At 58.4% G+C, this 45,694-nt stretch carries 40 protein-coding genes and 5 tRNA genes; 15 read left to right on the forward strand and 30 right to left on the reverse strand.

Features of this window, described 5'->3' with window-relative positions:
• The first annotated feature begins 4 nt into the window (after positions 1-4).
• Positions 5-100: an IS3 family transposase gene (locus U1140_RS09005; protein WP_369847372.1), complete on the forward strand. Its 96-nt coding sequence runs from the start codon at positions 5-7 to the stop codon at positions 98-100.
• 60 nt (positions 101-160) lie between these two features.
• Here the strand turns inward: U1140_RS09005 and U1140_RS09010 are convergent, their stop codons facing one another.
• The 3 genes from U1140_RS09010 to U1140_RS09020 all read right to left on the reverse strand — a co-directional run bounded on the left by U1140_RS09010 (position 161) and on the right by U1140_RS09020 (position 1,012).
• Positions 161-454: a GNAT family N-acetyltransferase gene (locus tag U1140_RS09010; RefSeq protein ID WP_369847322.1), complete on the reverse strand. Its 294-nt coding sequence runs from the start codon at positions 452-454 to the stop codon at positions 161-163.
• Positions 455-828: 374 nt separating this feature from the next.
• A tRNA-Phe gene (locus U1140_RS09015) sits at positions 829-901 on the reverse strand.
• 37 nt (positions 902-938) lie between these two features.
• Positions 939-1,012, reverse strand: a tRNA-Asp gene (locus tag U1140_RS09020).
• A 162-nt stretch (positions 1,013-1,174) separates the two neighbouring features.
• Here U1140_RS09020 and U1140_RS09025 point away from each other — a divergent pair.
• Positions 1,175-2,074: an SDR family NAD(P)-dependent oxidoreductase gene (locus U1140_RS09025; protein ID WP_369847324.1), complete on the forward strand. Its 900-nt coding sequence runs from the start codon at positions 1,175-1,177 to the stop codon at positions 2,072-2,074.
• Positions 2,075-2,168: 94 nt separating this feature from the next.
• Here U1140_RS09025 and U1140_RS09030 read toward each other — a convergent pair.
• Positions 2,169-2,245, reverse strand: a tRNA-Asp gene (locus tag U1140_RS09030).
• A 31-nt stretch (positions 2,246-2,276) separates the two neighbouring features.
• Positions 2,277-2,349: transfer RNA gene (locus U1140_RS09035), tRNA-Glu, on the reverse strand.
• Between the two features lie 141 nt (positions 2,350-2,490).
• Here U1140_RS09035 and U1140_RS09040 point away from each other — a divergent pair.
• Complete coding sequence (locus U1140_RS09040) at positions 2,491-2,832, forward strand: metal-sensitive transcriptional regulator (protein WP_369847325.1); 342 nt, start codon at positions 2,491-2,493, stop codon at positions 2,830-2,832.
• Here the strand turns inward: U1140_RS09040 and U1140_RS09045 are convergent, their stop codons facing one another.
• Positions 2,833-4,308, reverse strand: a complete 1,476-nt coding sequence (locus tag U1140_RS09045) for a DUF4185 domain-containing protein (RefSeq protein WP_369847326.1) — start codon at positions 4,306-4,308, stop codon at positions 2,833-2,835.
• A gap of 77 nt (positions 4,309-4,385) precedes the next feature.
• On the opposite strand from U1140_RS09045, the gene U1140_RS09050 reads away from it, so the two are divergent.
• Both U1140_RS09050 and U1140_RS09055 read left to right on the forward strand, forming a co-directional pair.
• Positions 4,386-4,655, forward strand: coding sequence for a heavy-metal-associated domain-containing protein (locus U1140_RS09050; RefSeq protein WP_369847328.1), 270 nt, complete (start codon positions 4,386-4,388; stop codon positions 4,653-4,655).
• A 179-nt stretch (positions 4,656-4,834) separates the two neighbouring features.
• Positions 4,835-7,087: a heavy metal translocating P-type ATPase gene (locus U1140_RS09055; RefSeq protein ID WP_369847374.1), complete on the forward strand. Its 2,253-nt coding sequence runs from the start codon at positions 4,835-4,837 to the stop codon at positions 7,085-7,087.
• Between the two features lie 238 nt (positions 7,088-7,325).
• Here the strand turns inward: U1140_RS09055 and U1140_RS09060 are convergent.
• A tRNA-Lys gene (locus U1140_RS09060) sits at positions 7,326-7,398 on the reverse strand.
• A gap of 173 nt (positions 7,399-7,571) precedes the next feature.
• Complete coding sequence (locus U1140_RS09065) at positions 7,572-9,083, reverse strand: acetyl-CoA hydrolase/transferase family protein (RefSeq protein WP_369847329.1); 1,512 nt, start codon at positions 9,081-9,083, stop codon at positions 7,572-7,574.
• A gap of 257 nt (positions 9,084-9,340) precedes the next feature.
• Here U1140_RS09065 and dusB point away from each other — a divergent pair, with 257 nt between their 5' ends.
• Positions 9,341-10,489 (forward strand): tRNA dihydrouridine synthase DusB, encoded by a 1,149-nt coding sequence (dusB, locus tag U1140_RS09070; protein WP_369847331.1) that lies wholly within the window; start codon positions 9,341-9,343, stop codon positions 10,487-10,489.
• Positions 10,490-10,635: 146 nt separating this feature from the next.
• Positions 10,636-11,331, forward strand: a complete 696-nt coding sequence (locus U1140_RS09075) for a phosphate signaling complex PhoU family protein (protein ID WP_369847332.1) — start codon at positions 10,636-10,638, stop codon at positions 11,329-11,331.
• Between the two features lie 160 nt (positions 11,332-11,491).
• Here U1140_RS09075 and pstB read toward each other — a convergent pair whose 3' ends face one another.
• The 5 genes from pstB to mshD all read right to left on the reverse strand — a co-directional run bounded on the left by pstB (position 11,492) and on the right by mshD (position 16,779).
• Positions 11,492-12,286 carry a phosphate ABC transporter ATP-binding protein PstB gene (gene pstB, locus U1140_RS09080; RefSeq protein WP_369847334.1) on the reverse strand — a complete coding sequence of 265 codons (795 nt, stop codon included), beginning with the start codon at positions 12,284-12,286 and terminating at the stop codon, positions 11,492-11,494.
• Between the two features lie 29 nt (positions 12,287-12,315).
• Positions 12,316-13,203 carry a phosphate ABC transporter permease PstA gene (gene pstA / locus U1140_RS09085; protein ID WP_369847336.1) on the reverse strand — a complete coding sequence of 296 codons (888 nt, stop codon included), beginning with the start codon at positions 13,201-13,203 and terminating at the stop codon, positions 12,316-12,318.
• A complete protein-coding gene (gene pstC / locus U1140_RS09090) occupies positions 13,200-14,219 on the reverse strand; it encodes a phosphate ABC transporter permease subunit PstC (RefSeq protein ID WP_369847338.1) in 1,020 nt (339 codons plus the stop codon). The genes pstA and pstC overlap by 4 nt, the downstream gene beginning before the upstream one ends.
• A gap of 58 nt (positions 14,220-14,277) precedes the next feature.
• On the reverse strand, positions 14,278-15,465 hold the full coding sequence (pstS, locus tag U1140_RS09095) for a phosphate ABC transporter substrate-binding protein PstS (RefSeq protein ID WP_369847339.1): 1,188 nt from the start codon (positions 15,463-15,465) through the stop codon (positions 14,278-14,280).
• A gap of 231 nt (positions 15,466-15,696) precedes the next feature.
• Positions 15,697-16,779, reverse strand: a complete 1,083-nt coding sequence (gene mshD / locus U1140_RS09100; protein WP_369847342.1) for a mycothiol synthase — start codon at positions 16,777-16,779, stop codon at positions 15,697-15,699.
• Positions 16,780-16,809: 30 nt separating this feature from the next.
• Between mshD and U1140_RS09105 the strand changes: the two genes are divergently transcribed.
• A complete protein-coding gene (locus U1140_RS09105; RefSeq protein WP_369847344.1) occupies positions 16,810-17,643 on the forward strand; it encodes an LmeA family phospholipid-binding protein in 834 nt (277 codons plus the stop codon).
• Between the two features lie 21 nt (positions 17,644-17,664).
• Here the strand turns inward: U1140_RS09105 and U1140_RS09110 are convergent, their stop codons facing one another.
• On the reverse strand, positions 17,665-18,699 hold the full coding sequence (locus U1140_RS09110) for a diacylglycerol/lipid kinase family protein (protein WP_369847345.1): 1,035 nt from the start codon (positions 18,697-18,699) through the stop codon (positions 17,665-17,667).
• Between the two features lie 87 nt (positions 18,700-18,786).
• Here U1140_RS09110 and U1140_RS09115 point away from each other — a divergent pair, with 87 nt between their 5' ends.
• Entirely contained in the window at positions 18,787-19,452 is a 666-nt protein-coding gene (locus U1140_RS09115; protein WP_369847346.1) for a heme-binding beta-barrel domain-containing protein, read from the forward strand.
• Positions 19,453-19,547: 95 nt separating this feature from the next.
• Here the strand turns inward: U1140_RS09115 and U1140_RS09120 are convergent, their stop codons facing one another.
• Positions 19,548-20,513, reverse strand: coding sequence for an aminodeoxychorismate lyase (locus tag U1140_RS09120; RefSeq protein WP_369847347.1), 966 nt, complete (start codon positions 20,511-20,513; stop codon positions 19,548-19,550).
• Between the two features lie 40 nt (positions 20,514-20,553).
• Between U1140_RS09120 and ygfZ the strand changes: the two genes are divergently transcribed.
• Positions 20,554-21,717 (forward strand): CAF17-like 4Fe-4S cluster assembly/insertion protein YgfZ, encoded by a 1,164-nt coding sequence (gene ygfZ, locus U1140_RS09125; protein WP_369847348.1) that lies wholly within the window; start codon positions 20,554-20,556, stop codon positions 21,715-21,717.
• 119 nt (positions 21,718-21,836) lie between these two features.
• Complete coding sequence (locus tag U1140_RS09130) at positions 21,837-22,010, forward strand: DUF3073 domain-containing protein (protein WP_369847375.1); 174 nt, start codon at positions 21,837-21,839, stop codon at positions 22,008-22,010.
• 181 nt (positions 22,011-22,191) lie between these two features.
• Here the strand turns inward: U1140_RS09130 and purM are convergent, their stop codons facing one another.
• The 12 genes from purM to purD all read right to left on the reverse strand — a co-directional run bounded on the left by purM (position 22,192) and on the right by purD (position 37,551).
• On the reverse strand, positions 22,192-23,274 hold the full coding sequence (gene purM, locus U1140_RS09135; protein WP_369847349.1) for a phosphoribosylformylglycinamidine cyclo-ligase: 1,083 nt from the start codon (positions 23,272-23,274) through the stop codon (positions 22,192-22,194).
• 101 nt (positions 23,275-23,375) lie between these two features.
• On the reverse strand, positions 23,376-24,926 hold the full coding sequence (purF, locus tag U1140_RS09140) for an amidophosphoribosyltransferase (protein ID WP_369847350.1): 1,551 nt from the start codon (positions 24,924-24,926) through the stop codon (positions 23,376-23,378).
• A 159-nt stretch (positions 24,927-25,085) separates the two neighbouring features.
• Entirely contained in the window at positions 25,086-25,535 is a 450-nt protein-coding gene (locus U1140_RS09145) for a sterol carrier family protein (RefSeq protein ID WP_369847352.1), read from the reverse strand.
• 215 nt (positions 25,536-25,750) lie between these two features.
• Positions 25,751-26,467 carry a PAQR family membrane homeostasis protein TrhA gene (trhA, locus tag U1140_RS09150; RefSeq protein ID WP_369847376.1) on the reverse strand — a complete coding sequence of 239 codons (717 nt, stop codon included), beginning with the start codon at positions 26,465-26,467 and terminating at the stop codon, positions 25,751-25,753.
• Between the two features lie 145 nt (positions 26,468-26,612).
• A complete protein-coding gene (gene purL / locus U1140_RS09155) occupies positions 26,613-28,919 on the reverse strand; it encodes a phosphoribosylformylglycinamidine synthase subunit PurL (RefSeq protein WP_369847353.1) in 2,307 nt (768 codons plus the stop codon).
• Between the two features lie 12 nt (positions 28,920-28,931).
• The gene (gene purQ / locus U1140_RS09160; RefSeq protein WP_369847354.1) at positions 28,932-29,612 is read right to left on the reverse strand and encodes a phosphoribosylformylglycinamidine synthase subunit PurQ; all 681 of its coding nucleotides are present in this window, start codon (positions 29,610-29,612) and stop codon (positions 28,932-28,934) included.
• On the reverse strand, positions 29,612-29,905 hold the full coding sequence (gene purS, locus U1140_RS09165) for a phosphoribosylformylglycinamidine synthase subunit PurS (RefSeq protein ID WP_369847355.1): 294 nt from the start codon (positions 29,903-29,905) through the stop codon (positions 29,612-29,614). The genes purQ and purS overlap by 1 nt, the downstream gene beginning before the upstream one ends.
• Before the next feature lie 93 nt (positions 29,906-29,998).
• Positions 29,999-31,390 carry a glycosyltransferase family 87 protein gene (locus U1140_RS09170; protein ID WP_369847357.1) on the reverse strand — a complete coding sequence of 464 codons (1,392 nt, stop codon included), beginning with the start codon at positions 31,388-31,390 and terminating at the stop codon, positions 29,999-30,001.
• A 123-nt stretch (positions 31,391-31,513) separates the two neighbouring features.
• Entirely contained in the window at positions 31,514-33,724 is a 2,211-nt protein-coding gene (locus U1140_RS09175) for a S9 family peptidase (protein ID WP_369847358.1), read from the reverse strand.
• A gap of 67 nt (positions 33,725-33,791) precedes the next feature.
• Positions 33,792-34,685, reverse strand: a complete 894-nt coding sequence (locus tag U1140_RS09180; RefSeq protein WP_369847360.1) for a phosphoribosylaminoimidazolesuccinocarboxamide synthase — start codon at positions 34,683-34,685, stop codon at positions 33,792-33,794.
• A gap of 80 nt (positions 34,686-34,765) precedes the next feature.
• Positions 34,766-36,184, reverse strand: coding sequence for an adenylosuccinate lyase (gene purB / locus U1140_RS09185; RefSeq protein ID WP_369847379.1), 1,419 nt, complete (start codon positions 36,182-36,184; stop codon positions 34,766-34,768).
• Between the two features lie 71 nt (positions 36,185-36,255).
• Positions 36,256-37,551: a phosphoribosylamine--glycine ligase gene (gene purD, locus U1140_RS09190; RefSeq protein WP_369847361.1), complete on the reverse strand. Its 1,296-nt coding sequence runs from the start codon at positions 37,549-37,551 to the stop codon at positions 36,256-36,258.
• A 56-nt stretch (positions 37,552-37,607) separates the two neighbouring features.
• On the opposite strand from purD, the gene U1140_RS09195 reads away from it, so the two are divergent.
• Positions 37,608-38,033, forward strand: a complete 426-nt coding sequence (locus U1140_RS09195) for an HIT family protein (protein WP_369847363.1) — start codon at positions 37,608-37,610, stop codon at positions 38,031-38,033.
• Positions 38,034-38,077: 44 nt separating this feature from the next.
• Here U1140_RS09195 and U1140_RS09200 read toward each other — a convergent pair whose 3' ends face one another.
• Together U1140_RS09200 and U1140_RS09205 are read right to left on the reverse strand one after the other, a co-directional pair.
• A complete protein-coding gene (locus U1140_RS09200; RefSeq protein WP_369847364.1) occupies positions 38,078-39,655 on the reverse strand; it encodes a sensor histidine kinase in 1,578 nt (525 codons plus the stop codon).
• 46 nt (positions 39,656-39,701) lie between these two features.
• Positions 39,702-40,415 carry a response regulator transcription factor gene (locus U1140_RS09205; RefSeq protein ID WP_369847366.1) on the reverse strand — a complete coding sequence of 238 codons (714 nt, stop codon included), beginning with the start codon at positions 40,413-40,415 and terminating at the stop codon, positions 39,702-39,704.
• A 212-nt stretch (positions 40,416-40,627) separates the two neighbouring features.
• Here U1140_RS09205 and U1140_RS09210 point away from each other — a divergent pair, with 212 nt between their 5' ends.
• The 3 genes from U1140_RS09210 (at position 40,628) to U1140_RS09220 (ending at position 44,423) form a co-directional block, all read left to right on the forward strand.
• Complete coding sequence (locus U1140_RS09210; RefSeq protein ID WP_369847368.1) at positions 40,628-41,602, forward strand: ATP-binding cassette domain-containing protein; 975 nt, start codon at positions 40,628-40,630, stop codon at positions 41,600-41,602.
• Positions 41,602-42,405, forward strand: a complete 804-nt coding sequence (locus U1140_RS09215) for an ABC transporter permease (RefSeq protein WP_369847369.1) — start codon at positions 41,602-41,604, stop codon at positions 42,403-42,405. Before U1140_RS09210 ends, U1140_RS09215 begins: the two co-directional genes overlap by 1 nt.
• A gap of 242 nt (positions 42,406-42,647) precedes the next feature.
• Positions 42,648-44,423: an alkaline phosphatase D family protein gene (locus U1140_RS09220; RefSeq protein WP_369847370.1), complete on the forward strand. Its 1,776-nt coding sequence runs from the start codon at positions 42,648-42,650 to the stop codon at positions 44,421-44,423.
• 28 nt (positions 44,424-44,451) lie between these two features.
• On the opposite strand, the gene U1140_RS09225 is transcribed toward U1140_RS09220, so the two are convergent.
• The coding region (locus U1140_RS09225) for an Ig-like domain-containing protein (RefSeq protein WP_369847371.1) at positions 44,452-45,694 on the reverse strand (1,243 nt) is incomplete at its 5' end.

The following is a 45,694-nucleotide window of genomic DNA, read 5'->3' on the forward strand; positions in this document are numbered from 1 at the left end:
AGCGATTCATGAGTATGTCGAGTTCTATAACGAACGAAGAATCAAGCTTGAGTTCGGTGGATTAAGTATTAATCAGCGTCGGCGCAAGCTGTTACTCTGAATATTCCTAAAAAATGTCCGCATCCCCTTTTTGTCGTATAACCCCAGCTGCGTGGTGCTATTAGTTTTCGGCTACCAGGTCCTGGTATTCCTCGTTTTTCTGCAGGTATTTCTCGAAGGCTGAGCAGGTTGGGACGATCTGCAGACCGTTATCGCGGGCGTGGTCAAGGCTGAATTTGATCAGCGGCTTGGAAAGACCCTTGCCCTGGAATTCTTCGTAGACAACGGTGTGATTGAATTCGCGAACTTTGCCGTTGTCTTTGTACGCGGCAAAGCCCGCTAGTTTCCCATCGACGGTGAGCTCAAACCGGGACTCAGCAGAGTTGTCGGTGATTTGTTGGTTATGTGCAGTCATAATCTCTCCTCAGGTCTTAAACCTGCGTATCGACAGTGCCGAATCATTGATTCGACGGAATCTAACACCACCTAGTATGCCAGACCTGGCATACCAGCCTGCCCGATAACCATGATGCCGATAATCATGTCTATGGTGTCTTTTTTGCAAATAGTGAACGAAAAAGGCCGGTTTCAGGTGTCCTATTTGTAAAAAAGACACAATACGCTGGTCGACGCCCCGACCAGACGCACTTTTGGGGTTAAACGACAAAAGGGGATGCGGACGAAATCTTGGAGGATTCGGGTCATACGACAAAAAGTGTGTCCAATATTCGATACCCCCATGCACAAAACCCGCCAGGCGCTGTTACCAGCACTCTGACGGGCTAAATGTGGCCAGAAGCGGGATCGAACCGCTGACCTTCCACTTTTCAGGCGGATGCTCTACCAACTGAGCTATCTGGCCAAGGAAAACATTGGACGAAACCAAGGATTTTCCTGAGCGACCCTGACGGGACTTGAACCCGCGACCTCCGCCGTGACAGGGCGGCGCGCTAACCAACTGCGCCACAGGGCCATATTAACTTTGTGTGTAGGATTTCCTGCTGTCTAGTGAAAGTTCACTGTGCAGTCTCCGTTGCGCACGATGGTTAAGATTACCGATTCTGCACAAACGGAGCAAATCCGCACTACAAATGGCATAAAAGCTACATATAAGAACCACCGCTAGACTCACCTTATGCCCACCGAAGATCCTGCACCAAACAACCCTGCACGCCATAACCCTGCGCGCTACAGCCCTACACCAGGCACCCCTCCACCGCGTACCATCGTCATCACTGGAGCATCAGATGGAATCGGCGCCGCGGCCGCACGCACGCTACACGACGCCCGCCCGGAAGATCGACTCGTCATCGTCGGGCGTAACCCAGAAAAGACACGAAACGTCGCCAATACTATAGGCGCGGAGTATTTCACCGCCGATTTTTCTTCCCTCACCGAGGTAAGAGAGCTTGCCGACGAACTCAGCCAGCTCGAGCACATTCACGCCTTGGCGAATAATGCCGGTGGGATTTTTGACGGTCCTGTAACCACAGCTGATGGTTTTGAACGCACCTGGCAGATCAACGTCGTTGCCCCTTTCCTGCTGACTTCCCTCTTGCAAGATAAACTCCGTGCCAACGATGCCACCATCGTTCAGACCGCCTCAGTGGCGCATTTGCTGATGTCTTATTTCCGGCCAGACGATCCGAACACTTTCCAACACTTCAGCTCCTCCCGCGCTTACGGTAACGCGAAACTCGGCGATATGTTGCTCACGCGCTATCTCCACTCGCATGGACTGACTGCGGTGTCTTTTCACCCTGGAGCACTCGCAACGTCGTTTGCGCAGACGTCATCCGGCATAATCTCCCGGGTGTATTCCAGCGTTTTGGCGAAAGCCCTCAGCGCACCTTCTGTAGGGGGCGATAACCTGGCTTTTTATTTGGCCGGAACTCCAGGTATTCATTTTGAATCCGGTGAGTATTACAACGAGAGGCGCCGCCCAGGCAAGCAACGCCCGATCGCGAAAAACCTGGGGGTAGCTCGCCATATTTTCGACGATTTAAGTGACAAGCTGGGCGTGTCTTGGACATAAGCATAAATATGAGCTTAGGCCTAAGCTTGCTGGCAAGTAGTTAAAGAAAAAATCTCGAGGCACCGTTTCGATAACGATGTCTCGAGATTTCACATGGCGACCCTGACGGGACTTGAACCCGCGACCTCCGCCGTGACAGGGCGGCGCGCTAACCAACTGCGCCACAGGGCCTTGCTGCGAAAGAGATTAAGAAAGCTCTTTGTACCCCCAACGGGATTCGAACCCGTGCCGCTGCCGTGAAAGGGCAGTGTCCTAGGCCGCTAGACGATGGGGGCTAGCGTGTTCAACACCTTGTTTCCTTGGTGTCGGCGACTTGCAATACATTAGTACATGTCTTGATATTCCACAAAACAGCAGGCAGAAGGCAGTTTTGTGCGGCTTGTATGTACGTTATAGCAAGCAGTAATCTACACACCATGAACGCCGCGAAGCCTGCAGCACAGCAATCCGACGACAACTGCCCATGCACCCACCATGAACACGGCTATAGCGTCGACAAGCCCCGCTACCTTTCGCGCTTGCGTCGCATCGAAGGTCAAACCCGCGGCATTCAAAGAATGATCGACGAGGATCAGTACTGCATCGACATCATCACCCAGATCTCCGCGATCACCTCTGCGTTAGAAAATGTCTCGCTGGATCTACTCAACGACCACATCCATTCTTGCGTGGCGGATGCTGCCACGCAGTCTGGCCCGCAGGCAGAAGCAACACTGGACGAGGCCATGAAGGCCATCCGCAAGATCGTAAAGAGTTAGCTAGTTCAGCAGCGCGGCAGCTTCGGCGTCGTCAAGTTCGACGATCGTGGTGGTCTCATCAGTGGTCAGTTGCGGTATGGCAGCGTCGTTAGGAGCCACCTCGGTAACATCCAGGACTTCCGCATCGAACGGCGCAACGTCTACATCTGGCACCGGCGCCGAACGCAGCGCACGTGGCTGTATTGTGTTAGCACCCTCAATGCCCTCAGTGCCCGCAATGCCCTCAATACCGAAGAATTTATCCAGGCCGCGCACATTGAATTGCGTGGAGTTATAGCGCGAATTGTTCGAGGTGTTCCATTGCGAAATCACCAAATCCAGGTTATCCAGGGTCGAGCCGGGCGTGATGTAGCCACCATACGGCTGCGAGAAGTTATCCGGCCCCTGTGGCTGACTCCACGGTCCGTTGCGGACGATGGTTGCCACCGGCACACGGTTCCAGTCGGTCGCCAGCTCGCGGGAAATACGGACCTCCACGGCCAATGTCTGCTCGTTGAACATTGCGAGCACCCAATGACCTTGGATATAGCGCAAAGACATTTCTCCGGCCTGTACAGGCTCGCTGAGTACCGGGTGCAGGGTTCTTGTCGACGCCGACTCCCACTGCCCCGTCCGCGGGTTGAAATGTTGCCAAGCGCGCGGGTTGGTGAGCTCGCCAGGCTGCATGCGGCTCAGGTACACGTCGTGCTTGCGGCCAAATCTCGTCGACACCTGATAGATCCAGCCATCCGGGCCTTGTTCCCAGGACAGCAGCTGCATTAGCCCACCCTTGTAGCCGCCGTCGATCGTGCCGACGGATTGCCAGGTCGCGCCGTGGTCGACGGATTTCCAGATTTGTGTGTGCGTGACATTTCCCAATGGTTTATTCCACATGCCCTGCATATACAGGGTGCCATTGAGGTTAAGCAGATCGGATGGAATCACGGTCAGACCGTTATTGCCGTGGGAATATTGAATCAGCTGTTCAGCTTTGGCGCCGTCATTCAGCGGCTCCAGGATTTCGATGCGGCCATCCTGGGTTTTCTGCGCGACAACACCAACCGGGCTCATCCATTCACCTTGCCCAAAACGCTGGCCACGGAAAGAATCACCAAAGACCACCGCAAATTTCTTACCCGGGGTGATTTCACGCATGATCCCCAGGTCGCCGGAATAAAAACCGGCGGCATCGGACTTGCCGACGCCCAGCAGATCGCCCAACATCGTGACGTCGAAATCTTGTCGTGGTTTATGCGGTTGCCCTGGTTGCCCCGGCTGGCCAGGATGTTCCGGGCGTTCTGGCTGTGGTGCCGGTTGTGGAGCTGGCCTGCTACCTTGCCCACCTCCATTGGAGGAACTGAACGATGATTGCGCGTGGGCTGCTACCGGACTTACACCAGATCCAACCCCAAAGCTGAAGCTCAATCCCAGTGCGGTGAACAGCACATATGTCCGTATTTTGCATGAAGGCCGCTGTGCGCGGCGTGGTTTTGTCATAACCAGCAATGTAGACCATCACCCACCCTTGCCACATACCCCGTGGGGGTATAATATGAGGAGTATAGAGTCCCGCAATGATTGCTCCAACAGAAAGGCTCATGATGTCAACCGAAAACGCATCCAATCCAGCAGCAACCTACAAAGTCACCGGAATGAGCTGCGAGCATTGTGAAAAAGCCGTACGCGAAGAAGTATCCCAACTGTCCGGAGTTTCCGGCTTAGATGTCAGCTCCGCCAGTGGCGTACTCACAGTGCACTTCCACGAAGGCGCAGAAAACCCAGCTACTGATCAAGACATTATCGCCGCTGTCGATGAAGCCGGCTACACCGCCGAACGCGCATAACTCTGCACATAAAACTGCGCACTCGACACCGCGAAAGCAATGCACAAACAACGCGCAAAGGAGCATGTCCCACTATGACCACTCCGACACCATCGTCACCGTCCCCGACCAACGCTGCGTCCACAGCCAGCACTGTCTCCACAACCAGCACTGCAGCCACATCCAACTCTGCGGCCACTATGTCCACTATCGAGCTGAATATTTCCGGCATGACGTGCGCATCCTGCGCGGCACGCATCGAAAAGAAACTCAACAAGCACGACGGCGTGCAGGCACAGGTCAACTACGCCACGGAAAAAGCCACCATCACCGGCGCCGCAAACACCCTAGACGCCGACGCGCTGATCGCCACCGTCGAAAAGACCGGCTACGGCGCAGAACTCATCCCGGATACCACTACGCCGGGCTCACAGGCTCCGCAGGATGCGATGGCCGAAGCCGAGCTGGATTCTTTACGACGCCGCCTCATCGTCTCAGCGGTGCTGTCGGTGCCCGTCATCGCGCTGGCCATGGTCCCGGCCTGGCAGTTCGACTACTGGGGCTGGGTCTCCCTGGCGTTGACTCTCCCAGTCGTGCTGTGGGCCGGGTGGCCGTTCCATAAGGCGACGTGGCAAAACCTCAAACACGGCAGCGTGACCATGGATACGCTGATCTCGCTGGGCACCTCCTCGGCACTGGCATGGTCGATTGTCGCGCTGGTTTTCGGTTCCGCGGGTGCGGCCGGGATGCGCCACGGCTTCGATTTCACCATCTCGCGTGGCGACGGGCTCAGCCACATCTACCTCGAAGTCGCCGCTGGCGTGATCACGTTCATCCTGCTGGGACGTTATTTTGAAAAGCGTTCGAAGCGCAGCGCTGGTTCCGCCCTACGTGCGCTGCTGGATCTGGGTGCCAGTGAAGTCACGGTGCTGCGCGATGGCAAAGAGACAACCATCAGCATCGATGAGCTGGCCGTCGGCGATGAATTCGTCGTCCGCGATGGCGAAAAGATTGCCACCGATGGCGTCATCGTATCCGGCCACAGCACCATTGATACCTCAATGCTCAGTGGCGAATCCGTTCCGGTGGAAGCCGGCCCGGACGATACCGTCGCCGGCGCCACCATCAACGTCGGCGGCGGCAAGCTGGTGGTGCGCGCAAGCAAAGTCGGGAAAGACACCCAGCTGGCGCAGATGGCGCAGATGGTCGAAGATGCCCAATCAGGCAAGGCTTCCGCGCAGCGTCTCGCCGATAAAATCGCCGGCATTTTCGTCCCCGTCGTCATCGTGGTCGCGGTGATCACGCTGCTTGCTTGGCTTGTCATCGACGGAGACCCGGCCGCGGCGTTCACTGCAGCCGTCGCTGTACTGATCATCGCCTGCCCGTGCGCGCTGGGTCTGGCAACCCCCACTGCCTTGCTGGTGGGCACCGGCCGTGGTGCGCAGATGGGTGTGCTGATCAAAGGCCCGGAGGTACTCGAACAGTCCCGCGGCATTGATCGCGTAGTCCTAGATAAAACCGGCACCGTCACCACCGGCGTGATGGAGCTTGCCGACGTCATCGTCGCCGAAGGAGTCGACCGCGGCGAGGTGCTGCACCTCGCCGGAAGCCTGGAGCACGAATCCGAGCACCCGATTGGCCGCGCGATCGCCCGCGCAGCAGCAGACAAGCGTGCCGACGGTCGCCTCAGCGAGGTCAGCGATTTCGAGTCCATCCGCAGCGCTGGCGTGCGCGGGGTCGTGGACGGGCGTACGGTAGCCGTCGGCAAGCCGAGCCTGGCAGATAAGGAAGACCTGGGTGTGCTGCAGCAGCCGTTCGTGCAGGCGCAAAAGCAGGGCCACACCGCGCTAGCCGTGCTTGTCGACGGCGCCCCCGCCGCCGTGCTCACCGTCGCCGATCAGGTCAAAGACACCAGCGCCGCCGCGATAAAGCAATTCCGCGAGCTCGGCATTGAGACGATGCTGCTGACCGGCGATAACCAGGCGGTGGCGGAGACCGTGGCACGTGAAGTTGGGATCGACCACGTGAAAGCCGAGGTCATGCCGGAAGATAAGGTCGCGGTGATCGAGGATTACCAAGCTCAGGGTTATCAGGTTGCGATGGTCGGCGATGGTATCAACGACGCCCCTGCCCTGGCGCAAGCCGATCTGGGCATGGCGATGGGCACCGGCACTGATGTGGCTATGGAATCCGCCGATATCACCCTGGTGCGTGGAGATCTGCGGGCAGCCACCGACGCCATCCGGCTTTCCCGCCGCACGCTCGGCACCATCAAAGGCAATCTGTTCTGGGCTTTTGCTTATAACACCGCCGCAATCCCACTGGCCGCACTCGGTTTGTTGAATCCGATGCTGGCCGGTGCAGCGATGGCGCTGTCGAGCGTGTTCGTGGTCAGCAACAGCCTGCGCTTGCGTGGTTTCCAATCCACCGCAGGTGCCGACGTGAGTGCCTAGCCCACACTCGTCGGTGCCGAGCCCGCTTAACCCATCGCCGGTAATCATGTCTATGGTGTCTTTTTTACAAATAGTCCTACTGAAACCGGCCTTTTTCGTTCACTATTTGTAAAAAAGACACAATGCTCTGGGCGACGCCCCCACCTTCAACCCACCCCGAGGATCACGAGGATCACGAACAAAGCAGATACAGCAAACCCCCTGATCAATTTCCTGACCAGGGGGTTTAACTGTTTTGTGGGCCCTGCGGGGGTCGAACCCGCGACCTTCGGATTAAAAGTCCGCAGCTCTACCAACTGAGCTAAAGGCCCAACAGCTCACCATAGTAATACATGCCAAACATAAATAAAAATCACCCCGGCCAGGTGCAGAAACTGCATCAGCAGGGGTGTCGAGCTGTCACGCCAGGCTAGAAACTGTCACCCCCACCAGGTGTGCACACACTGGCAGGGGTGTCGAGCAAAAGCTCAGTTTGGTTCAGGGATTAGTCCTGCTTACCACGCATATCGCCGTACTCTTCGAAGTTGCGCTGGAAGTTAAACGCAGTTTCCAGATCAACCGGGGTGTGTACGTGCTGCTGCTTCATCGCGCGGTCGAAGTACGCCTGCAGCTCATCGCGGTAGTCAGGGTGTGCGATCGCAATCATCTTCTCGGCACGGTCACGTGGGGTCAGACCACGCAGGTCGGCATAGCCGTACTCGGTGATGAACACCATGGTGTCGTGCTCGGTGTGGTCAATGTGCGAAGCGAAAGGAACGATCGCGGAAATCGCGCCACCCTTAGCCTGGGATGGGGAGATGAACGTCGAGATGTAGGCGTTACGGGTGAAGTCACCGGAACCACCGATGCCGTTCATCACACGCGAGCCCATGACGTTGGTGGAGTTGATGTTGCCGTAAATGTCGGCCTCAATCGCACCGTTCGACGAGATCAGGCCCATGCGGCGGATGACCTCTGGGTGGTTAGAGATCTGCTGTGGACGCAGGATGATGTGCTCGCGGTACTTGTCTGCCTGGTCGTTCATCTTCTCTGCATACTCTGGCGACAGAGCGAACGAGGTAGCCGAGGCGACGGTCATCTTGCCGGCATCGATCAGGTCCAGCATGCCGTCCTGGATAACCTCGGTGTAGGCAGTGATGTTTTCGAACTTGGAGTCCAGCAGACCCGCCATCACAGCGTTTGGCACGTTACCGACACCGGACTGCAGGATGAACTGGTCGTATTCCAAACGGCCAGCCTCGACCTCAGCCTCAAGGAACTGCAGGAAGTTCGCGGCGATCTTCTCAGAGATTTCATCTGGCTCGCTGAATGGGGCGTTGCGGTCTGCTGCGTCGGTTTCGACAACAGCGACAACCTTTTCCTTGTCGATCTCGATGTATGGCGTACCGATGCGGTCACCTACGTTGACGATTGGCACTGGGGTGCGGTTCGGCTTGCGTGGAATCTGGTAGATATCGTGCATGCCCTCGAGGTTTTCGGACTGCCAAGAGTTGACCTCGATGATGACCTTATCGGCGTTATCGATCCACTCCAGGTTGTTACCCACTGCCGAGGATGGCACGATCTTGCCGTCTTCGGTGATCTTGGTGGCTTCAATGATGGCGACCTGAAAGCGGCCGAAGAAGCCCTGCTCTACCTGCAGACCCAAGTGGGACAGGTGAATGTCCTGGTACTTGGCCTCACCGGCGTTGAATTGCTTACGCAGGTTTGGATCAGAGTTATACGGGGTGCGGTAGTTAATCGCGTTGGCCTCTGCCAGAACGCCGTCGCACTCCGGTGCGGTGGAAGCACCGGTGAACATATCAATCTTGAACTCTTCACCTTTTTCGTGGGCAGCCTTCGCCTTGTTAGCGATCGCAGTAGGCAGCGCCTTCGGGTAGCCGGCTCCAGTAAAACCGGACATACCGATCTTGTCGCCATTGTTGACGTGCTCGGCAGCTTGCTCAGCGGTCGTGATCTTGTCTTTAAAGAATTCGTTAAGGATACGGTCAGCCACGTTATCTCTCCTTGTTCGGAACTTCTCGTTCGTTGTCTAGGCACGCCGTGCAGTTGCATCCGAATCGGGACCACTCATGGCCCCAGGACGCAATTGCTGCGTAGCGTTTCTACAATGACAGTATAGCGGAGATCACTGTGATTGTGTTCATGTTGGATACTAATCCAGGTCATAGCCACAGCACGCTCACACCACATGTGTCAGCACACAAGCACCTGCGTTTGGTGGATTCATCGTCGTTAGCGACAATAGGGCCTGTGAGCTTAACAATTGGCCCCCACCGGCTGTCTTCCCCCGTCGTCCTCGCCCCGATGGCCGGGGTGACCAACGTTGCTTTTCGACGCCTGTGCCGGGAACAAGAAATCGCCAAGACCGGCACCGTTTCTGGTTTGTACGTCTGCGAGATGGTCACCGCACGTGCACTCGCAGAACGCAACGAAAAAACGTTGCACATGACCACCTTCGCGCCAGAAGAATCGCCGCGCTCACTGCAGCTTTATACCGTCGATCCGGAGTGGACGTATGCGGCCGCGAAGATGATCGTCGAACAGAACATGGCCGATCACATCGACATGAACTTCGGCTGTCCGGTACCGAAGGTCACCAGACGCGGTGGTGGCGCTGCCCTGCCGTATAAACGTCGGCTGTTTGGCCAGATTGTGGCAGCGGCGGTCAAAGCAACCGAAGGCACTGATATTCCGGTCACGGTGAAATTCCGCGTCGGTATCGACGATGCACACCACACCCATTTGGACGCCGGGCGCATCGCCGTCGACGAAGGCGCTCAGGCTGTCGCGCTGCATGGCCGCACCGCCGCGCAACGCTATTCCGGCACCGCAGATTGGGAACAAATCGCCGCGCTGAAACAACATCTCGCGCACACCGGGATCCCGGTGCTGGGCAACGGCGATATTTTCAAAGCCTCTGATGCCTCCGCAATGATGGAGCAAACTGGTTGCGATGGCGTCGTTATCGGCCGTGGCTGCTTGGGGCGGCCATGGCTTTTCGCCGAGTTGTCTGCCCACCTGCGCGGCGAGGAGATCCCGAGCCCGCCGACGCTAGGCGAACTGACCGGCATCATCACCCGCCATGCCCAGCTGCTCGCGGAGCACCAAGGCGAAGACCGTGCCTGTCGCGACCTGCGCAAACACATGGGCTGGTATCTGCGCGGTTACCCAGTCGGCGGCGAGGTACGCGCACGCCTGGCTAAAGTGTCGACGCTGGCAGAGCTTGCCGACGAGCTCGCGCCGTGGGCAGATTCGCCCGCGCTTGCCGACGACGCCGATGGCGCTCGTGGCCGCCAAGGCTCCCCGTCGAAGGTGGCGCTGCCGGATGGCTGGTTGGATGATCCACAAGATGATGCCCGCGCGCTTGCCGGTGCGGAGTCGATGAACTCGGGCGGTTAGTGCACGCGGCAGGTCTGCGGCGTGGCTACGGCGAAGACTGGCAAGGCGAAAAGCACAGCGGGGGAAACCAAGAGTTTTCCCGAACTTCATTTTCTTCCAGTCTCACCGCAACCTGGCAGCAAGATTGTGTCCTTAGTCTCGAATTTATGCGTACTGCATATCGAGAAACCCTAGAAAATTTCGCCGAAGACATCATCGAACTCAGCGATACCGTCCACCACGTCATGGAATCGGCGTCTCAAGCACTACTCGCAGAACCTACAGCTGCCGGAGAACCTGCTAACCAGGCCATAAAATACGCCACAGACCTCGACGTGATTCGCGAACGCAGCGAAGCCCGAGCTTTCGAGCTGCTTGCCTTAGAAAACCCCGTTGCTTCCGAGCTGCGTCAGGTGGTCTCTTCGATTTATATCGTGGAGGATTTCACGCGCATGGCGGCGCTGGCGACCCACATCGCCCGGGCTGTGTTGCGCCGCGCCCCAGAACGCGTGCTACCAGAATCTGTGGTGGCTGATTTCGCGCAGCTAGCCGAGCTTGTCGACGACATGGCGAAGCAGACTAACGCTGTGCTCAAGGAGCCACAGGGTGGCCTGAACACCGCTATGAATAACGACGACGATGCCGTCGACAAGCTCAACGCCAAGCTGTTGGACGTCACCACTTCCGAGGGTTGGTCGCACGGCTCGCGTGCTGCTGTGGATGTAGCAATGCTGGCGCGGTATTACGAACGCTATGCCGACCACTGCGTCAATGTGTGCGCGCGCATCGTGTTCTTGGCTACTGGGAAGCTGCCCGACGGCTTCCTGAATTCGCATTTCCACCGCTCTCAGTTCAGCGACTAACAAGTTCAGCGACTGACAGAGTTCAACACCCGGGAAGTTCAACGCACGGGAAAAATTCCACGCACGGAAAGTTCAACGCACGGAAAAAGCCGGTGCGGCACCAAATTGGTACTGCACCGGCTGCAACTAGTACTGCACCAGCGGTTACACCACGCGGCAATTAACCGAAACGACCTGCAATATAGTCTTCGGTCTCTTTCTTTCCAGGGTTTTCAAAGATCGTTTTCGTATCCGTGAATTCCACCAAGTGCCCAGGCTTACCCGTCGCTTCCAGGGAGAAAAAGCCAGTTTTGTCGGATACGCGAGCGGCCTGCTGCATATTGTGCGTGACCACCACGATGGTGTAATCCTTTTTCAGATTGTGAATCAGGTCTTCGACCGCCAGCGTGGAAATCGGGTCCAATGCCGAACACGGCTCGTCCATCAATAACACCTCTGGCTCCACGGCGATCGCCCGCGCGATGCACAAACGCTGCTGCTGACCACCAGACAAACCACCGCCGGGCTTATGCAAACGATCTTTCACCTCTTCCCACAGGTTCGCCCCGCGCAGCGATTTTTCTGCAACCTCGCGCAAACGCTTCTTGTCTTTGACACCGGCGAGCTTCAACCCGGCCACCACGTTTTCTTCAATCGACATCGTGGGAAAGGGGTTGGCTTTCTGGAAAACCATGCCCACGTTCATGCGCACCGCCACTGGGTCGACATCACTGGCGTAAATATCCTGGCCATCTAACAAAATGTGACCTTGCACGCTCGCGCCGGGGATGACCTCGTGCATGCGGTTGAGCGTGCGCAACACCGTGGATTTACCGCAGCCCGACGGCCCAATGAATGCTGTGACTGCGCGGGAAGGGATATCCAGGTTGACGTTTTGTACCGCGTGGAAATCGCCGTAATAAATGTTGACGTCTTCTAAAACGAGTTTGGAATCTTGCTCTGGCTGTGTGGACATAGTTTTTGAACACCTTGTGAGTTGAGCGGTTAACGGCCGGTCTTGACGGAGAATTTGGCTGAAATTGCCCGGGCGATGACGTTGAGCACAGCGACGAACAGCACCAGTGTCAACGCTGCGCCCCAGAGTTTGGCGGCGACTTCATCAGAAGTGCCGGCTTTGTACATATCCAGCATCATCAGTGGCAGCGATGACTGCGGACCACCGAATGGGTTGACGTTCAAGGAAGACGTCGAACCCACCAGAATCAGCACAGGTGCGGATTCGCCCATGATGCGAGCGATTGCGAGGACTATCCCGGTGCCGATACCCGACATTGCTGTGGGGAGCACGATGCGCACGATGGTTTTCCACTTCGGAACACCCAGCGCGTAGGCAGATTCACGCAGCTCCATCGGCACCACACGCAGCATTTCTTCGCAGTTACGCACCACGATCGGGATCATCAGCAGCACCAGCGACAGCGCCACCGCAGCACCAGAGCGTTCAAAACCGAGCACCGTGATCCAGAGGGCGTAGACGAACAGGGCGGCGACGATGGAAGGAACTCCCGACAAAATGTCCACCATGAACGTCGTCAAGCGTGCCAGTGGGCCGCCGCTAGAATATTCCACCAGGTAGATCGCGGTGAGAATGCCGATCGGGATGGAGATCACCGAGGCGATGGCGACCTGCACGAGAGTGCCGACGATGGCGTGCATCGCGCCTCCGCCGAAATCATGCAAGCGAATGCCGCGCTGCGAATACTGCCACCAACCGGCATCGAGGATCGTCGGTAAGCCGCGAGAGACAACCTCCCACAGCACCCAGACCAGCGGGATAAGTGCAATCGCGACTGCTGCCCACACGCAGATGGTGGCCATTCTGTCGGCAGTGCGACGTTTGCTGGGCAGCCCAGCGTTTTTTAGCTTCATCATGCGTCCTTCTTCGTGGTAGCCACTGCCTTTGCTGCTTTCGACTTCGGAGCTTTTTGCCCTGAGTTTTTCACCACCAGCGAGCGTGCCGCTGCGTTGACGACGAAGGTGAGCAAGAACAGCACCAATCCGGCGGAGATATATGCCCCGGCGCGCAGCGGGTTGGAGAATTCTGGGGCGGCATTCGCGATCAGCGTGGCGAAGGTGGTGCCGCCGTCGAAAAGCGTGAATCGGAATTCGGTCAGTGGCGAGACGATCATGTACAGCGCCATCGTCTCGCCCAGCGCGCGACCCAGCCCCAGCATGGAACCGGAGATATAGCCGGAAAAACCGAAAGGCAGCACGGTCATGCGCACGACTTCCCACCGGGTGGCGCCCAAAGCTAGGGCGGCTTCGATCTGGCCCGCTGGGGTTTGGTGAAAGATTTCGCGGGTGGTGGCGGCGATGATCGGCAGGATCATGATTGCCAAGACGATGGCACCGGTGAAAATATTGCGGCCCGTGGCGAAGGACGGCGAGTTCGGGTACACGCTGAACAGGAAAAACCCGCCCGCCCAGCCGTGCAGCCATTCGTAGAACGCTGAAAGCTTCGGCCCCAGCACCTGCCAGCCCCACAGGCCGTAAACAATCGACGGGATAGCGGCGAGCATGTCCACCAAAGACCCGAGTGGTTTGATCAGGCGCGCGGGTGCGTAGCTGGTCAGATAGATCGCGATGCCGAGTGCGATGGGCATCGCGATCAGCAAGGCGAGCGCGGAGATCAGCACCGTCGACCCCAAGATGGAAGCGATACCGAATGTCATCTCCTGCGGATCGGAGGTGTTCCAGTCTTGGCCGTAGGTGAGAAAGCCGAGATAGCCTTCGGTGTTGCGGTTCAGGGCGGGCACCGCTTGCCACACCAAGAATAGGCCGATGGCGGCGATCATCACCGTCATGGTCACTGCCGAGGAAGATGAAGCGATGCGGAAGATGCGATCGCCGAGTCGCGTGCGTGCTGGAGCTGCCTGTGGGCTAGACATTGCTGGGCTTTCCTTTATTCCCGTAATTCGTCGTGCGTAGTCCCGCGAAAATCAGCGCTTAGGATGCGCTGCCGATGGCTTCGACGGCAGCCTGCAGGCGTTGCAAATGCTCGCCGGTCACTGGGATGTAGCCGGAATTCGCTAGCTCGTCGTCTTGAGACTCCAGTACGACGTTCAGGAAGTCCTTCACTCGGGTTTCGGTCTCTTCGTCGTAGCCGGCGGAGCACACGATTTCGTAGGTGGTCAGGATCAACGGGTAAGCGCCGTCGTCCGCAGACGCGAACAGAGCTTCGGTGTCAACGACCATGTCGTGCTCGCCTGCGGCATCATCGGAGAACTGCAGATTGTCCAGGGCCACGCCAACCGAATCCGCGTTGAGCTCTACTGGGCCAGAGCCGAAGTCCAGGTTGGCCATGGCCAGGCCGGACTGCTCGGCGAAGCCGGATTCCACGTAGGTGATAGCACCATCGATGGATTGGGTCTGGCTGGTGACACCGCTTGAACCGTTAGCGCCCTCACCGACTTTTTGCGGGAACTGCTTACCAGTGGAGTCCCAGTGGCCAGTTGAAGCAGTCAAGAACTTTTGGAAGTTATCGGAGGTACCGGATTCATCCGAGCGGTAGACGACGGTGATATCAGTGTCTGGCAGCTGCGCATCTGGGTTGGCGTCTGCAATTTCTGGGTCATTCCAGCTGGTGATTTCACCGGAGAAAATCTTGGCGACGGTGTCTACCGGCAAGTTCAGCTCTTGGTCGAGACCGTCGAGGTTATAAGCGATGGCGACCGGGCCGATGACCATCGGCAGGTGCCAAGCGTCGTTGCCTTCGCAGCGATCCGCGGCGTCTGCAATTTGCTCGTCTTTCAGCGGGGAATCAGAACCTGCGAAGTCAACATTTCCGGCGATGAACTCGGTTTGCCCGGAGCCGGAACCGGTTGGGTTGTAGGCGAGCGTGGCGTCGGTCAAGGTGTTGAAGCGTACGCCGAAGTAGTCCATGGCGTTTTGCTGTGACGATGCACCCTCGGCGATAAGTTCGCCGCTCGCGGTGTAATCGCCGGAGCCGCCCGCAGCATCACCGGCATTGTCTGCATTGCCTGCTGCATTGCCTGCTGCATCACCAGCGGTGCTGGCGGCTTCGTCTACTTCCGAACACGCGATCAATGATGCTGAAAGCGCAACCGCTCCCACTACTGCAGAAGTTGTGCGCAGTGCGTTACGGGATAGACCAGTGCGGTGGGTCAGAGTCATGGGAACCTTCCTGGAATTACGAATTCTGCTTGCTCAGCGTTCTGTGAGTGCCCGTTAAACATGCCGTTTGAACATGCCATTGGTGCGTTGTTGCATTGGTGCGTTAGTGCGTTAACGCGCTCACAAAAAGCCACAATAAGAGTCGTATGTAACCAGGACGGAACATCACTGTGGACTTCACATGAAGTCTCTGTAAACCTTTATGGTCGGGTTAAAAACCGGGCACAACTGCTAGTTTTCAGCATCGTTGTTGCTGCTTGCGGCATAAACCACGTGGTTTTCCGCGATGTCGAAACCAGATTTTTCATAGACCCGCACCGCGGATTCATTATCTTTTTCGACATACAGGATGACTTCTGTTGCCCCTTTATTCACCATTTGTTTAATGCCGCGTCGCAACAGGTAACCAGACAATCCGCGCCCCTGGTACTCACTCGCCAGCGCGATCACGTAGACCTCGCCGGTAGCGGTATCGGTCTCTGCAGCGACACCATGCCATTTCGTCCAGTGGAAGCCCGCCAGAACAGGGCGCTTGTCGACGGCTGCGCCTGGAGCGTCATCCGCACCAGCACTAGAACCAGCAGCACCAGCACTAGAACCAGCAGCACCAGCACTAGAACCAGCAGCACCGACATCCCACAGAAAAATCACGTCCTGCGGATCAAACCACTCGGCTTCCATGGAGCGATGCAACCGGTCGCGATCCCAACCGCCTTGTTCTGGGTGCCAGGAAAACGCCTGATTATTCGCCGCAATCCAGCTTTCTTCGACGTGCTCGGTGCCAAAAGCCTCCACCGATTCGCGATAATTCTTCGCCACATAACCGTCCGGGCCTTCCCCCGGTTGTCCGGCCTTCTCCAGCGCCTGACCGGTCACTGACATCACCAACAAGTGCCGCACGATCGCCAAGCCACGCTTTTCTGCAATCGCTTGCGCCGCAGGCAGCTGCCCATGCGCCCATGCCTGCAACTTTTTGCCTTGCTTGTCGACGGCTTCTGCCAGGTGCTCATACAAGCAGTTGCCATAGCCCTGCCGACGGTGCCCCGGCGCGATCACCAGCTCCGCGGAGATCTCCCCATCGGATTCCTCAAGCCCGGCAAGCCCAACAAGTTCGTCGCCGTTAAAAACCAGCACGTGCTGGTGCCCAACTCGTGGATCGGTCAGCCCTGCGACGAACTGCTCAGACAGCGCAGCGAAACCGTCGGCAGATTCTGCCTGCTGCAAGATCTCTTCTGCCGCCGCGACGGTCTTCGGGTTCGCCTCGCCGCTGGCAAGGTCGGTGTGCTGAAAACGCAATTGTTCACAATTAGCCATGCCCCCACTCTAATGCGGTATGAATGAGGAGTGTCATCGATCGTCGTCAAGCGCAAAACCGCCCGCCTGGCAGCCGGGGTCCTCGGTATCGCCGGTGTCGTTGGGCTGGCCTGGGCAGGTGATACCGCGGTGGCCTCCAATGTAGAACGCAAAATTTCCGATGCGGTGCATGAAACTTATGCTCCGCAAGCAGGGACCGCGCTAGAAACTACCCCCTCGGTGTATGTCGGGGGAATCCCGTATTTGCAGGCGCTGCTGTCTTCGCAAGTGCCCGTGGTGGGGGTTTCCGCGCTGGATGTTGAGGTCGATGGCGTGGGCATGGTGAACACGGGCGTGACGCTACAAGGGGTCAAAGCTGAGGCCAACCAGGTGTGGTCCGGTGATTTCGTCGGCGCGAACGCGCAATCCATGCGGCGCACGCTGCGTCTTGATGGCGTGGCCATGGGGCAATGGCTGGGCATGAGCGATCTGACAATTTCACACCCGAAAAACATCTCGCCTGGCGGTGGCACCGCGACCGAAGCAGTATTCCAGGGGCGTCCACCGGGGTTTCACGAGCCGGTATCGGTCTTGGCGACGCTGCGTCTGGTCGGCGATGAATTTCAGCTGCGGCCAACCAAGATCGTGCAATCCTCGGTGCACCCGGAGGATGCCGACGATGCCGCCTTGGCCGCGTTTGATCTCACCGTCGATACCACGCAACTGCCATTGGACCGGGCTGCGGATGCCGTCTACCTAGAAGGCGGTTCGATCGTCTTCGAGGCCGTGCGCAACAACGTCATCGTGCAGCCGGAACACCTCTCCCCGGTCGGCAACGCTGCGCAGCCGGGCAGCGCGGCTAGAAAACCCACTGAGAGCGGCTAGAAAACCCGCTGAAAGCTATCACTAAATCCGGAACAAGTCGCGCAGTACCGCCCACACACCGCGCTGTTGGACGGGGATGATCTCTTCCGGCGAGAACACCTCGATCGCATCCGGAATGCTGTTCAGCTCCACCGTTGCCAGCTTGCCCTGGGTTTCGCCGTCGGCTTGAAAGCGCAGTTCATCCTCACATTCCAGGGTGATGCGGGTGGCGTCGTCGAAACGCAGCGTGCGAGCATCAGTGAACTTATTCAATCGGCCTGCGCTATCTGCTCCGAACAAGTGCAGTAGCCCAACGAATCCACCGAAACCACGCAGGTCGGTGAGCCCAAAGGTGCCCAGCCCCTTGTCGAAGGAATTACGCGGGTTCGTGACCACCGGCAGTGGGCCCAAAAACGTCCACGGATTCGTATTCGAGGCAAATACCAGCGGGGCTTCGTCGATGCGCTGGGTTTGCCCGTCGGCAGATTCTGCCTCCGCGGTGATTTTCGGTGGGGCGTTCAGAATGCGTCGCCAAGCCTGATACGAGATGCGCAAATACCGCAGCGGAGTGGCCGCGAAGCCTTGTTCACGCAGGCGATCGATGCTGTGCAAAACGTCCGCGTCTATGCCAATTCCGGCGTTGATGGCGAACCAGCGATCATTCCAGGTACCGAGACGAATGCGGCGCCGCAGATTCTTCTTAATGTGACTGACCAGCAGCTCTGTGGTGTGTACCGCATCGAGCGGGTAGCCCAGCGCGCGCACGAAGACGTTCGCCGAACCGGTGGGAATCACCGCAAGAGCTGGCACCTGCGATGCTTTACGACGATCATCGCCAACCTTGCCCAACAAACCATTAACGACCTCATTGACCGTGCCATCGCCACCGACGGCGATCACAACGTCGTAATCCTCCCGGCTAAGCCCGCGCGTCATATCTTCTGCGTGCCCTGCATAATGGGTGAACTTGGTGATCAAATGCGAGTCATCGATGCTGCGCACCAAAGGGATGATGCGTCGGAACAACTCGTTGGTTTGCGAGGTCGAATTCGGATTAGCAATTAACAAAATGCGCACGAATTACTAGGTTAGCCCATGACAGCCGCTACCTGGGCATGTTCTGCCCATTACACGCGGGGGCAGGCCACGGTAGAATTTACAATTATGACTTCCGAGGAGCAGAACAACCCGAAAGACCAGGTAAACCCAAATATGCGCCTGGATGGCAACGAAGCCGTCAACCTGGCCGAGCAGCAGGCGAAAAAGACCGCCCACAAGAACATCCCACAGACCGGGTTGGGCGCGCTGCCAGTCCCTGATGACACCGCGAACCTGCGTTACGGCCCGAACCTCAACGACGGCTTGCTGGGAGTGCTGCCACTGATTGGTGTGTGGCGCGGCGAAGGCCAGGCCGTGACCGCTGATGGCCAGCACACCTTTGGCCAGGAGATCACGTTCTCCCACAACGGCGAAAACCACGTGAAATACGATTCCCGCACCTGGATCATCGACGAAGATGGCAAGCCAGCGGGTGCTTCGCGACGCGAAACTGGTTACCTGCGCATCGACGGCAAAGACGCCATGGAACTGACCTATACCTCCTCCGACGGCATCGTGGAGATCATGTACGGCCAGCCACACAACGAGCGTTCCTGGGAGCTGGAATCAGCTTCGACCATGGTCACCGAAACCGGCCCGAAGACGCTCGGCCCCGGCAAGCGCCTCTACGGCCTGATGCCGAATAATGATCTGGGCTGGGTTGACGAGCGCGTCACCGACGGCGAGCTGGCTCCATACATGTCTGCGCAGCTGCAGCGCGTCGCTGGTTAATTGCACGCGGCTGTTAAGCGCACGCAGCTGGCTCATTGCACGTAGCAGGTCACTTGCTTGACCCGCTGAGCCCAGCAATTATGCACGTAGCCGGGCTAGACGCTCAACGCGTGCACAATGAGTTCCCGAATTTCTTCGTGGTTGGCAGGTTCGGGCAACACCGTGCCACCGAGGTCGGTCACTCGCACCGCGATGCGCACCGAAGAGACCAACCACACCGATTCCGCCTGGTACAGTTCCGCGACTGTGACCGGGCGGTTTTCGCATGCCCACCCACACTCCTGCGCATAGTCGAATACAGCAGCGACGGTGGTACCAGCCAGCACATCGCCTTCTGGGGTTACTAAGCTGCGCTTCCCGCTCGTCGTATCCTGCACGACCATCAGTACCGTCGAGGTCGCACCTTCCAGCACGCGCTCGGTTGCCGGGTCCACGAAAATGACGTCGTCGAAGCCGCGAGCTTGGCGCAGCGCAGACATCGTGGCAGCGTAATTGACCGTTTTCGCCCCCACCGTCGTCGACCAGCCGCGCGGTGCTAACTGCGCGCGCACACCATCGCGGCGTTGCTGGAACACAGAATCTGGCACCGGGGTGATCACCAGCCAGGCGGTCGGGGTGGGATAGCTGCTGTGGGTCGCGTCGTTATGGGCCTCGTCGTTATGGGCCTCGTCGTTGTTGTCCCTGCTGATACGGGCGGCATGCTGCCGACCACGCGAATACGTCCAGGTGCATTTCGCATCCGGCACCTGTACACTCGCCGGAAACTGCTCCTGCCAATCAGCAACGGCCGCCGCGGTCGCTTCCTGCCACAAATCACGTTGCGGGACCGGCAAATCCAGTCGCTGCGCCGAACGCTGTAACCGATCCAGGTGGCGCCGCAGATTCGCCGCGCGCCCTGCGCGCACCAGCACCGATTCAAACACGGCCTCCCCGCGGGTTACTGCAGCATCATCCCAATACACCACGGGCTGGCTGGGGTCGTGACGATGAACCGTTTCAGCCTGCACATCCAGGGTGTAGACGATGGGCTGGGCGCTAGCTGCTGGCGATTGCTCACACATGTCATGGATTATGCCAAGGATCTGGCGCTACCATGGTGGTGTGACTACGCAATACCGTTCTGTACTGCTCGAGCGCCCGAACGCTATGGCTTATCAGGAAGATCCCCCGCACGCGGATGTAGCCGGGGTGGCCTGGCATTATGGCGAACCGCTGAACGAGCAACGGGCAATAGAATCCACCGGCGCGATCATCGACCGCTCACATCGGAGAGTATTAAAAGTGACCGGCCCGGAAGCCGCCGCGTTCTTGCATAACCTGCTTTCGCAAAAGCTTGACGACGTCAGCGCTGGCTGGTCTGGCTCTGCTTTGGATTTAGATACCCAGGGGCGCATCCTGCACACCATGGATATCACGGTGACCAGTGATGATTCCGACGCTGCTGGCGACAACCTGGCATTTTACCTCGATTGCGAGGCCGGCCAATTCGATTCGCTGCGGGATTTCTTGCAGAAGATGATCTTCTGGTCGAAGGTCACTATCGACGAAGTCGAACTCGCGATCCTGACGGTTCTGGGCGGGCCTGCCGAGCTCACACTGCCATCGCAGGCGGTCTATTCGCGCAAGCTTTCGACAAAACGCACCGCTGGTGCCGCGAATGCAACCGCTGGTGCTTCCGGTTCTGTGACCACCACCGGCCTGTGGACAACCAGCCGAACCGATATCGCGGTGCCCCGCGCAGAACTCGAGGCTGCCACCGCGGAGCTGGAAAATTCCGGGCTGCAACTGGCTGGCTTGATGGCCTATACCGCCGAGCGCGTCAAAGCCTTGGAAGCGGAATCAGTGGATCTGGACGAGAAATCCATCCCGCATGAGATCCCGCATTGGATTGGCCGCGGCGATCGCATCGGTGCAGTTCACCTAGAAAAAGGGTGCTACCGCGGGCAAGAAACCGTCGCCCGGGTAGAAAATCTGGGCCGCAGCCCCCGGCTTCTGGTGTTGCTGCATTTGGACGGTTCGGCGCCCTTCATGCCCACCCCGGGTGCGGATATTCAAGCGAAAGGTCGCCGCGTCGGCAAGCTCGGCACCGTGATCGATGATTGCGATTATGGCCCGATCGCACTGGGCGTGGTCAAGCGCTCCGCGTTGGATGCTGGACAAGTCAACATTGGTGATGTTGCGGCAAGCATCGACGCAGAATCCATCCCAGTAGAAGAGGGAGAAAAGGCAGGTCGCGCGGCGATTAACAAGTTGCGTGGACGTTAATTATCCCCCGTTGCAGAATTTTTCGCGGTTTTGCTCTATCCTGTAACACAGGACGAATAAAAAGCAGATGGGGCATCCGAATTCCCTGGATTGCCCTTAACCCAAAGGGGGTCATGGCTATGGGTCGAGGACGCCAAAAGGCAAAGCAGACTAAAGTTGCCCGGGAGCTGAAGTACAACTCCCCAGCAATGGATCTGGACTCGCTCCAGAAAGAGCTCGCCTCACAACCACCGGGACGTGGCTGGTCGGAAGATTCCGATGATGACTACGACTCGGATCGCTACGAAGACTAGCCATTCGGCTTCCCGCGAAACCGTGGTAGCTGGGCTGTAGTTTTTCTACCCCGTTCACACCCCTTCCGGATATAGCAGGAAAACCACCTGCATTTCCGGGAGGGGTAGTTGCGTGGATACTGCAAGCCCGGGGCTAGGCCAGAACTCCGGCGAGGCCACGGCCAGCTAGCCCCGTGACCAGCTAGAACTGCGGGTGCTCACCGTGCATGACGACGCGCGGTGCATCGCCATCAACTGTGCGCACGGTACCCAACTCCCAGGCGTCGATGTGGCGAGCAGTCAGCATTGCCAAAGCGCGGTCGCGGTCTTCCGGTGCGACAATTGCGATCATGCCCACGCCCATGTTGAAGGTTTCTTCCATGGCTTCCAGGCTGACATTGCCGGTTTCGGCGATCTTGCGGAAGATCGGGCCCGGAGTCCAGGTGGTGCGGTAGACATCGGCAGCCAAACCTTCGGGGATGACCCGTTCCAGGTTTTTCGCCAAGCCACCGCCAGTGACGTGGCAGAATACCGATACCGAGCACTCGGACATCAGCTCGAGGCAGTCCTTGGCATAAATTCGGGTCGGCTCCAGCAGTTCTTCGCCCAGGGTGCGGCCAAATTCTTCGATGTGGCCGTCCAATGGCAACTGCGCTTGTTCCAGCAAGACGTGGCGCGCCAGCGAATAGCCGTTGGAATGCAGCCCTGACGATGCCATGGCGATCACCACGTCATCTTCGTTGACTTTTTCTGGCCCCAGAACCTCGTCGGCTTCGACGACGCCGACGGCGGTGGCGGAAACGTCGTAATCGTTTTCCCCCATCACACCTGGGTGCTCCGCGGTTTCGCCACCGAGCAATGCGCAGCCTGCGGTTACGCAGCCTTCAGCAATGCCACCGACGATATCCGCAACCTTCTCCGGGTGTACCTTGCCGATGGCCAGGTAGTCCTGCAAAAACAGTGGCTCGGCACCGCAGCAGATCAGGTCATCCACGCACATCGCCACCAAATCGATGCCGATGGTGTCGTGCTTATCCATCGCCTGGGCTACCACGAGTTTCGTGCCCACACCATCGGAACCAGAAGCGAGCAGTGGCTCGCGGTAGTTACCCAACGCGAACAGGCCAGCAAAACCTCCGAGATCACCGCGGACCTCTGGGCGGGTTGCGCGCTTGGCGTGTGGCTTAATCAGCTCAACGGCTTGCTCACCGGCTTCGACGCTCACGCCGGCATCGGCATAAGTGGGGGAATCCGGCTGTGCACCAGGCTGAGAAGAATTCGTCATAATCGTTTTTTATCCTTGTAATTTGCGCTTGAAGGTATTTTCTGGCTCAGTTGTTCGCGTGGTTGCCGCTACGCGTAGCTCTAGCTTTGCTACGCGTAGGTCTAGCTTTGCGAAGAGTGCGACGATGCCGCCGACTTCGGCATTTCCGGGGTGCCCAACAACGTACGCACCGCATCGGCGTTGCTGTTGCCTTCTGGCAACCCCAGTGGGTATTTGCCGTCGAAACACGCGGTACACAGCTGATGCGCTGGCTGCTCCGTGGCCGCCACCATCTCGTCGATAGAGACAAAGCCCAAGCTATCGGCGCCGATGGCCGTGCGAATGGTTTCAGTCATGCCTTCCAGCGAGTCATCCCCACCGATATTCGCGATCAGCTCGGCAGGGGTGGCGAAGTCGATTCCGTAGAAGCATGGCCATTTCACCGGTGGCGAGGCAATCCGCACGTGTACCTCGGCAGCGCCGGCCTCGCGCAACATCTTGATCAGTGCGCGCTGGGTGTTACCGCGGACGATAGAATCATCCACCACCACCAACCGCTGGCCCTCAATGACCTCGCGCAGCGGGTTTAACTTCAAGCGGATACCCAACTGGCGTAGTGTTTGCGTCGGCTGGATGAAGGTGCGCTGCACGTAAGCGTTTTTCACCAGACCTTGGCCAAAAGGAATGCCAGATTCGCGGGCGTAGCCCACCGCAGCGGGGGTACCGGACTCTGGCACCGGGATCACCAAATCACCATCGGCTGGGTGAGTCTGTGCCAGGCGCTTACCAATCTCCAGACGGGTGGCATTCACGTTGCGACCGCGAATCGTGGAATCTGGGCGTGCCAGGTAAACGTATTCAAAAACGCAGCCTTTGTGCGTGGTTTCCGCGAAGCGTTGGGTGCGCACACCGGCTTCATCAATTGCGATCAACTCGCCCGGCTCAATCTCGCGGATGAACTGCGCGCCGACGATATCCAACGCGCAGGTTTCCGAGGCCACGACCCAGCCGCGCTCCAAACGGCCCAGCACCAGCGGGCGCACGCCATGCGGATCACGAGCAGCATATAAGGTTTTGCCATCAGTGAACGTCAGCGAAAACGCGCCTTGCACCTTCGGCAGAAGCTGCGCGGCAGATTCCAAAACTGATTTTTCTTCGCTGACATCGTCGGCAAGCAACGCCGACATCACGGCCGTATCCGAGGAGGTATCGCCTTCAGTGATCACACCACGCTCTTCGGCCATGGTGCGAAGTTCCAGGTAATTGGTCAGGTTGCCGTTGTGCGCCAGGGCGACGTCGGTGCCGTTTTTCGAGGTGCCGAACATAGGCTGCACGTTCGCCCATTCTTTACCGCCGGCCGTCGAATAGCGGTTGTGTCCGATGGCAACGTCGCCTTGGAGGGATTCCAGCAGGGATTCATCAAAAACATTCGAGACCAGCCCCATGTCTTTGAACACGAGCAGGCGGTCTTCCCCACCGACAGCCATGCCAGCTGCTTCTTGGCCACGATGCTGGATGGCGTAGAGGCCAAAGTAAGTTAGCTTCGAGACTTCTTGCCCCGGCGCCCACACGCCAAATACGCCGCATTCTTCGCGTGGTTTGGTTTCGCCGTGATCATCGAAATCATCATGATTAGCATGGTCAGTAAATGTTTTGGCTACCACGCAGTTCATCTTAACGGTTGCTGGGATAAACCGCTAACATCTGCCAGCAGGGGTGATTTTTCGCCACCGCCGCCGGGGCCAGGCGCGTGTTCATCACTGTCTGATCGGTCTATCTGCTCGCTCTGTCTGATTGCTGTGTCTGATTGCTGATCTAATCGCTGCACCGCTTTAGAGCTTGACGACGGGCATCCACTGCGCAATCTCTCCAGCGCGAGTGCCCGACGCTGTTGTTTCTAGCGCGCCCACCAACTCGTCCCAGCCGATGTGTCCGGTCGCCAAACGCAACCAAGTATGCGGGCTGGCCTCGACGACGTTTGGTGGCACTCCCCTGGTGTGGCGCGGTCCGTCAATGCACTGCACCGCGACAAACGGTGGCACGCGCAGTTCCACGCTATGCCCGGGAGCATCGGCGGCGAGTAGACGCGCGGTGTGGCGCACGGCGTCGGCAAGCTGGGAGCGGCTGGGTTGGGCCACCCCAGCCGCACGTGCGGCCGCAGGGGAATCGGCAGCGATCCATTCTGCGATGGCAAGTACTGCCGCGCGGGCTTTGGCAGGATCAGGTTTTTTCACAGAGTTTGACCTCAAAAGCTTTCTTTTAGCTTTCTTGCGAATCTTCATGCTTTGATACGAGTCGCCGGCAATCATATCTGCCGACAATCATGTCTATGGTGTCTTTTTTACAAATAGTGGACGAAAAAGGCCGGTTTCAGCGGCCCTATTTGTAAAAAAGACACAATATTCTGGTCAACGCCCCGACCAGACACACTTTTGTCTATTAACCCGCCTATCCCATAAAAGAGATGCGGCTTCGAGTACATTAGAATTCTTGGATTCTACGCGCCGGCAACGATGATCCACACTGCCACCAAGTGGAAGATCGCGGCGATAATCGTCGCGGTGTGGAAGTGTTCGTGATAACCATAAATCCGCGCGTTCCGGCCCGGCCATTTCAGACCATAGGCCACCGCGCCAACGGTGTAGACGATTCCGCCCGCGAGCAACAGCCACACCACGGCTGGCCCGGCGTTGGTCCAGAGTTGTGAGACCAGCGGCACGATCAGCCAGCCCAAGGTGATGTAAATGGCAACATCCACCCAGCGTGGGCGGGAAAGCCAGAAGAATTTCATCACCGCACTGGTCACCGCACCGCCCCAGACGATGGCTAACAGCCACCAGGCTTCTGGCAGCACGATCAAGCAAAACGGGGTGTAGGTCGAGGCAATGAACACCGCGATCATAGCGTGATCAGCACGACGCCAGGCCTGCACGGTTTTCTGTTTGCCCCACGGAATACGGTGGTAGAGCGCAGAAACTGCAAACAGCGCTATCAGGCCGCAGCCATACACGGTCACACCGAGCGCTTCCCACCATTCCAAACGCATCCAAGAAAACGTGGTGAGAACACTGGCGGCCGCCAGCATGAGAATAGCCGCGACGGTGTGGAACCAGCCGCGAGTGACCGGGCGAGGCCCGCGATCAACCATGAAAAAGCTGCGCTGGACCAGCCGGTCGCCGTCGGTAGATTGCGAGACAGAAGAGGCGTTGTTCATCACGCCCCTAGTTTAATACGACGAGCGGCGAATGCGGGGCAAATCTTTAATACGACGAGCGGCAAATGCGGAGCAAGCCTTTTGACGCAGGGCAACTCTTTCCCTCAGCGGACAGATTCGCTCTTCCCGCATTCTGCCGATCCGTCTAGTCCAGCACCGAATTGGCGCCGGTTGCCCCACCGAACAGGCCAGGCAGCGTGGCTGCCCACACGGTGCGCAGCTCGTCGACCGATACCGAAATATCGTCTGCCACCTGCAGAGTTTGCTCCGCGGTAGTCTGTCCGATCTCTGTGGCAGGAACGCCAGCTTTCTTCGCAGCATCCAGGGTGGCGGCAACGTCGTTGGTGGCCACCAAGATGCGCGAGGCCGATTCAGAAAACAGAGCGGTGGCAGCATCAGCGTGCACAGCGGACAGATCCACCGTGGCACCGACCTCGCCGTCAAAGCACATCTCTGCCAGCGTTTGCCCCAGCCCGCCTTCGGAAAGGTCGTGGGCAGCGGTGATCCCGGCCGCTTCTGCGTTGCTCATGACCGCACCCAGGCGCTCTTCGTTGTCCAGGTCCACCTGCGGTGGCAGACCATTCAAACCAGCGCCGGTAACCTGCTGCCAGATCGAGCCGCCGAATTCTTCCTTGGTCTCGCCCAACAACACGAGTTTTTGACCGGCATCCGGACGGTGCCCAACGGACTTGCGCACGTCGTCAAATACGCCCAGCACACCGACGACGGGCGTCGGCAAGATTGGCTCCTCGCCAGTCTGGTTATAGAACGAGACGTTACCGCCAGAAACCGGCAGCTTCAGCTCCACCGCGCCGTCGGCAAGGCCATGGACGGCCTCGCGGAATTGCCACATGACGTCGGTGTTTTCCGGCGAACCGAAGTTCAGGCAGTTGGTGATCGCCACTGGGCTCGCGCCCTTCGCAACAACGTTGCGGTAGGCCTCTGCCAGCGCCAAGCGTGCACCCATGTTCGGGTCCAACTTGGTGTAGCGGCCGGAGCAGTCCGCAGAAACCGCCACGCCACGGTGGGTTTCTTCGTCGATCCGCAGCACGCCGGCATCCGAGTGCAACGCGTCCACGGTGTTGCCGCGCACGTAGCGGTCGTATTGCTCGGTGATGAAATCGCGCGAGCACAGCGCTGGCGAGGCCAGCATCTTCTTCCAGCCTTCCAGCAGCTGCGCACCGGTGGGCTTGTCGACGCCGCCGAACTGTTGCAGCTCATCTTGCCATTCTGGGCGGGCATACGGGCGCTCGTAGACTGGGCCTTCATCGGCCATGGTGTAGGCAGGGGCATCCACGACGATCTCGCCGTTGTGGCGGATCACCAGGTGCTTGCCATCGACGACTTCACCGATTTCCGCGCAGGTCACGTCCCACTTCGCGCAGATTTCGCGGAAACGATCGACGTTTTCTGGGGCCACGACGGCACACATGCGTTCCTGGGATTCCGAGGCCAGAATCTCGGCAGCGCTCATGTTTTCTGCACGCAGCGGCACCGCATCCAGGTTGACTTCCATGCCGCCGTCACCGGCTGCAGCCAACTCCGAGGTGGCGCAGGCCAGGCCGGCACCACCCAGGTCTTGGATACCCACGACGGTTCCGGCGTGGTAAAGCTCCAGACAGCACTCGATCAAAACCTTTTCGGCAAACGGGTCGCCCACCTGCACGGCGGGCAGCTTGCGCTCTGCGCCTTCGTCGAACGATTCCGAAGCCAGCACGGAGACACCGCCGATGCCGTCCAAGCCGGTGCGGGAACCAAACAGCATCACCTTGTTGCCCTTGCCCGAGGCAAAGGCCAGCTTCAGGTCTTCCACCTTCAGCTTGCCGACGCACAGCGCGTTGACCAGTGGGTTAGCCGCATAGGATTCATCAAAGACGGTCTCGCCACCGATGTTCGGCAAGCCCAGCGAGTTGCCGTAACCGCCGATACCGTGCACCACTCCGGGCAACACGCGGGAGGTATCCGGGGCTTCTGCTGGACCAAAACGCAGCTGGTCCATCACGGCAATCGGGCGTGCACCCATCGCCATGATGTCGCGGACGATGCCGCCCACGCCCGTGGCAGCGCCCTGGTAAGGCTCGACGTAGGAAGGGTGGTTGTGCGATTCCACGCGGAAAGTCACCGCGTTGCCATCACCGACATCGACCACACCGGCGTTTTCACCGATGCCGGCGAGGATCTTTTCTGCCATTTGCTCGGTCATGGTCTCGCCGAAGTAGCGCAGGTGCGCCTTCGAGGATTTATACGAGCAGTGCTCGGACCACATCACGGAATACATGGTCAGCTCGGCATCGGTAGGGCGACGGCCAAGGATTTCTTTGATGCGCGCGTATTCGTCGTCTTTCAAACCCAGCGCAGCATACGGTTGTTCCTGGTCAGGGTTTTGCTGGGCTTGCTCGACGGTATCGTTAACGACTTTATTCGCAACAGCGTCATTGGCGACGTGGGCCATAGGTGTGTCTCCTTAGAGCTTCTCGGCGCTCAAAGCGTTGAGTGCGGAACGGAAAATGCCCAGGCCGTCGACAGAAGGCCCAGTCAAAGCTTCAACAGCGTGCTCCGGGTGGGGCATCAAACCAACGACGTTTCCGGCCTCGTTGGTGATCCCGGCGATGGAGTTGATCGAGCCGTTGAAGTTGTCGGTATAGCGGAATACCACGCGGCCTTCTGCTTCTAGCTGCTCGATGGTGGCAGCATCGGCTTGGAAACGGCCCTCGCCGTGCTTGGCTGGGATCAAAATTTTCTGTCCCTGCTCATATTCGCTGGTCCACGCAGTATTGGCGTTCGCAACTTCCAGGTAAGTATCCACGCAGTGGAAGTGCAGGTGCTGGTTGCGGGTGAGCGCTCCCGGCAGCAAACCGGACTCAGTCAGGATCTGGAAGCCATTGCAGATCCCTAGCGTCGGCATGCCTTCGCGGGCTGCTGGGATCACGGCCTGCATGACTGGCGACAACGCGGAGATTGCACCGGAACGTAGATAATCTCCGTAGCTGAATCCGCCGGGGACGATGACACCATCGACGTTGTGTAGGTCATTGTCGTTGTGCCACAGCTCCACCACGTTGGCACCGGCCAGGCGGGCAGCGCGGGCGGCGTCGACGTCATCAAGCGACCCCGGGAAGGTAATGACACCGATGGTTGGGCTCATTAACGCTCACCCCGAGAGTTTTCGGCGGAGTCGGCAGCTGCAGTAGCGTCGGCATCGCGCTCTTCGATGACGATCTCGAAATCCTCAATAACCGTGTTAGCCAGCAATTTTTCGGCTACCGCCTGGATTTCGGTTTCAGTCACGGTCTCGTCGACGTCGAGTTCAAAACGCTTGCCCTGGCGCACCTGGCTGGCACCTGTCACTCCGATGCGGCCCAAGGCCTGCAATACGGCTTTGCCTTGCGGGTCGAGGATCTCGGGTTTGGGCATGACATTGACTACGACTCTGGGCATTGCACTTCCTTTAGCGACTCGGAGTGTGGGCGTGCCACGGCGTGTGGGCGTGCCACCGTTTTCGTTGCCAGTCTAGCGTGAATGTCTAACCAGTCACTGCACCAGGCTTGCGTTGCCAGGCCGACGTCGTAGTCGGCGTTGTATTTTCGGGCGCCGCCATTCGGCAATACACAATACGAGAACCGACGACACCATCGTCGTCAGCGCGGCTGGCATGAACCACCGGTCCGAATCGAGTGCTGCTAGCGGGGGAAATGCGAACACGGCACAGGCTGGCACCAAATACAGCACCCAGCCGTGCCCGCGCGCGAGCACACCCAGCAGCGGCAATGCGGCGATCAGCACATAGTGATCCCACAAAATACTGCTGGTAGCCATCAACGTCGTAAAGATCCCCACCGAGGCGATCTTCCAGGGCTCGCTTGAACGCCAGGCCGTGGCAACCACCACTGCCAAAAGACTCAGCGCGATAATCCGCGCCGTCAACGACGTCCACAAGGGCGGATCGTGCAGGATATTAACAAAGACATCCGGGAATTCGGATGCCTCCATGTTCAGCAAAGAATTAATCGCGCCATTGTTCGGAGCGACCAGCGCTGCAGCGTTGAGCTCTTGCAGAGTTTCCACCCAGGTCACAAACGTCGAAAAGCCCAGCGAGATAATCGAGATCACCACCGCGCACATCCCGAAGAGCATAGCCACCAGCCCGGCTTTGCGCGCACGAGGGAAAAGCAGGCACGTCACCACCAGTACCACCGGCGTGAGCTTGACGACGGCGACGGCCCCGAGTGCCAGCCCGGCGCGCACCGGATAATTCCGCGCGGCTGCCAGCCCGTAGGCCACACCCGCGAAAATAAACGGGCTGGTTTGTCCTAGGTAGAGTGCAGCTTGAAAAGCAGTTGTCAACCACCCCAATAACATTCCCAGCGCCAAATACCCTGGTGGGATCTCGTCTTCGAACCAAAACCGCCATGCGGCAACGATGAACACAACCAATGCCCATCCGGAGAGCACCGTCATCCAAAAGACTGCGGAATCGAAGCTGAGCACCCGCGTGACCCAGGCCATCACGTCGGCGACAAACGGCGTGTGGACGAAGGGGTGTGGGTACGCCGATACATCCGATTGTTCGTAGGCGGTATGCCACGCATCGCCGCTGATCAGTGCGAAATCGGTGTCGTCGATGGCGTACAAATTTTCCAGATCGTCATTACGCACCAGCAACCCGGCGATCCACAGCGAGCCGAGATCTCCCGGAAATTGAGACCCACGCACCAGCACCGCCACGACAGCGCCCAGCAAAAGCCCGGTGACATGGTGATACCAGCGCACGATGCCGGCGGTCTCGCCTGTTTGTTCAGCAGCTCGGTGGCGGGTGGGTTGGGTTCGTTTCCTCACACCCTCGGTGCGGTTCGCAGCCGCCGGATCTTCGGCTGGTTGCTGTGCTGCAGGCCGGTAGTGCGACCGGTTAGGTGGAGTGCTCATGATGTCACCAAATTATCAGCTGTCACATACCTGATCATAAACCGCGAGCAGATACTCCAGCGCGCTGTGCAGGCACAGCAAGCACCACCTGCAGTCGCATTGTTCACGGATACTAAGAGCAATTTATGCCGTAATGCCGGTGGCTTTATTGATGGCCCACGCGTACTCGAAAGCTGTCTGCTTCCACTTGCCATAGCGCCCGGAAACACCACCGTGCCCTGCAGCCATCTCAGTCTGCAGCAAAAACTCTCCGCCACCGGCGATCTCGCGCAATTTCGCGATCCACTTGGCTGGCTCCACGTACAACACGCGGGTGTCATTCAGCGAGGTCACCGCCAGAATGTCCGGGTACTGCTGGTCCGTGATGTTCTCGTACGGCGCATACGAGGCCATGTAGTCGTAATACTCGGCGTCATGGTACGGATCGCCCCATTCGTCCCACTCGACGACGGTCAGCGGCAGTTCTGGTTTCAGCATCGAGGTCAGCGGATCCACGAACGGCACGATCGCGGCGATGCCTGCAAACCGGTCCGGGGCCATGTTCGCTATCGCACCCATGAGCATGCCACCGGCCGAGCCGCCTTCGGCGACCATGGTTTCTGGCGCGGACAAGCCACGCGCAACCAGATCATCGGCCACATCGATGAAGTCGTAGAAGGTGTTTTTCTTCTTGTCCATCTTGCCGTCATCGTACCAGCCGCGGCCCATCTCTCCCCCGCCACGCACGTGCGCGATGGCGAAGATCATGCCGCGATCCAGCAGCGAGAGCCGGGAAATGGAAAAGCCCGGGTCCGTGCTGGATTCATAGGAGCCGTAGCCGTACAGCAGGGTTGGCGTCGGGGTGCTGGTGTCCAGGTCCGCGTGGTGGATGATCGAGACCGGGATCTCGGTGCCATCACGGGCAGTGGTCCACAACCGATAGGCGGTGTAGTTGCTGGCCTCGTAGCCACCGAGCACCTCCTGGCGCTTCAGCAGCGTAAACACTCCGGTGGCGGGGCGGTAATCGTACAAGTGCGCTGGCTGAATAAACGAGGTGTACCCCAGGCGAATCACCGGCGCATCCCATTCCGGGTTACCGGACACGCCGACGGTGAACAGCTCTTCGTCGAATTCGATTTCTTCAAAGCTTCCCCAGTCGCCGGTGGCATCGGTGACTGAATCCAGCATCATGATCGCCGCGCGTGGGATGGCGCCGCGCCGGTAAGAAAGCACCAAAAAGTCGCGGTAGGCATCAACGTCTTCGATGCGGGTTTCGTCATCGTGGGCGACCAAAAACAGCAATTCGCGCAGCGCAGGGAGGTTGCTTGACGACGCCGCGCCACCAGCTTTTCCGCTACCGCAGCCTTCCGGCACCGGCACTGTAGAAACCGCGAAGTTTGCCCCCGCGGTGTTGTGTGTGACGATCCAGTAGTCTTGGCCGGCAACGATCGCGTGATCGACTTCGTATTCCACGCCTGGTTCCCGAGCCCACAGGCATTCAAATTCACCTTCTGGGTTGTTGTAGTCCAAAACCCAGACTTCCGAGGTGATCTTCGACGAGGTGATGATCATCAGGAATTTCTCGGAACGCGTCGCACCAACCCCGACGTTGTAGCGCTCATCTTTTTCCTGGAACACCAACACGTCTTCCGACTGCGGGGTACCGATGCGGTGGCGCCAGACGGTATCTGGGCGCCAGGCTTCATCAACCCGCTGATAGAAGATGTAGTCCTCGCCTACCCAGCTGGCCCCATAAAAGATGCCGGTGAGCTCGTCGGCAAGATAGTCCCCGGTCTGCAAATCTTTTACGTACAGGTGAAAACGCTCGTCACCGGCGGTGTCCACGGAATACGCCAGGTAACGCCCGCTGGTGGTCACCGTCGAGGCGCCGAGAGAGAAAAACTCGTGGCCTTCGGCCAGTGCGTTGAGGTCCAGCAGGATTTCTTCGCCGGGCACCGGCCCGTCTTCTGGAATCGCCGGTGGTGTCCACGGGTCGGTGCCCTCTTCGACGGGGATGCGGCAGGAATAGCCGTAGTCTTTGCCTTCTTCGGTGCGCCCGTAATACCAATAGTCGCCTGCACGGGTGGGCACGGACATGTCGGTTTGTTTGATGCGCGAGGTGATCTCGGAATAAATATTGTCCCGCAGGCCGGTGAGGTGTTCGGTCTGCGCGTCCGTGTAGGCGTTTTCCGCCTTCAGATAAGCAAGCGTTTCTTCTGCTTCTTTATCACGCAACCACTCGTAGTTATCCACAAAATCCCGGCCATGGAAACAGCGGGTGACCGGGTGTTTCTTCGCCTGTGGCGGCTGCGCGGGTGCTGGGGTGTACGGAACGGTAGAACCAGAATTATCCATACCGTCACATGATACTGGTTTTAACTAGTGCGCTTGCCAGCCCGCTGGCCGGGGTGCTTGCCGACGCTTAGCCGCCCAGCCAGTCGCTGAAGTTGGCGCCGCTCAGGCGTTCGTAGGCTTCGATATAACGCGCCCGGGTTGCTGCCACGACGTCGTCGGGAAGCTCGGGCGGGGTGGACTGACCATCCCAGCCGGATTCCGCGCTGGTGAGCCAATTGCGCACGTATTGCTTATCAAAGCTCGGCTGCACCTGGCCTTCCTGGTAAGAATCTGCTGGCCAGTAGCGGGAAGAATCCGGGGTGAGCACTTCGTCGCCGAGTACTAGCTGGCCTGCGGCATCCAAGCCGAATTCAAACTTGGTATCGGCCAGGATGATGCCGCGTTCGGCGGCCAGTTCCTGCGCACAGGCGAAAATATCCACGGTGGCGCTACGCAGCTGTTCGGCGCGCTCGGCCCCCAAAGACTCGGCAACCACATCGAAACTGACGTTTTCGTCGTGCTCGCCCTGTTCCGCCTTGGTTGCTGGGGTAAAAATTGGAGTCTCCAGCTTGGAGGCTTCCACCAAACCGTCGGGCAGCGCTACCCCGCACACCTCTCCGGTTTTCTTGTATTCCTTCAGCCCCGAGCCGGTCAGGTAACCGCGGGCCACGCACTCGAAAGGCAGCATGTTCAGCTCGTGGCAGACCATCGCGCGGCCCAACACTGATTCCGGGATGCGCTCGTCGTCCAGCGGGCCAGCCAAATGGTTGCGCACGCCCATGCGCTTGGATAGTTCGTCGAAGAAGTACGCGGAAATCGCGGTTAATACCCGGCCTTTGTCAGGGATGGCTGGTTCCAGAGCGTAATCGTAGGCCGAGATGCGGTCGGAAGCGACGATCAGCAGGGTTGCATCGTCGATGCGGTAGATGTCGCGGACTTTGCCGGTGGCAATCGGGGTGTAGGCAGAAAGTTCGGGGCGCATGGGTACAGCGGGGCCTTTCTTCAACGGTTGGGTGCGAGAGACTGACTGCGGGGGTGCGAACACCTCCGCCGCTGGCAGCTTTAGAGAATCTCGCCGGGGCGGTAGTTGGCAGCATCGGGGTGCTCACTGCGCAGTGCACTGACCCGCGCGAGCACGCGCTTGACCTGCGATTCCGCTGCGCCGATGAAGGCATGCTTATCTGCCAGTGCGGCTTCCAGGTCCTGCTTGCTCAGCGGCAACGCGTCGTCGGCAGCCAGGCGCTCGACCAAGTCTTGGTCTGCACCGTTTTCGCGCATATTCAATGCAACGGCAACGGCATGCTTTTTGATGACCTCGTGGGCAGTTTCGCGGCCCACCCCGGCGCGCACCGCTGCCATGAGGATGCGGGTGGTGGCCAAAAACGGCAGGTAGCGTTCGAGTTCGCGGTCGATCATCGCGGGGAAGGCGCCGAATTCTTCCAGCACCGTCAGGAAGGTCTCGATCATGCCGTCGATAGCGAAGAATGCATCTGGCAGCGCAACACGACGAACCACCGAGCATGAAACGTCGCCTTCGTTCCACTGGGTTCCAGCCAGGTCGCTGACCATCGTCAGGTAACCGCGCAACACCACCTGCAGGCCGGATACCCGCTCGCAGGAACGCGCGTTCATCTTGTGCGGCATGGCCGAAGAGCCGACCTGGCCTTCTTTGAAGCCTTCGGTGACGATCTCATTACCGGCCATCAGGCGGATAGTCGATGCCAACGACGATGGCCCCGCACCCAGCTGCACCAGCGCGGACACGGCATCGAAGTCCAAGCTACGCGGGTACACCTGCCCGACGGAGTGGAACAGGTGTGCAAAGCCCAGGTAATCGGCGATTTCGGTTTCCAGGCTGGCGAGTTTGTCGTGCGAGCCGCCCAGCAGATCCAGCATGTCCTGGCTGGTGCCCATCGGCCCTTTGATTCCGCGCAGCGGATAGCGGGTGAGCAACTCGTTGATGCGGTCAATCGCCAGCAGGATTTCTTCGGCGGCGCTGGCAAAACGTTTGCCCAGCGTGGTGGCTTGGGCGGCAACGTTGTGCGAACGTCCGGCCATCACCAGCGACTGGTAATTCGCGGCGTGCTCACTAACCCGAGAAACCACCGCAATGGCTTTATCGCGGATGATCTGCAACGAGCTATAAATTTGCAGCTGCTCGACGTTCTCTGTGAGATCACGTGAGGTCATGCCTTTGTGAATGTGCTCGTGGCCGGCCAGCGCATTGAATTCTTCAATCCGGGCCTTCACATCATGGCGGGTGGAACGCTCACGCTCAGCAATGGAGTCGAGGTCCACGTCGTCAATAACTTTTTCGTAATCCGCAATGATGTCTGCGGGAATGTCAATGCCCAGCGAGCGCTGGGCACGCATCACGGCGATCCACAGTTGGCGCTCGTAGATCACCTTGTTGTGCGGGCTCCACAGATTCACCAGGTCTGCGGAGCCATAGCGGGAAGCGAGGACATTGCTCATAGGCATTTTTTGTTGCGTCACACTGTGTATTATCACACGAATTTCGTTGTGGCGACAACGCTTGTCGACGCTAAAAGCTAGATGCTGATCTCACCGCGTGCGGCCTTGGCGCCAATATCGCGGCGGTAGAACCCGCCGGCCATCTGAATGCCACCGATCGTCTGGTAAGCCGCCTCCCGTGCAGCCTCCAAGTCGGTGCCTTTGCCGACCACATTCAGCACGCGCCCACCGTTGGAGTAGTACTCACCAGCTTCGCGGCTGGTACCGCCGTGCAGGATTTTTGCTGGGTTTTCTAGATCCTCCGAGACAATCCGGTCGCCCTTCCGCGGGCTGGCTGGGTAGCCCTGCGCAGCCAAAACAACGGTGACTGCCGAGCCGTCTTCCCACTCCAGCGGTGCAAGCTCGCCCAACGTGCCATTCGCACAGGCTGCCAAAGCTGGTGCGAGTGGAGACTGCAGCAGTGAGAGCACCGCCTGGGTTTCTGGGTCGCCGAAACGGCAATTGAATTCCACCACCGCAGGGCCGCCTTCGCCCCAAGCCAAACCGGCATACAGCAGGCCGGAATAAGCACAGCCACGTGCGGCGAGCTCTTTGGCTACCGGACGGCCGACTTCATCGACGATGCGCTGCACACCATCTTCTGGCAACCACGGCAACGGGGTGTAGGCCCCCATGCCGCCGGTGTTTGGGCCTTCGTCGTCGTCATAAGCACGCTTGTGGTCCTGCGCTGGCAGCAGTGGCACCACATCTTCGCCATCGACCAGGCAGAACAGAGAGATTTCCGGGCCGGACAAAAACGATTCCAGCAGCACCGGGTTTCCGCCCTCGTGCACGGCGTGGATATGGGCGACGGCTTCGTCATAATCCTGCGTCACCACCACACCTTTGCCGCCAGCTAGGCCATCATCCTTGACGACGTAATTCGGCCCGAAGTTTTCCAGCGCGGCCGCGATGTCATCATCGCTAGCACCCGGCTGGATTTGCTCGGCACGCGCGGTGGCCACACCGGCTGCAGCCATTACGTCCTTGGCAAACGCCTTCGAGCCCTCGATGCGCGCGGCATCCTTGTTCGGGCCGAATACGGCGAATCCGGCTTCGCGCAGTGCATCGCCGACCCCCGCGACCAGCGGAGCTTCCGGGCCGATAACCACGAGTTCTGCATCGAGCTTGCGTGCCAATTTCACCATCGCCACGGCATCGTCGGCACTGCCTGCGTCGGTGTGCCGGGTAGCCAGGGTTTCCATTCCCGGGTTACCCGGGCACACGTGCAGTTCGTGAGTGGTTTCCTGGGCGCTGTCTTTGTGGGAATCACGCGATAGCCCCTGCAGCAGGGCGTGTTCGCGGCCGCCAGTTCCGAGTACGAGAATACGCATGGCCTATATCCTATATGCGTACGCTCACACCGACGCCATCCCGGTAGTGTGGTGGCATGAGCACAGTATTTAGCAAAGTTATCAACGGTGATCTTCCCGGCCGCATCGTCTACCGCAGCTCGGACGTCGTCGCATTTTTGAGCATCGAGCCACTCGCCTACGGCCACGTACTGGTGGTGCCGGTTGAAGAAGTAGACAAGTGGACCGATATTGCCCCAGAGCTGTGGGCCCGGCTCAACGCTGTTGCCTTTGAAGTCGGTAACGCCGTGGTCGAGGCCTTCGATGTGCCGCGCGCGGGTTATGTCATCGCCGGTTTCGAGGTTCCGCACGCCCACATCCACGTCTTCCCTGCCCGCGGCATGGATGACTTCAATTTCGCTAACGTGATCCCCGCCGATCAGACCGATGACGCGAAGATGGATGAGGCTGCGGAGAAGTTGCGCGCGCAGTTGGGCACCAACAGCGAGGGCAACAAGATCTAGCAGGGCAGCCTGCGGGCCGGGTGGCGGGGTCTGCCGGAGCAGTTTTAGGAGTCTTCGAAGCTTTCTTCGTCATCGCTTGTCGACGGCTGCACGAGCGCAGGAATGCGCACCGTGAAGGTGGAGCCTTCGCCCGGCGTGCTGTCGACGGTGATCTCGCCGCCGTGCTGATCGACGAGCGATTTCACAATCGCCAGGCCCAGGCCGGAACCGCCGCCAGCACCCCGCGAACGCGAAGGGTCTTCGCGGTAGAAACGCTCGAAGATCAAACTTGCGACTTCTTCGTCCATACCGCGGCCGTCATCGGAAACGTCGATGCACACATATTCTGTGTGCTCGCTGCCGTCAGCTCCAGCACCCGCGTCGTCAGCTCCAGTACCTGAATCACCGTCGCTGCCAGCAACGGAGCCTTGCCCAGCAGCCTCCTCATTGCTGCAACCTTTCCGCAGGGTCACCGTGACAGAGGCATCCGGGCCACCGTGGTTGAGACCGTTGGTAATCAGGTTGAGCAGCACTTGGTGCAGCCGGTCGGGGTCTCCAGAAACCACCGGAATTTCCGGGGTTTTGTTTTCCACGCGAATAGTGCGGTCAGGATAAGCCGCCCGGGCAGACCCCACCACCGCAAGCGATAATTCCAGCACGTCGACGGTGCGTTTTTCCAGACGCGAATCTTCGGCGCGGGTGAGCGCCAGCAGGTCTTCCACCAGTCGCTTCATGCGCCCAGATTCGTCGTCGATGGTGTCGAATACATGGTCCACATCGTCCGTGGCACCGGAGCGATACAGCTCGACATAGCCCCGCAGGGAAGTCAGTGGGGTCCGTAATTCATGGGAGGCATCGCCGACGAACCGGCGCATCTGTGCTTCTTTCGACTGCGCAGTTTCAATGGATTCTTGCAGCCGTTCCAGCATGATGTTCAACGCAGCCGCCAGCTGACCAACCTCTGTGTTCAGCGGCCATTCCGGCACGCGTCGGTCGATCTCACCGTCGGCGATATCGGAGGCGGTGCGCTCCACAATCTGCAGTGGTTTTAACGTTTGTCTAATCACTGCGAATGAGAGCAGTGCGACAAAAAATAGCATGAGCAGGCTGATCCCACCCTGCAGCATCGCGAGCCCTTGCAGCAGACTGTCTTCGCGCTCCAGGTTCTTTGCGACGATGGTAACCACACCGTCGTGTTGGTTCGCTAGGGCCCGCCACTCTGGTAATTGCGAGCCTTCCACGCTGGGCACGCTGCGTGGTCTGTCGCCGATCACCAAATCAGCGATTTGCGGCAGCGTATCGCGGTCGTTATAAACCCGCGACGAGCCATCCGGGAAGATGTGGATGACCGCGTAGTCTGTCGGCGGGCTGGCAGAAAGGTTGCCCGAGAAAAGCCCAGAGTTTTGTGCCCAGCCATTCATGGACTGCACTAGGTCGTCGTCGACACGCTCGTAGAAAACCCCGCGCATCACGGAATACACCGCGAACGAGCTTGCAAACAGGCCGAAGGCACAAACTAGCACCGTCAGCACCACCAGCCACGTGCGCAGGGGCAGCGGCCGGTAATTACGGTATGAATAGCGACGCGGACTTTTCGTCGTTTCTTTCGCCGCCTCTTCGGTTTTCTTGTGCGCCTGAGCCATTTGCGTCATTCTAGCGCCCAGTAGTAAGCGCCCAGTATTAGCAGTATTAACGGCGTGGTTTACGTAAGACGTAGCCCACACCTCGCACAGTGTGGATCAACGGCATATCACCGGTATCAATCTTGCGACGCAGGTAAGAGATATAGGATTCCACGACGTTGCCGTCACCGCCGAAATCATAGTGCCAGACGTTATCCAGAATCTTCGCCTTGGACAGCACTACTTCTTTGTTGAGCATCATGAAGCGCAGCAGATTGAACTCTGTCGGCGATAGTTCGATGAGTTCGCCAGCTTTGGTGACCTCGTGAGTGTCGTCGTTCAAGGTCAGATCGGCGTAGGAGATAGAAGATTCCTCGGCGGAATCTTCTTGCACGTTGCCGCGACGCAGCACCACGCGCAGGCGGGTGATTACCTCTTCGAGGCTGAATGGCTTGGTGATGTAGTCGTCGGCACCGATGGTCAGGCCGTGGATGCGCGATTCCACGCCGTCTTTCGCCGTCAGGTAGAGCACAGGCCCTTCCAGACCTTCGCTGCGCAGTTTTTGCAGCAACTCATAGCCGTCCATGCCGGGCATCATGACGTCCAAGATATAAGCATCTGGCCGGAACTCGCGGGCAATGCGCAGGGCGTCCGTACCGGAATTGGCGCTACGTACGTCGAATCCTTGGAACTTCAATGAGACTGTTAATAGCTCAACAATGTTGGCTTCATCGTCGACAACGAGGACTTTCACTGGGTCGTTATGTGCGGAATCGTCCATGGGTATCACTGACTTCTTTCTCAGATCTGGTACGCTAGTTAGATTTTGACGTGAATTTCGCGGGAATTCTGTCATGTTTCTTCTCATTATTACTGCCATCAACTTGCACCTAACTGACCAGTAACTGAATACAGTCTGTGAGCTATGCGCTGTGAGATGGACATCAGGTCTTATTTATATGAGGCATCACCTACCGGTGTTAGGCTGCTAGCATGACCTCCAAGACTGATGATGCGTTAATACGCATGCGCAATGTGCGCAAGCAGTATTCAGCGAAATCCGGGACCGTCCACGCTTTAGATGGGCTGAACCTTGATGTGCCCGAAGGCACGGTGCGCGGCTTGTTGGGGCCCAATGGTGCGGGCAAGACCACGACGGTCAAGGTCTTGACGACGCTCACCCGCCCGACTTCCGGCGAGGTCACCATCGATGGCTTAGACGTCGTCCGTAATGGCCACGAGGTGCGCAACCGCATTGGTGTCTCCGGGCAGAATGCCACCATTGACGAGGAGCTCACGGCACGGGAAAACCTCATGCTGGTAGGGCGTTTGTTCCACCTGGGCGATAAGGGTGCCAAAAAGCGCGCCGACGAGCTGCTGGAGATTTTCAATTTGCAGCACGCCGCTGACCGCCCGATCAAGGGCTTTTCCGGTGGTATGCGCCGCCGTGCAGATTTGGCGGCTTCGTTAGTTAATGACCCGCGGATCTTGTTCCTCGACGAACCCACTACCGGCCTGGACCCGGCCGCCCGTCTGTCGCTGTGGGAGGTAATCAAACAGCGCGTGCGTTCCGGCACCACGCTGCTGTTGACCACGCAATATCTGGAAGAAGCCGATTATTTAGCCGATCAGATTAGCGTGATTGACCAGGGTAAAGTCATCGCTGAAGGCACTGCCGACGAGCTGAAGTCTTCCGTCGGCGGCCAGCGCATTTCTGTGGTGCCGGTCAACCAGGCTGACCATGACGTCGTGCAGAGTCTGCTTGACGACGTCGCCGCCAACGCCAATTCCGTCACTGTGGATGGCAACGAGTTGAGCGTGTCGGTCCACGATGGCCCGGCAGCATTGCAGCAGGTCGTCGGAAAGCTGCGGGAAAACGAAATAGGCGTCCACGATGTCGGAATGTCACGGCCGAGTTTGGATGAGGTCTTTTTGGATCTCACCGGCCAGAAAGGTGCGGTCAATTAATGAGTACCCCAACTTCTACTCCAGCAATGTGGCTTGCCGACGTGCGGGCGGTAGTCATTCGTAACCTCATTCGGATGCGTCGTTCGCTCGATATTATCGTGTTCACGGTGCTGCAGCCGATCATGTTCGTGCTGCTGTTCTCACAGGTGTTCGGTGGTGCAATCAATGTGCCCGGTACCAGTTACGAAAATTTTTTGATGCCGGGCATTTTTGTGCAGTCCGCGATTTTCGGTAGCACGACTTCCGGTTTATTCATCGCTAACGATAAAAAAGATGGCCTGATCAGCCGCTACAAGACGTTGCCGATGGCACGCTCTGCGGTGGTATTTGGGCGAACGATCGCCGATATTTTCTTAGCAAGCCTGACGCTTTTGGTGATGGTGTTGACGGGCCTGGCAATCGGTTGGCGCCCAGAATCCTTCTTCGGTTTCCTGCAGGGCTATCTCCTCTTGCTGGTGTTCGTCTGGGCATTTTCGTGGTTGATGGTCACTCTCGGCTTGGTTGTTCCACGCCCTGAGGCGATGAACTCCGCGACGTTTATTACCTTGTTCCCGTTGACATTTTTGTCCAATGCCTTTGTGCCGCAAGAGACCATGCCGACACCGCTGCGGATTTTTGCCGAGTGGAACCCGCTTTCTGCATTGGTGCAGGCGCTGCGTGATTTATTCGGTAACAACGGTGGTCTGGAAACACCCGACGTATGGTCTTTACAGAACCCGGTTGCACTGGTGCTCATTGGCGCGATGTTCTTCTTGGTGGTCTTTTGCCCAATGGCAGTACGCGCTTACGACCGGAAGGCGTAAAGCTGCAGTGGCATAAAGCTGCATAATCCCACCTCAGCTTCTAGACTCGAAGTTCGAACTATAAGCCCTAGCTAATACTTTGGCTGTTTGCTCATTACCTCCGATCTTCGCGAAAGGAAGCAGTGGGAGCCTCCACACACAATTCCCAGTCCACTTTTACATCTACGCGCACAGATTCTGCTGCAGAGTTAACACCGCCTTCGACAGGGCCACGCCCGTCTCGACGACGAGTACTCCAGGGCATGGCCACCGCCGGCAGCGCCATGATGCTCGGCAGATTAGCTCCCCAGGCACGTGCTGGGATCGATCCCGAATTTGCGCACCACGTTGCTCCGACTGATCACGAAGACAATGTGTTTTTACACTCCGTGGCTTCCGGGGATCCTTTGCCCAATGGCGTCATCATTTGGACGCGGGTAACGCCCACTACCGAGGCAGTGCCTGGTTCTGAACTGGGCCCGGATGTGCCGGTGCGGTGGGAAGTTTCCACGGACCCAGAATTTTCTGCGATCGCCGCCGCTGGAACTGAAAAGGCGACCATAGCTACTGACCACACCGTCAAGGTGGATGTCACCGGCCTGGAACCGGCAACCACGTATTTTTACCGTTTTCACGCAGAAGTTCCCGCGGAGACGGCGCCAGATGGGCACGCTCCTGACGTTCGGACCACTACTTCTACTTCCCCACTTGGCCGCACTCGCACCGCGCCTGCTACCCACACCGAACTGGATTCTGTGCGCTTTGGTGTGTGTTCCTGCGCAAACTACGAATCGGGATATTTCCAGGTATACCGCGAAATGGCCCAGCGTGATGATCTCGAATTCGTCATTCACCTCGGCGATTACACCTATGAATACGAACAAGGTGGCTATCCGGGGCTGTACCAAACTTCTCCACGCCAAGTACGTCCGCAGCATAAGACCACCACGTTGCAGGATTATCGGGTGCGCCAGGGGCTGTACCACGAGGATCCAGATCTGGCGGCGCTCCATGCTGCGAAGCCGATGATCTGCATGTGGGATGACCACGAGTTTGCCGATAACAACTGGCGCGAAGGGGCTACGGCTAGCTCTTTTGATAAAGACCAAGATTATGCAGCTTTGAAGGCTGCAGCCTCCCGCGCGTATTTCGAGTGGATGCCAGTGCGGGTAGATCCAGATGCAGGTGCGGAACATCTTTACCGACGCCTGCAGTATGGGCAGCTGATGGATCTGATCATCCCTGACCTGCGCACGTATCGCGATGCCCAGTTGATCCGTACTGGTGATCACTTGTTAGACACTGACCCGGACTTTGCTCGTGCCGCCGGCGATCCGGACCGCACTATGTTGGGTAATACGCAGTTAGAGTGGTTTAGGGATGCGGTGTCTACTTCGCCAGCACAATGGCAAATCATTGCGAATGCCGTGATGTTTAGCCCGCTGACTATCCCACCGGGAATTAATCCAAAATTACAGGATTGGCTGATTGATACCGTCGGTCTTCCTGGCGACGGCGTCGGGCTGAATATGGATCAATGGGATGGTTACATGGCGGAGCGCCAGGAGATCATTGATCTAATTGGTGATACGCCAGATCGCAATGTTGTGTTTTTGACCGGCGATATTCATTCTTCGTGGGCGAGTGATATTCCCCGCGACGTGCGCGCGTACCGCAATGGGCAGAATTTTGATTCGGTCGCTACGGAATTCATCGCCCCAGCCATTACTGCTAATGGGCCGTTTTCCGCTTTGGCCCGGCATGAAGCATTGCATGAGCCTGCCCGTGCCATCATCGACGAGGGCGAGAATTTGTTGCGCGCTGTTGATCACTGGTTCAAGTGGATCGACCTGCGTTTCAATGGCTATATGGCAGTAGAAGTCAACAAACGGGGTACCCAGTGTGATTGGCACTTTGTGGAAAATGTGCTCACACCAGATACCCCGTTCTGGTTGGAAAAAAGCTTCAGCGTACAGCCTGGAAACCCCGGCCCGCGCCCGGTAGCCCACGGGTTAGACCGTGGCGCTACCGTGTACTAGCGCGGCGGCGTTGGCGTTTAACCGCGTGTTAGTTGCGGTTGAACAGCCCTTGGAACCAGCCGACGATTCCGCCAGCGTTGTCTTCTTTTGCCTCATTGCGGGCTGGTGCCTGCTCTTGTGAGGAGGAAGACGAACCTACCAACGAAGCGGATGAGGTCGGCGCTTCCTGGGTGTTCATGCAGTGCTGGAAGCTCAGACCAGCCACGGCAATGGCGGCTGCTGCCAAGCCGATGTGCCGGTTGTCATGGGCAAACTGGCCCAGTTGCTGGTTGAACTCGTTGACCCGGCCATTGATGTGGTCCATGAGCTGCAGGGCTGGGTGTCCTTCGACACCGAGACCACGGCGGACTTGCTGATCCAAGGCGTGCAGTTCGCGGTGGAACTGTTCGCGCAGCCCGTTCAGGTGCGGGTTGATCATCATCTCGTACATGTTGTGCATTGGCGAGAGGAGGATCAGTGGGATCGCGGTGACTCCGCCCGCAAAGATAGCGCATTGCAGGTGCTTCGGGATGTCGAAGTTGCTGGAACCCAAGGAGGAGCCTGGCAGTTCAGACGAACCTGGGGCACCTGGGGTCGGCACAATGACATTATCCTTGCCGACGGTCACGAGTACCTGATCAGACTCGTTCTTGTCACCGTCTTTTTGGGAAACGATGTACTGCGCTTCTGGGGTTGCGCCGCCGGTCAGATCGACAGACCAGTTGCCATTCTCTTGCACCGTTGTGGTGGTGGAGAAACCGTTTGGTCCGGTGACAGTGATGGTGGCACCTGGCTTACCAGTACCGGTGATGATGTTGTCACCCGGGTGTACTGGGTTGACCGTTGGTGCGTCGGACACAACTACGTCCGTAGTTGAATCGTCATTATCTGTGCCATCGCCGGATCCATCGACCGGTTCGGTTACCGTAACCGTAAAGGTCTCGGTATCCGTCGATCCATCCGGGTATTTAACCTCAACGGTAACGGTGACCGAGTCACCAACCTGGGCATCCGCACCTGGGATGACCTCAAAGCTGTCTGTGCCTTCAATGACTTTAAAGTCCCAGTCTTGCTGGCCCTTGTTGTGTATTCCATGGCCCATCGTGACATTGAGTTCAGTCTCTTTGTCAGCGGGGAACGGATCACCAACGTTCGGGATAATTACGGAATTCTGATCCTGTGGGACACCTGTGTCTTCCCACTTCGGATCAACATCATCCGCACCAAGCTGGAACTCAGGAACATCAACAGACGCACCAGAACCATGCTTGGAACCACCCTTACCAACAGTA

The organism is Corynebacterium drakensteinense (assembly GCF_041224285.1).
Lineage (GTDB): Bacteria > Actinomycetota > Actinomycetes > Mycobacteriales > Mycobacteriaceae > Corynebacterium.

Excerpts from the sequence above, each read along its gene's own strand:
- purD (WP_369847361.1), bottom strand. The coding sequence starts at position 37,551 with ATGCGTATTCTCGTACTCGGAACTGGCGGCCGCGAACACGCCCTGCTG.
- U1140_RS09120 (WP_369847347.1), bottom strand. The coding sequence starts at position 20,513 with ATGTGTGAGCAATCGCCAGCAGCTAGCGCCCAGCCCATCGTCTACACC.
- U1140_RS09200 (WP_369847364.1), bottom strand. The coding sequence starts at position 39,655 with ATGGCTCAGGCGCACAAGAAAACCGAAGAGGCGGCGAAAGAAACGACG.
- purB (WP_369847379.1), bottom strand. The coding sequence starts at position 36,184 with ATGCCTATGAGCAATGTCCTCGCTTCCCGCTATGGCTCCGCAGACCTG.
- trhA (WP_369847376.1), bottom strand. The coding sequence starts at position 26,467 with ATGAACAACGCCTCTTCTGTCTCGCAATCTACCGACGGCGACCGGCTG.
- purQ (WP_369847354.1), bottom strand. The coding sequence starts at position 29,612 with ATGAGCCCAACCATCGGTGTCATTACCTTCCCGGGGTCGCTTGATGAC.
- purF (WP_369847350.1), bottom strand. The coding sequence starts at position 24,926 with ATGAACTGCGTGGTAGCCAAAACATTTACTGACCATGCTAATCATGAT.
- U1140_RS09180 (WP_369847360.1), bottom strand. The coding sequence starts at position 34,685 with ATGCGCCCCGAACTTTCTGCCTACACCCCGATTGCCACCGGCAAAGTC.
- pstA (WP_369847336.1), bottom strand. The coding sequence starts at position 13,203 with ATGATGAAGCTAAAAAACGCTGGGCTGCCCAGCAAACGTCGCACTGCC.
- U1140_RS09115 (WP_369847346.1), top strand. The coding sequence starts at position 18,787 with ATGACTTCCGAGGAGCAGAACAACCCGAAAGACCAGGTAAACCCAAAT.
- U1140_RS09050 (WP_369847328.1), top strand. The coding sequence starts at position 4,386 with ATGATTGCTCCAACAGAAAGGCTCATGATGTCAACCGAAAACGCATCC.
- pstC (WP_369847338.1), bottom strand. The coding sequence starts at position 14,219 with ATGTCTAGCCCACAGGCAGCTCCAGCACGCACGCGACTCGGCGATCGC.
- purS (WP_369847355.1), bottom strand. The coding sequence starts at position 29,905 with ATGCCCAGAGTCGTAGTCAATGTCATGCCCAAACCCGAGATCCTCGAC.
- U1140_RS09205 (WP_369847366.1), bottom strand. The coding sequence starts at position 40,415 with ATGGACGATTCCGCACATAACGACCCAGTGAAAGTCCTCGTTGTCGAC.
- U1140_RS09055 (WP_369847374.1), top strand. The coding sequence starts at position 4,835 with ATGTCCACTATCGAGCTGAATATTTCCGGCATGACGTGCGCATCCTGC.
- U1140_RS09130 (WP_369847375.1), top strand. The coding sequence starts at position 21,837 with ATGGGTCGAGGACGCCAAAAGGCAAAGCAGACTAAAGTTGCCCGGGAG.
- U1140_RS09210 (WP_369847368.1), top strand. The coding sequence starts at position 40,628 with ATGACCTCCAAGACTGATGATGCGTTAATACGCATGCGCAATGTGCGC.
- U1140_RS09145 (WP_369847352.1), bottom strand. The coding sequence starts at position 25,535 with ATGAAGATTCGCAAGAAAGCTAAAAGAAAGCTTTTGAGGTCAAACTCT.
- U1140_RS09195 (WP_369847363.1), top strand. The coding sequence starts at position 37,608 with ATGAGCACAGTATTTAGCAAAGTTATCAACGGTGATCTTCCCGGCCGC.
- pstS (WP_369847339.1), bottom strand. The coding sequence starts at position 15,465 with ATGACTCTGACCCACCGCACTGGTCTATCCCGTAACGCACTGCGCACA.
- U1140_RS09040 (WP_369847325.1), top strand. The coding sequence starts at position 2,491 with ATGAACGCCGCGAAGCCTGCAGCACAGCAATCCGACGACAACTGCCCA.
- U1140_RS09220 (WP_369847370.1), top strand. The coding sequence starts at position 42,648 with ATGGCCACCGCCGGCAGCGCCATGATGCTCGGCAGATTAGCTCCCCAG.
- U1140_RS09175 (WP_369847358.1), bottom strand. The coding sequence starts at position 33,724 with ATGGATAATTCTGGTTCTACCGTTCCGTACACCCCAGCACCCGCGCAG.
- U1140_RS09045 (WP_369847326.1), bottom strand. The coding sequence starts at position 4,308 with ATGACAAAACCACGCCGCGCACAGCGGCCTTCATGCAAAATACGGACA.
- purM (WP_369847349.1), bottom strand. The coding sequence starts at position 23,274 with ATGACGAATTCTTCTCAGCCTGGTGCACAGCCGGATTCCCCCACTTAT.
- U1140_RS09025 (WP_369847324.1), top strand. The coding sequence starts at position 1,175 with ATGCCCACCGAAGATCCTGCACCAAACAACCCTGCACGCCATAACCCT.
- pstB (WP_369847334.1), bottom strand. The coding sequence starts at position 12,286 with ATGTCCACACAGCCAGAGCAAGATTCCAAACTCGTTTTAGAAGACGTC.
- mshD (WP_369847342.1), bottom strand. The coding sequence starts at position 16,779 with ATGGCTAATTGTGAACAATTGCGTTTTCAGCACACCGACCTTGCCAGC.
- purL (WP_369847353.1), bottom strand. The coding sequence starts at position 28,919 with ATGGCCCACGTCGCCAATGACGCTGTTGCGAATAAAGTCGTTAACGAT.
- U1140_RS09170 (WP_369847357.1), bottom strand. The coding sequence starts at position 31,390 with ATGAGCACTCCACCTAACCGGTCGCACTACCGGCCTGCAGCACAGCAA.
- U1140_RS09215 (WP_369847369.1), top strand. The coding sequence starts at position 41,602 with ATGAGTACCCCAACTTCTACTCCAGCAATGTGGCTTGCCGACGTGCGG.
- U1140_RS09010 (WP_369847322.1), bottom strand. The coding sequence starts at position 454 with ATGACTGCACATAACCAACAAATCACCGACAACTCTGCTGAGTCCCGG.
- U1140_RS09075 (WP_369847332.1), top strand. The coding sequence starts at position 10,636 with ATGCGTACTGCATATCGAGAAACCCTAGAAAATTTCGCCGAAGACATC.